We start from the raw sequence: 40,386 nt of genomic DNA, 5'->3' as shown, positions 1-40,386 counted from the left end.
CGGACGCATGTCATGCCCCACCACCACCGCCGACGCACCCACCACCCGCACGAACGCCGCACCCAACGCGAACGACAACGACTCGTCCCACTGATCCGGCACCACACCACGCACGTCGTACGCCTTCACCAGCTGCTTCAAGTCCCGCACTGCCACTCCACACCTGTTGGGTCCTCAGAGGAGGGCAGCGTACCCGCAGGTGATGACCGGTTCGGTGCTCGGACGGTCTCAGCTGTCGGGCGAGCGGAGCACCCGCAGGTGGCCGCGACGGCCTGCCTCGGTGGGGTCGGGCTCGGGCATCCGGGTCTGACGGGGCGTCTGGGGGCGGGCCGCTTCACGGACCGCGTTGGCCAGCGCCTCCAGGTCGTCGCTCGAGCGCCTCAGCGGGCCGACGTCGGCGGCCAGCCGGACCACGTCCCAGCCGCGCGGGGCGGTCAGACGCTCGGCGTGCACGGCGCACAGGTCGTAGCAGTGCGGCTCGGCGTACGTCGCGAGCGGGCCGAGGACGGCGGTGGAGTCCGCGTAGACGTACGTCAGCGTCGCGACGGCCGGTCGGCCGCACGCGGTCCGCGAACAACGGCGTACAGAGCTCACGAGGGTGGACGGTACCGCACTCCTGACCAGGCCGCGAAGACCCTCCCCCGCCGAGTGTCACGTGTCGCCGACATGGGCCCGGCCGAGGTGGTCCACTTCCGGGCTGCCAAGGGCTACGCTCGACACTGATATGGACAGCTCCGCACCCCAATCACCGGCCGAGCCGCCTAGGCGTCGCAGGCACCGTGACCGGCACGGCCGCGGCCTGCGAGGGCCGCTGGCGCCTCCCCAGGTGCCCATCTCGCTCACCAGGTCCGAGCTGTTCGACGACTACGTGCGCGAGTCGGTGGAACGACTGGAGCGGCGGTGGCCGCAGCTGGTCGACGTGGAGTTCGCCGTGCAGGAGGTGCCGGTCGCGGAGGCGGGGGCGCCGGTGCTGGAGGCGGTACCGCTCGGGCGGGTGATCGCGGCTGCACAGGGGCGGAAGAGCCGGATCATCGTCTACCGGCGGCCGGTGGAGATCCGGGTGAAGAGTCGGGACGACCGGGCTGCGCTGGTGCACGAGATCCTGATCGAGCAGGTCGCGGACCTGTTGGGGCTGTCGCCTGATGCGATTGATCCTCGGTACGACGAGGAGTAGTGGGGGCTCGGGTCACTGCGAAAGTGCCTGACCACCTACGCAGGGATCACCTTGCATGGGTCGGCGTCGCAGTTCCCCGAGCCCCTGGGTAGTGCCTGGCTGAGCAGCTGCCCGAGCCCCTGGAATCAGCGGAGCAGGATTGCCGGGTCGGGGGCGGCGTGGGGGACGGTGACGGTGCCGTGGTCGTCGCGGATGGACTGGATGGTGAACATCGGGACGTCCTTGGCGGGGATCGCGAGCATGCGGGCCGCTGCCACGGGGCCGCCGGAGACGGTCTCCACGGTGAGGCCGAAGAAGCCGTTGAGGCCGGTCGGTTCGGGGGCCGGGAGGGCGACGGTGGCGCCGGCCGCGATCTCGATGTCCTTGCTGACGGGGTCGCCTGCGGTGCTGCCGGCCGAGCTGGTGAGCTTGACCTTGGCGGCCTCGCCGGTGGAGGTCAGGAGGACGGTGGTGACACCGCCGCCCCGGTTGTCGGCAATGCTGCCGCGCTTTTCGATCGGGGTTGCGCCGGTGATCCAGGCGGCGTCGAACTTGCCGTTCTGGGTCCGGTCGACCCGGAGGGTGGCGATGACCGGGGTGGGGTGGGCGGGGTCGGACGGGCTGAGGCGCAGGGCGCCGGGCTCGCTACGGGTGATCTGGCCGAGGTCGACCGCGGTGACCATGCCCGCCTTGACGTGGACGGTCTCGAACCCGGCCGGGGTGAACCAGCCGTTCTTGCCGGAGACCTGGACCTTGAGGTCGGCGTCGTCCTCGCCCGGGGCGGCCACCACCAGGTGGGCGGTGTTGGCGTCGCCGATCAGGCCGGGGAGCACCTGGGTCGGTGCGGGGGTGGCGGAGGCGGGCACCCAGTCGGCGCCCTTGTTGCCCTCGGCCGCGTGCAGCCCGGCTCCGACCCGGCCGCTGCGGGCCACCACGTGGATGGCCAGGTCCTTCTGATCCTTGATCAGGGAGGGCAGCCGGAGGGCCTGTGAGGTGCCGGGGCCGAGCGCGATGCCGTTGGCGGCCTCGACCTCGATCGGGCCCTTGTCGCCGTAGAACTTGAGGTCGACCACGGCTCCGACCGACTCGGCGTTGACCAGGCTGACGTAGTCCACCCGGTCCCCCGCCGTGCTGGCGCCGGAGAACCAGAAGCTGGTGTCCGAGGGGGTGCAGTCGATGCCGGAGAGGCCCAGGCCCTGCTGGTCGGTGACCGTGGTGGTCTGGCTGACGGCAAAGCCGGGGGCGAAGGAGCCGGTGCCGGTCGCGATGGTGCCGGGGGCGACATCGCCGTTCTGAGCCGCTCCGGAGACCGGCGTGCCGACCTTGGCGAGCGCGACCCTGGCGCCGCTGGGAGCGACGTCGGCCGGGTTGACGCTCGGCGCGGCCGAGGGGCTCGCGGCCGGGGCCGGTGCCGGGGCATCGGCGGCCGGTGTGCGCGGGGCGACGTCGACCAGCGCGCCGTACCCGCCGGTGGCGGTGCCGCCCGGCGGGGTGAAGAGCGTGAGCTGGGTGGTGCCGGTGAGGTTCTGGAGCGGCTGCGGGCAGACCTTGACGGTGCGTTCGACCTGCGCGGAGGTCGCGCTGCCGGTCACCGCGCCGACCGGGTCCACCGGCGGGCGCAGCTCGGCGATGCCGAACACCACGCCGAGCGCGACGGCCCCGGCGAGCAGGGAGGTGCCGGTGCGGCTGCCGCCGAGCGCCTTCAGGTCGGGCGCCTTGAGGCTGGGTGCCTTGATATTGGGGGTCTTGAGCGTGGGCTTCTTCATGACGGTGGGTCAGCTCCCCGATCCGTGCCGGTACGGCTGGCCGTATGGGTCGTTGGGGTTGTGGGGGTCGTTGGGGTCGTAGTACGGCTCCTGCTGCGGCTGCTCCGGCATCCAGGCCTGCTGGTCGGTCTGCTGCTGGGCCTGCTGCTCGTACCCCTGGTACTGCTGCTGGTCGTAGCCGGCGTACTGGTCGTAGCCGTACTGCGGCTGCTGCTCGTAGCCGTACGGGGCGGCGGGCTGCTGCGGGACGGCGTACTGGTCCCAGCTGTACGGGTCGGCCTGCTGGTACGGGTCCTGGTACTGCTCGGCCGGGGGCCCGGGCGCCGGGTCCGGTTCGGTGGCGGACTGCTGCGGGACCGCGGCGTAGACGCCGTTCGAAGGCTCGGAATCGTCCGTCTCGCCCTCGCCGCGTTCGGCGAGCCGGCGGGCCCGGCGGCTGCCGGGGACGGGTGCCTGGGCCTGGGCGGCGGCGGCCAGCGCGGCGGCGGCCACCACCTCCTCGGGCAGGTCGTCGTCGTTGTGGTTGCGGCGGCCGGGCAGGGCGAGCACCAGGACGGTGGCGCCGAGCAGGAGTTGGGCCCAGATCCAGCCGGTGTGCAGCGTGCCGGGCTTGCGGGTGACGTCCAGTCGGCCGCCGGTGGCGGGGAGCTTGAAGCCCTGCGCCCAGCCGTCCAGGGTGACCGGCTCCAAAGCGGTGCCGCCCAGGGTGGCGGTCCACTTGGGGTCGGCCTGTTCGGCCAGCCGCAGAACCCGGCCCGCAGGTCCGGCCGGGAGGTCGCCGTGGATGTCGTCCACGGCGGACGGGAAGGGCTTGGCGGTGCCCTGGTCGTCGACGATCACGGCCCGGGTGGCGGGGGCGCCGGTGACCTGCCAGAGCGCGATGCCGTTCTCCTGGCTGAGCTTGGTCAGGCCGGGGGTGGTGTCCAGGACGTCCCGGACCTTGGGGGTCAGCGGGTCCTTGACCTCGACGTAGCCGATGCCCTGTCCGGCCAGCTCCTTGGCCTGCTCGCCACCGGAACCGGCCAGCAGCCGGCCGACCAGGCCGGTCAGCCGGCCCTTCGGGTCGTCGGCGGCGTCCACCGTGCCCTCGGCCTGACCGAGGGTCAGGCCCGCGCCGCGGACCAGCGCGTAGCGGACGGCGTCGGCCTGGGCGTCACCGCTGATCACCAGGGTGCGGGAGCGGTCGGTGGTGCCGGCCTCCTCCGCGATGAAGGCGGGGACCTGGTCGGCCTCGGTCCGGCGGAGCGGACCCTGGGCGCCGGTGACGGCCCACCAGACGGCGGTGCCGATCGGGGCGAGTACGGCGGCGGCCAGCACCAGGGCGGCGACCGGCTGGCGCCAGCCGAAGGCGATCCCGGCGACCCGGGTGTTGGCGCCGTCGGCGCCGATCGCGGCGGCGGCCAGCAGGGCGACGCCGGTCAGCAGCGTGGCGGGCCCGGCCCAGGCGGCCACCGGGGCGCCGCCGGAGGCGGGGGTGACGGCGGTGCCGGCCACCGCGACGGTGAAGATCAACCCGGCGGCGGCGGCGCCCCAGGCGGCCAGCACGGCGCGGCGGCGGTCGGCCCGGAGCAGCGCGGCGAGAGCCGCGAGCACCACACCGGCGGAGAGCCAGACCGGCGGGACCCCGGCGCCGCCGGGGTTGGCCAGGATCAGGCCGAGCGCCCCGGGGGCCGTGCCGTTGAGACCGGGCAGGCCGGCTTCGAGCAGCAGTCGGGAGGGGTGGGCGAGCACCTGGAGCGACCAGGGAGCGAGCACCAGCACGGGAATACCGAGGATCACCAGCACGCGCAGGCCGAGCAGGCGCAGCGCCTCGCCGCCGATGCCGTACGCCCCGCCGCGGAGCACCGCGTGGGTGAGCGCGGCCAGGCAGAGCGGGACCGCGATGGCCCAGGTGAGCGGGACGAAGGCGGTGCAGACGGTGAGCATCAGCACGGTCATCCAGCTGGACCGCCAGCCGGGGCGGGCGCCCTTGGCGGCGGTCTCGGCGCGGATGCCGAGACCGGCGCTGATCGCGGCGGCCCTGGCCAACGGCGGCAGCAGGACCGCGAGTACGGCGGTGCCGATCCGGCCCTGGGCGAGCGCGCCGGTGGCGGCGGGCAGCAGGGCGTACCCGGCGCTGGCCCAGGCGCGGACCAGCTTGGACTCGATCAGCGGGCGGGAGACCAGGTAGGCGCTGACCGCCGCGAGCGGGATGGCCAGCACCAGCAGCAGGCCGACCGCGAGGTCGGCGTTGCCGAAGGTGAGTCCGGAGAGCACGGCGAGCACGACCAGGTACGGCGGTGCGGTGGCGGTGGAGCCGCTGCCGACCGGGTGCCAGCCGTCGGCGTACATCGACCAGAGACCTGACGCCCCGTCGGAGGCGGGCAGCAGGGCGCCGCCGAGCAGGTGGCCGCTGCCGAGCAGGTCGCGACAGGCGATCAGGGCGAAGATCAGCAGGGTGGTGAAGAGCAGCGGGGCGGGGCGCCTGGCCAGCTTCTTGAGCAGCGTGAACTGCTCGACCACCAGGTCGTCGGCGTCCTCGTCACCGGGCCCGGACTCGACCGAGCCGTGCCGGCCGGCGCCGGAGTCGTCGGCGCCGCCGATCCCGAGCGAGCCGATCATGCCCTCGATGGCGAGCCGGGCGGTCGCACCGGGCGCCGGGAAGAGGGTGCGGTCGTCCAGCGCGTCCCCGGCCCTGGTCCTGGCCCGGCGTTTGCGGGCCAGCAACAGGCGGGGCAGCCGGACCAGTTCGTGGCCGAGCCCGGCGAGCTCGTCGAAGGCCTGTTTGGGGTCCTTGCCGATCACGTTGACCAGCACCCGGAACAGCGTGCCGAGCACCAGCCGGAGCAGCACGTACGGGAAGAGCAGGCCCTTGGAGTTGGCCAGCAGGGTGTAGACCGCGCCGGCCTTGTCGACCCGGTGCGGGTGGGCCGAGCCGCAGTCGATCGCGCGGCGCTCGCGGCTGGCCGCCTCGGCGTGCCGGAGCACGGCGTCGGGGGCGACCACCACCCGGTGGCCGGCCGCGTTGACCCGCCAGCAGAAGTCGGTGTCGTCGCGCATCAGCGGCAGCGCCTTGTCGAAGCCGCCGAGCTCCTCGAAGACGTCGCGGCGGACCAGCATGCCCGCGGTGGAGACGGCGAGCACCGGGCGGACCTGGTCGTGCTGGCCCTGGTCCTGCTCGCGGCGGTCCAGGCCGGTCCAACGGCGGCCGGAGCGGGCGATGGTGACGCCCACTTCGAGCAGCTGGCGACGGTCGTACCAGCTGCGCAGCTTGGGGCCGACCACGGCGGCGGTCGGGGTGGAGTCGGCGACCTGGAGCAGCCGGCGCAGGGCGTCGGTCTGCGGCTCGCAGTCGTCGTGCAGCAGCCAGAGCCACTCGACCGGCCGGGTCTCGCGCGGGCCGCCCCGGCCGAGGTCGTCCTCGGCGCCGAGCGGGTCGCCGAAGTCGTCCCAGCCGCCGGTGACCGGGTCGTAGCCGGACGGGTCGAGGCTGTACGGGAGGTCCTCGGGGCGCAGCGGCGGGCTGTTGAAGACGGCCTGGCCGACGGCGTTGCCGAAGCCGGAGCGGCGGCCGAGGATCAGCGGCCCGCTCTCGGGCAGCCAGTCACCGAGGGTGTCCTGGAGCAGCTGCGGCGAGGTGTCGGTGGAGCCGGTGTCCACGGCGAGGATCCGCTGCACCTGCCGGTCCTGGCCGAGCAGCCCGGCGAGGGCCTGCGGGAGCCAGCGGGCACCGTCGTGCGAGACGATCACGGCGGTGACCAGGTGGCGCGGGTACGCGGGCGGCCGGGTCGCGGAGAAGCCGCTCTGGTGGCTGTAGACGGTCATCGAGCAGTGGGCCCCAAGCTTCTCAGTGGACGCGGCCGAGAACGGCGAAGTCAGGTGGCGCACCACACTAACGGCTCCGGGTGGCGGGCTTGCGCCCGGAGTGTGCGCAGAAGCAGTGGGGGAATGCGAAAGCGCCCCACCGTCGTCGGTGAGGCGCTGCACAGAAGCCGGTGCGGACCAGCGGATGACGGCCCGGTCAGACCGCGCTCTTCTTGAGCCGACGGCGCTCGCGCTCGGAGAGGCCGCCCCAGATACCGAAGCGCTCGTCGTTGGCCAGGGCGTACTCGAGGCACTCGGACCTGACCTCGCAGGAGAGGCAGACCTTCTTCGCCTCGCGGGTGGAGCCGCCCTTCTCCGGGAAGAAGGACTCCGGGTCGGTCTGAGCGCACAGCGCGCGCTCCTGCCAACCGAGTTCCTCTTCGTCCTCTTCGATGCCCTCACCGATCAACAGCTCAAAGAGCTCGCTCATCTGGCGCGCCTCCTCTGCCCCTTTTGGCGTCCCCGTGGTGTTGCCGTTGCCTGGAGCGGCGGAACGACACGAGTGAAATTACATGTGCGTCACTCTGGCCCAGTCAAGCCGAGCTCTGGTATTGGGCCAAGGATTCACTCCCCGGAACCAAGGCACTACGATTAGTGTACATATCCGGACATCTCGGATCTATCGCCCTGATGGGCCTCAACCCGCCGGAACCACCCACCGTCTGACAGGCAGTCAACCTGACCCACCGTCGCCCCGACCACCCCCCGAACGGGGGACGCCGGAACGGATCGCGCTGGTTGCCCGGTCCCCGGCTGCCTTCCCGGCGATCTTCGCATCGAAACATAGAGGGTGATTTATCACCCCATCCGGTAGTTCAGGAGTGATCTGCCCTGAATGTCCCGGAGTTGGCTTGACACTCGCCCCCCTCCTGAGGTCTCCTTGCACGCATGTCAGAGTTCGCCACCTCCCGGAGCCGCCGCCAGGCGCTGCTCCGTGCTGCCGCGAGCTCGCTCTGTTGTCGCCTCTGTTCCTGTATCTAGGCGCTCGCGTCCCACCGCGCGCCGCCCAGGAACATCGAGGCCGCCCGCGCGACAGAGTCCCCCTGAATCCCGCGGCCCGGCTGAATCCCCCGCCGACCAGCCGCTCCGAGGATTCCTCCCATGCGAATGCCCCGCCTCCGCAAGCGCAACCGAGACCGCGCCAAGCACCTCCCCGTCGCCGTCGTACCGGCCCCCCGCTGGACGGACGGTCTGAGCGACGTCTCCATCGCCGGCGACCCGCTGGCCTTCCCGCACCTGGCCCGCACCGACCTGCCGCAGCACCCCGGCACCGTGGCCGACTACGCCCGGCTGGTCCGCGAGATCGCCGCCGACCGCTCCCGCTGGGAGCCGCTGGTCCGCTACGACGCACTCACCCGCTGGTACGCCCGGCTGGAGACCGGCCCCGGCTACGAGGTCTGGCTGCTCAGCTGGCTGCCCGGCCAGAGCAGCGGCTTCCACGACCACGGCCAGTCCTCCGGCGTCATGACGGTGCTTCAGGGCGAGCTGGTCGAGCGCTCCCTCACCCACGCCGGTGAGGGCACCCGTCCGCTCCGCCCCGGTGGTCAGCGGGTGTTCTCGGCCGGATACCTGCACGAGGTGGTCAACGCCTCGCTGGAGCCCGCCGTGTCGATCCACCTGTACTCGCCCGGCCTGGTCGAGATGAACCAGTACGGCGTCTCGGTCGCCCCCGAGACCCGGGTGGAGTCGCACTGAGGCCGGGCCCCGGCCCGCGGCCACCGGCCCGCCTGGCAGGATGAGCGCATGCGCATCGTGGCACTGGCAGGCGGGATCGGTGGAGCGCGTTTCCTGCGCGGACTCCGTGAGCTGACCGRCCCTCAGGACGAGATCACCGTCATCGGCAACACCGGCGACGACATCCACCTCTTCGGTCTCAAGGTCTGTCCCGACCTGGACACCGTGATGTACACCCTCGGCGGTGGCATCCACGAGGAACAGGGCTGGGGCCGAGCCGACGAGACCTGGTCGGTCAAGGAGGAGCTGAAGGCGTACGGCGTCGGGCCCGAGTGGTTCGGCCTCGGCGACCGGGACTTCGCCACCCACATCGTGCGGACCCAGATGCTCGGCGCGGGCTACCCGCTCAGCGCCGTCACCGAGGCGCTCTGCGACCGCTGGCAGCCCGGGGTCAGGCTGCTGCCGATGACCGACGACCGGGTCGAGACCCACGTCCGGATCACGGAGACGGCCGGCCCTCGGGTGGTGCACTTCCAGGAGTACTGGGTCAAGCTGCACGCCGCCGTGGCCGCCGAGGCGATCATCCCGGTCGGCGCCGACACCGCCAAGCCCGCCCCCGGCGTGCTGGAGGCGATCGCCGCGGCGGACGTGATCCTGCTCCCGCCGTCCAACCCGGTGGTCTCGATCGGCACCATCCTGGCCGTCCCCGGCATCCGACAGGCCGTCAGCGCCGCCGCCGCTCCGGTGGTCGGGCTCTCCCCGATCATCGGCGGGGCGCCGGTACGCGGCATGGCCGACAAGGTGCTGGCGGCGGTCGGCGTCGAGGCGACCGCCGCCGCGGTGGCGCTGCACTACGGTGCCGACCTGCTCGACGGATGGCTGGTGGACAGCACCGACGCCGACGCCGTGGCGGCGGTCGAGGCCGCCGGGATCGCCTGCCGGGCGGTCCCGCTGCTGATGACCGACGTACCGGCCACCGCCGAGATGGCCCGGGCCGCGATGGAGCTGGCCGAGCAGGTCAGGGCGTGATCTCGGTCCTGCCGGTGGCGGGGCTGCCGGAGATCACGGCCGGCGCCGACCTGGCCGAACTGATCGCCAAGGCCGGGACCTTCGAGGACGGCGACATCCTGCTGGTCACCTCGAAGATCGTCAGCAAGGCCGAGGGCCGGCTGCTGCAGGCCGCCGACCGGGAGGCGGCGATCGACGCCGAGACCGTCCGGGTGGTGGCCCGGCGCGGCCCGGCCCGGATCGTCGAGAACCGGAACGGCCTGGTGATGGCGGCGGCCGGCGTGGACGCCTCCAACACCGCCCCCGGCACCGTACTGCTGCTGCCGGTCGACCCCGACGCCTCCGCACGCGCGCTGCGGGCCCGGCTCCAGCAGCTGACCGGCCGTCGGCTGGCCGTGCTGGTCACCGACACCTTCGGCCGGCCCTGGCGCACCGGCCTGACCGACGTGGCGATCGGCGCCGCCGGGCTGGCCGTCCTCGACGACCATCGGGGACGGCAGGACAGCCACGGCAACGAGCTCGCCCTCACCGTCACCGCCACCGCCGACGAACTGGCCGCCGCCGGTGACCTGGTGAAGGGCAAGACCAGCGGCGTACCCGTCGCCGTCGTCCGCGGCCTGGGCACCCTGGTGACGGCCGAGGACGGCGAGGGCGTCCGTCCGCTGATCCGCCCGGCCGCCGACGACATGTTCCGGCTCGGCACCTCCGAGGCGCTCCGGCAGGCCGTCACGCTGCGGCGGACCGTCCGGTCGTTCACCGGTGAGCCGGTCGACCCGGCCGCCGTCCGGCGTGCGGTGGCCGCCGCCGTCACCGCGCCGGCGCCGCACCACACCACGCCCTGGCGGTTCGTGCTGCTGGAGACGCCCGAGGTCCGTACCCGGCTGCTCGACGCGATGCTCGCCGCCTGGCAGCGGGACCTGCGCGAGCTGGACGGCTGGGACGACGCGAAGGTGGCCCGGCGGACCGCCCGGGGCAACGTGCTGCGGGATGCGCCGTACCTGGTGGTCCCCTGCCTGGTGATGGACGGTTCGCACGACTATCCGGACGCTCGGCGGGCTGCGGCCGAGCGGGAGATGTTCACGGTGGCGATCGGGGCGGCCGTGCAGAACCTGTTGGTGACGCTGACCGGGGAGGGGTACGGGTCTGCGTGGGTGTCGTCGACGATGTTCTGTCGGGACACCGTGCGTGGCGTGCTCGACCTGCCGGACGGGTGGGATCCGATGGGGGCTGTCGCGGTGGGGCGGCCGGCCGAAGGGCCGAAGGAACGTCAGGCTCGGTCGGCCGAAGCTTTTCTGCTGACTCGTTAGGTGCTGGGTCGAAATGCAAAGTGCCTGACCATGCACGTGGGTGTGACCTTTTCTGAGGTTGGCGTCGCCGTTCCCCGAGCCCCTGGTGGCTGACGCCTGGTCACCGGTTCCGGTGGTCTTCCGGGGTGAGGCGAGGGCCGTAGCGGGGGGCTCGGGTGCCGGTCAGGGTGAGGAGGCGGCAGAGGCGGTGGCGGTGGCCCGCGTAGGGGGCGAGGAGGGCGAGCATCTGGGCGTCGTCGCTGCGGGGGCGGCCTGCCAGGGCCCAGCCGACCAGGTTGGGGAGGTGGTAGTCGCCGACCGAGACCGCGTCGGGGTCGCCGTTGCTGCGCTGCAGCGTCTCTGCGGCGGTCCAGTGGCCGATGCCGGGCACGGTGGTCAGCCGGGCGAAGGCCTCGTCGTGCGGGAAGGCGGAGGCCTCCTCCAGCCGGGGAGCCAGCCGGGCGGCCCGGACCACGGTGGCGGCGCGCCTGGGGTCGACGCCCGCGCGGTGCCACTCCCAGCTCGGGATCAGTGCCCACTCCCGGGCGGACGGCGCCACCCGCAGGCCGGTGGCCGGGCCGGGTGCGGGGGTGCCGAAGTCCCGGAGCAGGGTGCGCCAGGCGCGGTAGGCCTCGTCGGTGGTGACCTTCTGTTCCAGGATCGAGGGGATCAGCGACTCCAGCACCAGCCCGGTCCTGACCAGCCGGACGCCCGCGTGGGTGCGCTGCGCCTCGCGCAGCGGCCCCGGTGGCAGTACCAGTCCTGACGGGTCGTCATGCTCGCCCAGCAGCGTCGGCAGCCGCTCCAGCAGCCAGTCCGCGCCGGGGCCCCAGGCCTGGCCCTCGACCTCGCCGGACCGGACGGAGAGCCGGAGCGTACCGATCCCGCCCGGTGTCCTGGAGGCCCGCCAGATCCCGCCGTCGGGTTCCGTCCGGTAGGCCGGGTCGGCGGGCCCGTGCCGTAGCGGCAGCAGCGTCCGCCCGAGGTCCAGCGGGAACCCCGGCCGCCACCGTCGTACCGCGCCAGGCATCTCGCACCGCCTCTCCGAGCTGCACCCTACGCCGGTCGGCAGGTGCCGACCTGAGCTCCCGTGGTCACTTGGCGCACAGGTTCTCGTCGTCGGCCTGCACCCGCTGGAGTTCCTTGGGCGCCTCGGTGGGCACCGGCGCGGCCGGTTTGCCCAGCGTGGTGAAGTCCTTGCCGAGCACCACCTGCAGCGAGTCCTTCGTACCGAGCGCGCTGCTCTCCTTGGCCACCTCGGCGGGCAGCCCGAGCGCGACCGCCAGGGCGGCGGCCTGGTCGGCCTTGCCGCGCGGGTAGCTGATCGAGCTGGTGGCGACGGCGGTGGCGTCCTTGCCCGGGGTGGCGGCGGTGAAGCCCTTGCCCTCCAGTGCGGTGACGGCCTTGGTGGCCTGGCCACTGGTCCCGGTGCCGTTCCGGACCGTCACCCGGACCGCCGCCGCGTCCACCGCCGACGCGGTCGGCGCCGGTGTCGGGGCCACCGTGGGCGTCTCGGCCGGCACCTCGGCGGCGGCGCCCGCCACCTGGGTGAGCGAGCGGTCGGCGGCGACCATCGCGAACAGCTGGGCGGCGTCCTTGTCCTTCAGGATCAGCCGGTTCTCGTCCTTGGGGTCGTCCAGCACCGGCACCGTGGTGAAGGTGATGTTCTGGGTGTTCACCTTGGCGAGGTCGAGGGCCAGGTCCTTGAGCTTGTCCACGCTCTTGATGGTGGAGTCCACGGTGAGCGCCTTGGTGGCGGCGTCCGCGAGGTTCCACAGCTTGGTCGGACTGGTCAGGGTGTCGCTGCTCTTGATCTTGCGGATCATCGAGCTGATGAACTGCTGCTGGAGCGGGATCCGGGTCAGGTCCCCGCCGAGGCCCACGGCATGCCGGGTGCGGACGAAGGCGAGCGCCTCCTCGCCCTGCACCACGTGCTTGCCCTTGGACATCTTCAGGTGCGAGTCCTTGTCGTTGATGTCCTTGGCCGCGCAGACCTCCACCCCGCCGACGGCGGTGGAGAGGGTCTTGACCGCCTCGAAGTCCACCATCACGAAGTGGTCGATGTGAATGTCCGTCATCTTCTCGACGGTCTTCCAGGTACAGCCCGGGTCCCGGCCGTTCTGCCCCAGGCTGGTGTTGAACATCGCCCGGCTCTCGCCCGGGATCTTCTTGCCCGCGGCGGTCTCGCACTCCGGGATCGGCACCATCAGGTCGCGCGGGATGCTCAGCACGGTCGCGTTGCTGCGGTCCTTGGAGATGTGGAACAGCAGGGTGGTGTCGGCGTGGCCCTCGCTGCCCTCGTCGCCGTACTCGCGCCCCAGGCCCTTTCGGCTGTCGGTGCCGATCACCAGGATGTTCAGCGCCCCGGTGGCCGCCTTCGGCCGCTCGGCCTCGCTGCCGACCTTGACGTCGACCGAGGAGAGGTTCCCGTTGAAGTGCTGGTACGCGTAGTACGCACCACCGCAGCCGGCCACCAGCACCAGTGCGGCCACCCCGGCGGTCCACTTGAGGGCCCGTCGGCTGCCGCGCGTCTTCTCCTTGGCCGCCTTCCCGCCGTTCGCCTTTCCCCCGTGTGCCTGGCGACGGCGGTCGGCCCGGCCGCCGGTCGGCCGCTCGGCCCGCCTCGGGGTCGCGGGCGTCGGCGCGGTCCCGGCCGCCCGGGGGCGGGGCACCTGCGCGGGCACCGCGTCCAGGTCCAGCCGGAACTCGCCCGTGGCCGGGTCGAGCACCCACTGATCGGCCGGATCGACCTCGGGCGGGTTCTGGTCCGCGAGGTCGGCCCTGCGCCGGTGTCCGCTGTTCATCCCGGACACCCTAGACGAGCTTCGGCCATGATCCGGCCGGAGTGTGACCGGCGTCATGGCGGACAACCGCCTTAAAAACGGGCAAAGTTCGCGACTCCCTCGCACCGAATCCACACATTTCGGCCGGGCGGGGTCAGTGCAAGGTCAGTGCATGGCGCAGGAGTCCTGGTCGGCGGTCCGACCCTCGAGGGTGGGGCTGGTGGTGGGCAGCGGGGCGGCGGAGGGTGACGGGGCGTCGGGGGACGGGGTCTCCACCGTGGCGTCCTCCGCTCCGACAGCGCTCGGCCAGGGCGTGTACGCCGGAGCGAACGGCCCGGCGAAGGCGGAGGCCCTGCCGGAAGGTGACGGCGAGGGTGACGGCGACGGCGAGGGCGTGACCTGGTACGGCTGGACGGTGACCGCCAGGTCCGCCCGGAGGGCGGCGAACAGCTGGTCGGTCTGCGGCTGGACCAGCTGGTCCCGGTCCCAGTTGCCGGGGTAGGGACGACGTGGGGTGGTCAGGAAGACCACGTTCTCGGTGGGCATCGAGCGCAGGTCCTGGGCCAGGTCGTAGAGCTCGCCGACCCGGCTCAGTCCCTCGTCGGCGGTGATCGCGGAGGTCGCGGCGTCCAGCAGCGGCCACAGCCTGGCCGGGTTGAACAGCACCCCCTGCGACTGCACCTTGCGGATCAGCGAGGCGAGGAACTGCTGCTGACGCCCCATCCGCTGGGTGTCGCTGCCGTCGCCCAGGGTCTCCCGGACCCGGACGTAGCCGAGCGCCTGCTCGCCGCCGAGGGTCTGCCGCCCGGCGGCCAGGTCGAGCTGGGCGTCCCTGTCGTGGATCGCCCGGGGCACGCAGACCTCCACCCCGCCGACCGCGTCCACCATCCGCTTGAAGCCGGTGAAGTCCAGGATCAGGTGGTGGTCCACCCGGATGCCGCTGAGCCGCTCCACGGTACGGATGGTGCAGGCCGGGCCACCCGCCTCGAAGGCCCAGTTGAACTGCACGAGGCGGGCCTGGGTCCGCGTCCCGTCCGGGAGTTCACAGGCCGGCACCCGGACCATCGCGTCCCGCGGGATGCTCACCGCCGTCGCGTGCCGCCGGTCCGCCGACAGGTGCAGCAGGATCGTGGTGTCCGAGCGGCGCCCGCCCGCGTAGCCGTACGCGCCGTTCGCCCCGCTGCGGTCGTCGCTGCCGATCAGCAGGATGTTCTCGGCCTCCAACGGCCCCCGGTCGGGCCGGTCGGAGGCGTCGCGCTCCAGCAGCCGGCCGGTGGTGGCGTCGGTCTCGATGTTGCCGTCCAGCTTCCGGTAGCCGATCCAGGCCAGCACTCCCCCGGCCAGCAGGAAGAAGGCCAGCACGGCGGCAGTGATCAGCAGGAAACGGCGGCGCCCCCCGCCCGGGGAGGTCGGGGGGCGTGCGCGGTCGTCGTCGTCCTCGGCCATGACGGGGATGCCTACCCCGGTCACGACCTGGCCCGGGTCAGCCCAGACGCAGAGTCACCCGTTCGGATTCGATCCGCTTCGTCCACTGCTCCTCGGTCAGCTCGCCGGAGTTCCGGCAGAGCACCACCGAGGCGCCGGCGGCCAGCGGGGCGAGCAGCCCGGCCTCCAGGCCGGTCCAGTCGTCGTAGCCGAAGGTGCTGAGCACCCGGCTGCCCGGCTCGAGACCGAGCCGGAGCGCGCCCTCCCTGGCCAGCGCGACGGTCTGTTCCCCCGTCAGCTTCAGCGGCAGGCCGTCCACCAGCGTCTCCAGCGCGGGGGCCTGCGGGTCCACCGGCGAGTACGGGGCGAACCGGTCGCCCTGGCCCGGCACCTCGGCGGCGTAGTCCAGGAAGCCGTCGGGGCGTTCGGGGAACCGGCCGCCGAGCGGGCGGAGCGCCAGCGCCACCCGCTCGCCGGAACAGTCCTTGGCGGTGTCCAGACCATCCGGGCCGCTGATCACCAGGTCGGCGTCGGCCGGGCTGCCGCCCGGCACCGCCGTCACCCCGACCGACCAGCAGGCGAGCAGCCAGACGGCGCTCTGCCAGTGGGCCGGGAGGAGCAGCGCGGCGCGGGTCTCGGGACCCGCATTCAGCTCGTCCTGGAGCAGGTTGGCCGTCTTGGCCACCCAGTTGTCGAAGGTCTTGGCGGAGAGTTCCACCCGCTCGCCGGTCGCGTCGTCGTAGAACGTGACCAGGGGGCGGGACGGATCGGCGTCGGGGGCTCCCGCGCGCAGATATGCGTGCAGCAGCTCGGCGGGGGTGCGGGCGTCGGCAGCGAAGGGCGCAGTCATGGTGCAGTCCAGCCTACGACCTCCGGCCGCGCCCCGGGAGGGGAGGTCAACCGGACGAACTGGCGTGGCGTCAGGTCCGGTTTACCCGCAATATCCCTTCTATGCGCCTCTCCTTGCTCGCCGCTGCCGGCTCCCTGCTGCTGCTCCCGCAACCCGCCTTCGCCCAGACCTCCGACGGGGGCGTCACCACCTTCCCGCTGACGGACAGTCAGCGCGGCCTGGCCGAGCGGAACACCGCCGCGTTCTCGCTGGTCGGGGTCAGCTGGGACGACCCCGGGGCGGTGCTCGACGGCACCGTCCAGGTGAAGGTCCGTTCGGTCGCCGGCGTGTGGAGCGACTGGCACCCGCTGGAGGTCGAGGCGGACGACCGGCCCGACCCCGAGGGCGCCGAGCGAGCCGGCCGGGGTGCCAGCGCGCCGCTCTGGGTCGGGCCCAGCGACGGGGTCGCGGTCCGGGTGACCGGCAGCCGGCCGCGCGGGCTGCGGGCCGAACTGGTCGACCCCGGCCGGGCGTCCGCCCGGTCACTGCCGGCGGTGGACCACGAGGGGCCGCGCCCGGGCATCGTCACCCGCTCGGGCTGGGGCGCCGACGAGGGCCTGCGCGAACCCGGCTTCGAGTACACCGGGCCGGTCCGGGCGGTGTTCGTGCACCACACCGACACCGCCAACGACTACGCCTGCTCGGACGCGCCCAAGCTGATCCGGGCGATCTACCAGTACCACGTGAAGAGCAGCGGCTGGCGGGACATCGGCTACAACTTCCTGGTGGACCGCTGCGGCACCGTGTACGAGGGCCGGGCCGGCGGCGTGACCAGGCCCGTGCTCGGCGCCCACACCCTGGGCTTCAACACGGACACCGCCGGGGTCGCCGCGATCGGCCGCTACAGCTCCGACGCCACCCCGCAGGCCCAGGTCGACGGGATCGCCAAGGTCGCCGCCTGGAAGCTCGGCCTGACCGGCCAGGACGCCAACGGCTCGGTCACCCTGACCTCGGCCTCGGACGGCAGCAAGTTCAAGAAGGGCACCAGCGCGACCTTCCGCACCGTCTCCGGCCACCGCGACGCCTTCAACACCGAGTGCCCCGGCAACACCCTCTACCAGCGCCTCCCGGCCATCCGGTCGTGGTCGGCGCACCTGCAAGGGCGCTAGGGCCGGTCCGGGCGGTCGCTACGGCCGGGCCTCACGCAGGGTGCCGTTGATCTCCAGGTAGCCCCCGCCGGTGCGGGGGCAGCGCCAGAGGCCGTTGCCCTCGTCGGTGAGGGGTTCGCCCGCGCGGCCGACCCACTTGATCCGGCGGGCCGGGACGCCGGCCACCAGGGCGAAGTCGGGGACGTCCCGGTGCACCACGGCGCCCGCCGCGACCAGGGCCCAGCGGCCCACGGTGACGCCCGCGACCAGCACCGCACGGGCGCCGATCGAGCAGCCCTGACGGAGCGTCACACCCTGGGCGTGCCAGTCGTCGCCGCGCTTGAGCTTCCCGTCGGGGTCGACCGAGCGCGGGTAGAGGTCGTTGGTGAGGACGGCCGCCGGGCCGACGAAGACGCCGTCCTCCAGGACGGCGGGCTCGTAGACCAGGGCATGGTTCTGCAGCTTGACCCGGTCGCCGATCCGGACGCCGGGGCCGACGTACGCGCCCCGGCCGATGATGCAGTCCGCGCCGATCACGGCGTCCTCACGGACCTGGGCCAGGTGCCAGACCGTACTGCCGGGCCCGATCACCGCCCGCTCGTCGACGTCGGCGCTCAGTTCCACCCGCACGGAGTTCCCCATGGCGCCGAAGATAGCGCCACGGGGCATGCCGGGTGGGCTAGTTGGAGTCGGTGACCGGCTGCATCGGTTCGGGGGCGGTGCTGGCGATCACCCGGCGGGCCAGCTTGCGCGGGGAGGTCAGGAAGCCGAAGCCCCAGCTCAGGTGCATGGTGGCGAGGGCCAGCGGCAGCTGGATCCTGGCCTTGGGGGCCAGACCGCGGCCCTCCAACAGCGAGCCGCCCGCGATGGCGAGCAGGTAGCCGCCGGGCAGCACGAAGAAGACCGGGTGCAGCGCGGCGCCGAGCACCAGCCCGCCCAGCACGCCGAGCAGGGCGGCCGGCGGGGCCAGGTAGCGCAGGTTGACCGAGCCCTTGTGGTAGCGGGTGACCACCCGGCGCCACCGGCCGTAGTCCCGGTACTGCTTGGCCAGCGCCCCGACGGAGGGCCGGGGCCGGTAGGTCACCTTGAGCTGGGGGGTGAACCAGATCAGACCGCCGTCCTGGCGGATCCGGTAGTTCAGCTCCCAGTCCTGGGCCCGGAGGAACTCCTCGTTGTAGCCGCCCAGCCGCTCCAGCACCTCGCGGCGGAACACCCCGAGGTAGACCGTCTCGGCGGGGCCGGCCAGACCGCCGGTGTGGAAGGCCGCGTTGCCGACGCCGATCTTGGAGGTCATCGCGGCGGCGACCGCGTGCTCCCACTCGGTCTCGCCCTCGGCGTGCATGATGCCGCCGACGTTGGCCGCGTCCATCTCGCCGAGCAGCCGGACGGCAGTGGCGACGTACCCGGGCGTGAGCAGGCCGTGCCCGTCGACCCGTACCACTATCGGGTGACGCGAGCCCCGGATCGCGGCGTTCAGCCCGGCGGGGGTGCGGCCGGTCGGGTTGGGAACGGTACGCACCCGGTCGTCCTCGGCGGCCAGCTCGGCGGCGATCGCGTCGGTCCGGTCGGTGGAAGGTCCGAGGGCGATCACCACCTCCAGCTCGCCCGCGTACTCCTGTTCCAGGATGTGCCGCACGGCGGTGCGCAGGTGACGTTCCTCGTTGAGCACCGGCATGATCACGGAGACCGCCGGCAGCTCCTCAGCAGCCTTGGTGTTCATCGGGGCCAACCGTACCGGCGGCTGCCTGGCCTTGTCAGGTTCGGTCTGCTGCGCGAAGTCCGCAGGAACGTTTCATCGACCGCCCCGGCGTCCGGCGTACCCGGTCGGCGCGCCCCCGCCGGGCCGTCGGACCCCCCGCCTACCATCCGAGAGATGCCGTCCACCGCCCTCCGCCCCAAGCAGGTACGCACCCCACGCCGCCGCTGGGGTCGCTGGCTGGCGGGCGCCGTCTCGCTCGCCGTACTGGCCACCTCCTGCGGGGGCCGGGCGCTGCTGGACAGTGTCGGCGACGCGATCGGCCGGGTGGACGCCTTCGACAAGAGCAAGGACCGGCCCGCCGACGACGGGGTCACCACCTTCCTCGTGGTCGGCACCGACGACCGCGAGGGCATCCCCGCCGACACCCTGAAGAACGTGCTGCACGCGGGCGGCGAGTCCTGCCACTGCACCGACACCATGATGATCGTCCAGCTCGCCGAGGACGGCGGCCGGGCCAGCGTGGTCAGCATCCCGCGCGACTCCTACGTCACCATCCCGGCCCACCAGGACCTCGCCAGTGGCAGACAGGTGCCGGACGGCCACGGCAAGATCAACGCGGCGTACGGGATGGGCGGCGCCCCGCTGACCGTCCGCACCGTCGAGCAGAACACCGGCCTGCGGATCGACCACTACCTCCAGATCAACTTCCTCTCCTTCGTCTCCACCGTGGACGCGCTGGGCGGCGTCGAGGTCTGCAGCTCCCGGCCGCTGAAGGACGAGTACTCCGGCCTCGACCTGCCCGCCGGGACCACCCGGCTGGACGGCGCCGGGGCGCTCAAGTACGTCCGGGCCCGTCACCTGGACGGCAGTTCGGACCTGGGGCGGATGCAGCGTCAGCAGAAGTTCCTGGCCCAGCTGCTGCACCAGGCCACCAGCAGCGGCACCCTGCTCAACCCGGTGAAGCTCACCCGGGTGACCGACGCCGTGCTCAAGTCCGTCAAGGCCGACCAGGACCTCTCCACCGAGGACCTGATCCGGCTGGCCACCCGGCTCAAGGACCTCTCCCCCGCCCGGGCGGACTTCACCACCGTCCCGGTCGGTGACGTCAACTACCAGGTGGAGGGCTGGGGTTCGACGGTCCGCTGGGACGCTGCGGGTGCCAAGGCGCTGTTCGCGGCCGTCCGGGAGGGCCGACCGCTCACCGGCCGGGCCGACGCCGCTGCTCCGGCCGCCTCGTCCGCGCCGGTCCCGGTCACCGTCCCGCCCGGTCAGATCCACGTCCAGGTGCTCAACGGCGCGGGCGTCGTCGGGCTCGGCGCCCGGGTGGACAACGACCTCCGCAAGGCCGGTTTCGCCACCACCGGCGCTCCCTCCAACGCGGGCGGCGGCTCCACCACCCGCACCGTGGTCCGCTACGACCCGCGCTGGGACGAGTCGGTCAAGACCATCACCGCCGCGCTCCCGTACGCCGAACTCGTCGCCACTCCGGGCCTCGGCGCCACCATGCAGGTCGTCGCGGGCGCCGACTACACGGGCGTCACCGGCGTGGCCGCTTCGCCGTCCGCTACGCCCGCCTCTGCCTCCCCCTCGCAGGCCCAGGCGGTCACCGCCAGCACCGGCACCGAGATCAGCTGCCCGTAGTGCCGCGCCGGCAGGGTCAGCTCAGCCCTGGGACGACCGGGCTGTCCCAATGCGGCGACGCCTCGGTAGAACCGAAATTCGGTGGCGTGAAGGGGGATTCGGGGGCTTACGGTCACCGGATGGACTCCGATCTGCTGCCAACGACCCGTCGTGCTCTGCTCCACCGGCTGGCCACGGCCCAGGCCGACGGGCGGGTGCCGTCGATGGTCGCCGCCGTCGTGCGGGACGGGGAACAGGTCTGGTGGGGAGCACGCAGTTCTGTGGACGGGCACGCGCCCGACGAGGATGTCCAGTACCGGATCGGGTCGATCACCAAGACCTTCACCGCCGTGCTGGTGCTCCGGCTGCGCGCCGAGGGGCTGCTCTCGCTCGCCGACCGCCTCGACTGCCACCTGCCCGAACTGCCAGGCGCCGTCGGCGAGGTGACGATCGCCCAACTCCTCACGCACACCGCCGGCCTGGCTGCCGAGCAGCCCGGCCCGTGGATCGCCGGCACCCCTCGCACCCTGCACTCCGAACTCGCCGACCTGCTGCAGCAGCCCCCGCTGGTGCACCCGGCGGGACGGGTGCACCACTACTCCAACGTCGGCTACGCCCTGCTCGGCGCGGTCGTCGAGCGACACCGTGGCAAGCCGTGGGACGAGGTGCTGGAGGCCGAGGTGTTGCAGCCGCTCGGCATGACCCGGACCACCCGCACGGCCCAGGCACCCGCCGCCGGGGGCTGGGCGGTGCACCCGTGGGCGGACCTGATGCGCGCCGAACTCGCCGAGGACAGCGGCCTCATGGCACCGGCCGGGCAGTACTGGTCGACCCTGGCCGACCTGGTCCGCTGGGCGAACTTCCTGGCGGTGGGCGACGAGAAGGTCCTCGACGCCGGAGCCTTGGCGGAGATGCGACGCATCGGCACCGCCGCTGCCGGCGGCTCCGGCTACGGGCTGGGCCTCGAACTCTCCCACGGCCACGGCCTCTTCTTCGCCGGCCACAGCGGGTCGGTGCCCGGCTTCCGCGCTGCGCTCCTGCTGGCGCCGGCCGAGGGCCTGGCCGGTGTCGCCCTGACCAACAGCAGCACCTACCCCGGCGGCCTCGACACGGTGGTCAAGGATCTGCTGCGGATCGTCCACACGCATGAACCGCGCATCCCCGAACCCTGGCGTCCACTCCCCGAGGCCGACCCGGAACTACTCGCACTGACCGGCCACTGGTACTGGGGCACGACCGCCTTCACCCTGCACCTGCGCGCCGGCCGCAGCCTCGAACTCGCCGCCGCCACCGGGGAGCCCACAACCCTTCAACCCGAACCGGACGGTGCCTGGTCCGCGATCAGTGGTCCGTGGGACGGCGAGACCCTTCGCCTGCAGCGCGACGGAACGGGCACCGTCACCCACCTCGACCTCGGCGCCTTCCTCCTCACCCGCGAGCCCTACCCCGGCGACGGTCCGACACCCGGTGGCGCCCACCCCGACGGCTGGATCGGCCTGCCCTGACCGGACGGATACCAGCCGGCCCCTAGAACCAGCCCCGGGCGTTCACGAAGATCACGACCGTGAGCAGCAGGTACGCCGCCAGGGCCAGCCGGTTGACCAGCAGGTGGGGCGTGGGCAGCAGGCCGGTCCCCTCGGTCGTGGGGCGGTCGGTCTCGAAGCGGGCGGCCCGGGTGACCGCTTCGGCCACCTGTTCGGCGTTGTAGCCGCCCAGCCCGAACCAGTGGGCCGGCCGGCTGCCGACCGAGAACTCCCCGCCACTGCGGAGCCGGACGGTCACCTGGCCCCGCTTCGCCTCGGCGCCGGCGATGTCGGCCCAGTCCGCCCGACGGTGCGTCAGCCCGTTCGTCACCGACAGCCCCCGCCGGTCGAGCACGGCCTGCCAGCCGAACGCGGCCACCGCTCCGGCGACCCCGAACCCGCCGAACAGCGCGGGGTGCAGCAGCCCGGTCCACCAGCCGTCCGCCGAGCGCATCAGCACCAGCGCGCCGAACAGCAGCGCGGCGACCGGCCCGATCGCCAGCCGCAGCGGCGCGGGCATCTCCCACTGCCCGGCCTGCACCGGCCCGGCGGGAGCGAGCGCGCTGTCGGCGGGCGTCGGCGCGGCGGCGGCAGCGGTCGCCCACTGGTCCAGCGGCCGGGCGTCCGGTGTGCAGAGCACGGCCAGCCAGTCCACCGGAGGCCAGCCGACGTCCTGGGAGTCCCCGGCCTTCCAGGGCCGGACCAGCAGTTGGGCGGACGGCCCGTCAGGTCCTTGGTAGAGCAGGGCCTCGACCGGGCCGACCGGAGGCACGAGGTCCTCGTCGTCCTCGTCGTGCTCCACCACCGCGCCGTGTGCCCAGACCCCCTCGTGCCAGCTGTAGATCTCGTTTGCGTTCAGCTGCCAGAGCGGAGCTCCGGACAGCGGCCCGACCTGCTCGCCGCTCTCTTCCTGCTGGACCAGCACTCGGAGCGCCGGAGCCCCCGACCGGTCGAAGCCGCGCCTGGTCCGGACCGCCCGGGCGGCGGAGGCCAGCACGATCAGCCCGAACCCGCCGGTCAACGTCGCGGCCATCACCCAGACCGTCGGGTCGTACGGGTCACCCGCGAGCCGGACCCAGCCGTCCTGGTCGGCCAGCAGCGGCAGGGTGTCGCCCTGCTGCGGGGTGACGTCCCACCAGACCTCCAACTCGGCCGAGCGGTCGGCGGTTTCGTCCGGCAGCCGGTACCTGAGCGTGGTGTCGCCGACGTCGTCCGAGGAGAGCACGGTGCCCTGCACCGGTTGGGCCCCGGCGGCCCGTTCGTCGCTGACGGCCTGCCGGTACAGCCCGAGGCCGAGCAGCAGTGCGGCCGTTCCCAGCAGCAGCCACCCCAGCACCCGGCGCCCGGTCGGCCGGACCGGTTCCGTCGCGAACGGGGACGGCCCGCCCGCCGCCGTCCACGGGTACGGGACCTCGGGCCCCATCAGGTCCACGAGTTGCTGCCGCGCCCGGCGGCGGCCGGCCTCGACGACCGTCAGCAGCCAGGCCAGCAGCACCTGCCCGAGCAGCACCACCCAGCGGCTCGGCCCGTCGGGCAGCCCCTCGGGCAGGTACCAGACCATCGGCAGCAGCGCGTACGGGACGAGCACCTGCCCCCGGGGCCGGGCCAGCAGCACCAGCGCCTCGGCCAGCAGCGCGACGGCCACCAGGTCCTCGACCCAGTTCTGCTCGCACGGCTGGACCGGGCTGCAGACGGCGGGGAGCCCGGCACTGACCATCGCGAACAGGCAGAGCCCGACCGGAAGCAGCACCAGCCATCGGCTGTCCCACCGGTGCGCGGTACGGGCGGCACGCCACCGGTCGGCCGCGTCGGCGGTGAAGGGCACGCCGGACGGCAACGGCGGGTCGGTACGGGACATGCGGCAGATGATCTCACCAGCACATGAACCGGGATGGACAGCCCCTCAGTACGGCAGCAGGCCGGTGGTGACCAGATCGAAGTCGAAGGGCGCGGGAATGCGGACGGTCTCGCCGAAGTCCACGTCCTCCCGGCGGTGGTACTTCGTGCCGTCCGGGCGGCTGAACAGCGTGACGGTCTTCTGGCGGGCATCGACCAGCAGGTAGAGCGGAATCCCCATCAGCGGGTAGTCCCGGACCTTGCCCACCCAGTCGTTCTCGGGGTTGGAGGGTGAGACCAGCTCGACCGCGATCGCCGCCGCTCCGGCGGGGACCTGGTTGTCGGTGGTCTCCAGGACGCCTTCCGGAAGGTAGGTCAGGTCCGGGTTCCGGCTCTTGCCGACCTTGGGCGAGACGAGGTCGGTGTTCTCGCTCGGCAGCAGCCCGACCAGGGTGTGGGCGTCGAACTGGCGACGGACCGTCAGGAGGTTCCGTTGGTGGATACCGGACGGACTGGCCGTCATGACGATGGTGTCGCCGGAGAGTTCGGCCTTGAACCCGTCGGGCAGGCTCCTGCGGACCTCTTCGAGGAGGGCGAAGCGCTCGGGGTTCATGGCCGCAATGTAGTCGGCGAGACCGCGCACAGCCCGGCCGTATTTCCTGATCGACTGCCGATTGGTACTTCCGGTGCGGCGCCTGTTGCCGCCGGTTGCTGCCGCTCCCTAGGCTCGCTCACGCAACCGGCCCAGGACGAAGGAATACCGTATGACCATCGCAGCCAGCCCCGACGCGCTCGACCGGAAGATCGACCTCTGCTTCGGCCAGGTCGACCTGGACCGGAACGGCATCATCGACGCCTCGGACGTGCTTGGGCTCGCCGCTCGGACGATCGCCGCTGCGGGCGAGGACTTCGGCTCGCCGAAGGCGGTCGCGATGCTGACGGCGTCTCAGGGGTGGTGGCGCGCACTGGTCGCGGATCTGGACACCAACCGGGACCGGAAGATCCAGCGGCACGAGTACCGGGCCGGGATGCGGCTGCTGGCGGAGGCGCCGGGGGCGTTCGACGACGTGCTGCGGCCGATGGCGCTGGCGGTGTTCCGGCTGATGGACCGGAACGACGACGGGGCGATCTCGGCGGCCGAGTTCTGGGACTTCCAGCGGGCGTTCGGGTCCTCCGAGGCGGCGGCCCGGTTCGCCTTCGAGAAGCTGGACACCGACCGGAACGGGGTGCTCTCCGAGGCGGAGGTGCTGTCGGCGTTCCGCGGGTTCTACACCAGCACCGACCCGGATCAGGTGGGCAACCACCTCTTCGGGGACGCCCTCAACTGAGGCCGGCCGGCGGTTGAGGGGGTGGGCAAGCCGAACGGGTGAACCAGGCCGTCGCGAGTGGCCTGCTTCGGGCGGGGTCGGCATCGTTGCCCTCAGTCCGATCGACCGACGTCCTGGAGGACTCCTCATGCTCGGCACAGACTTCAGTTCGGGTTCGCCCAACTGGCTCGACCTCGGTAGCCCTGACACCGACTCAGCCGCCGCGTTCTACCGCTCCGTCTTCGGCTGGTCGTTCGTCTCCGCCGGGCCCGAGGCCGGTGGGTACGGCTTCTTCCAGGTCGACGGGAAGACCGTCGCCGCCCTCGGGCCGCTCACCGAGGAAGGGGCCAGCTCCGCCTGGATGATCCACTTCAAGGCGGAGGACATCCAGACCACCGTCGCCGCCGTCACGGCCGGTGGCGGCGCCGTCCGGACGGAGCCGATGGACGTCATGGGCGAGGGCTGGCTGGCCCAGGCCACCGACCCGCAGGGCGCCGAGTTCGCCCTCTGGCAGCCGGGGAAGACCGCCGGGCTGGAGCTCACCTCGGCCCCGAACACGCTGCTCTGGGCTGAGCTGCACGTACCCGACCCGGTCGCGGACATCACCTTCTACCAGGGCCTGTTCGGCTGGCGCAGCCAGGAGATGCCGGCGCCCGGCATGACCTACCGGGTGCTGAGCGTCAGGGACGGCGACCAACAGGAGGCTTCCTTCGGCGGGGTCGCACCGACGGACGGCGGCGTGAGCGGCGGGGTCGAGCGCCCCCGCTGGGTGCCGTACTTCCACGCGCAGGACGTCGACGCCACGGTCGCGACGGCGCAGGCCAACGGCGGGTCCGTGCTGATGCCCGCGGCGGACGTGCCGGAGGTCGGCCGGATCGCCTGGCTCGCGGACCCCTTCGGCGCGGTGTTCGCCCTGCTGCGGCCCGACCCGCAGATGTGACGCTCGCGACGGACATACGAGGGAGGGGCCGCACCCCCGTGGGCGGCCCCTCCCTCGTACTGCCTGGCGGTGCGTCAGTCGGTGGCGATGGCCGCCAGGACGTTCATCCGGCCGGCCCGGAAGGCCGGGAGGAGGGCGGCCAGCAGGCCGATCACGGCGGAGGCGAGCAGGATCACCACGATGGTGGTGACCGGGACGGTCAGCAGGCCGACCCCCGAATCCGCCAGCACCTGCTGGGAGGTGACGCCCCAGGCGAGGCCGAGGCCGGTGCCGAGCAGTGCGCCGAAGATGGCGATCACCACGGACTCCAGGCGGATCATCCGGCGGAGCTGACGGCGGGACAGCCCGATCGCGCGGAGCAGACCGATCTCCCTGGTCCGCTCGACCACCGAGAGGGCGAGGGTGTTGACCACGCCCAGGACCGCGACCACGATCGCCAGGCCGAGCAGGCCGTAGACCATGTAGAGCAGGGTGTTGACCTGGCTCTGGATGATGTCCTTGTAGCCCGCCTTGTCGGTGATCATCAGCTGCGGGTACGCCTTGAGGGAGTCCTCCAGCGCGGCCAGCACCTTCGCCGAGTCGGCGCCGTCGGCGACCACGGCGAACATCGCCTTGTCAGCCGGCTGCTCCGCCACCGGGACGGCCTTGGTGACCGTCTCCAGGTTGGCGAAAGTCCCCTGGAACATGTCGCTGTTGGCCTTGATGATCAGCCCGACCGTGAGCTCCTGGGTGCGACCCTGGCCGTAGTCGGCCGTGATCCGGTCGCCCGTCCTGAGGCCGTGCTCCTTGGCGAACTCGCTGCCGACCGCCACCCCACCGACCTCGAAGGCGGCCTGCGCCGACCCGGACTCGGCCGGGATCCTGAAGTCGTCGACGAAGGTCTTCGTGGCGGCCGCCAGCTCCTCCTTGCTGCGCTTGCCGTCGGCGGTGACGTACTCGACCGGGAGTGACTTCTGCAGCGTCAGGTGCTTGAGGCCCTGGACGCCCTGAGCGGCCGCCACCATCGGCGGAGTGAGCTCGCCGCGCTGGGTGGCGACCACGAAGTCGGCACCGACGGACTGGTCGATCATCTCGTTGGCCGAGGAGACCATCGAGGAGGTGACCACCGAGGCCCCGGTGACCAGCGCCAGACCGATCATCAGCGCGGCGGCGGTGGCACCGGTGCGGCGCGGGTTACGGGTGGCGTTGCGCTGCGCCAGCTTGCCGGACGGGCCGAACAGCGCGGGCAGCACCGCCCCGAGCACCCGGATCACGCCGGTGGACAGCAGCGGCCCGAGCACCACCAGGCCGACCAGGCTCAACGTCACGCCCAGGCCCAGCAGTTGCCCGCCGACCGAGGCGGTCGAGGAGCCGGCCGCCGTGACCAGCACCGCTGCGCCGCCACCGCTGAGCAGCAGCCCGATCGCGGCCCGGATGCGGTTGGCCTTGGCCTCGGCGGGTGTGCCGTGGTCGCGCAGGGCGGCCATCGGCGAGATCCGGGACGCCCGGCGGGCCGGGATCCAGGCGGCCAGCACCGTGATCACCACGCCCACCGCGTACGAGGCGATCGGCACGCTGGCACCGATCTCCAGGTCGGCCGAGGAGAGGTTCATCCCGGTGGCCTTCATCAGCTGGATCAGGCCGATCGCCAGACCGATCCCGGCCAGCAGGCCGAGGGTGGAGCCGAGCACACCGAGGATCAGCGCCTCCACCAGCACCGAGCGGTTCACCTGGCTGCGGCTGCCGCCGATGGCCCGCAGCAGGCCGATCTCCCGGGTGCGCTGGGCGACCAGCATCGAGAAGGTGTTGATGATCAGGAACCCGCCGACCAGCAGCGAGATCCCGGCGAAGCCGAGCATCGCGTACTTCATGTAGTCGAGGAAGCTCATGTCGGCCTGGCCGGCGGCCTTCTGCTCCGCGGCGGTCATGACCCGGTACCCGTCGCCCATCGCGGCCAGCGCGGCGGCCTTCAGCTCGTCGTTGCTCTTCGAGCCGTCGCCCGTCACCTCGACCGTGCTGAACGCGGTCTTGCCCAGCAGGTCCTGCTGGGCGGTCGGCAGGTCCAGGAAGGCCAGCGCCGCACCGGGGTTGGTGGTCTGGAAGGTGGCGATGCCGGAGATGGTGAAGTCGTGGTCGCCGCTGACTGTGATCGCCCGCAGCTTGCTGCCGATCCCGAGGCCGGCCTTCTTGGCCGTGTCGGCGTCCAGCACGATCTGGCTCGGGCCGGCCGGGGCCTTGCCCGAGGTGATCTTCAGCATGTTCTGGTTGTCGTGCCAGGAACCGGTGATGGTCGGGGCACCGGTGGTCGGGCCGACCGCCTTGTTGGTCAGCGGGTTGGTCAGCACCGCGTTCTGGACCGAGACCTCGCCGCGTGCCGACTTCACGCCCGGCAGGGCGGCGATCTTCTGCTCGGTCTCGACCGGGACGGTATGGGGCTTGCCGCGAGCGTTGTCCTGGTCGTCGTCGCCCTCGGGGGCGGCCTGCCGGACCGAGATGTCGGAGGCGGTGGTGGCGAAGAGCTTGTCGAAGGTGGCGGTCGCGGTGTTGGAGAACACCAGGGTGCCGGAGACGAACGCGACCGAGAGGACCACAGCGATGAGCGAGAGCGCCATCCGCCCCTTGTGGGCGACGAAGCTCCGTAGTGACGTCTTGAGCAGCATTGGTTTCTGACCCCGTCTCAGCTGGTGCGCTTGCCGTCGAAGCGACGCATGCGCTCGAGGACGGAGTCGGCGGTCGGGGCGTGCATCTCGTCCACCAGGCGGCCGTCCGCCAGGAACAGCACGCGGTCGGCGTAGGAGGCGGCGACCGGGTCGTGGGTGACCATCACGATGGTCTGGCCCAGCTCGTCGACCGAGCGGCGGAGGAAGGTGAGCACCTCGGAGCCGGAGCGGGAGTCGAGGTTGCCGGTGGGCTCGTCGCCGAAGATGATCTCGGGGCGGGCGGCCAGCGCCCGGGCCACCGCGACGCGCTGCTGCTGGCCACCGGAGAGCTGGGTCGGCCGGTGCTTGAGGCGGTCGGCCAGGCCGACGGTGGAGACCACCGTGTCCAGCCAGGCGGCGTCGGGCTTGCGGCCGGCGATGTCCATCGGGAGCGTGATGTTCTCCAGCGCGTTCAGCGTGGGGAGCAGGTTGAAGGACTGGAAGATGAAGCCGATCTTGTCCCGGCGCAGCTTGGTGAGCTGACGGTCCTTCAGGCCGGTGATCTCGGTGTCACCGATCCAGATCCGGCCCTCCGAGACGGTGTCGAGCCCGGCCAGGCAGTGCATCAGGGTGGACTTGCCCGAGCCCGAGGGCCCCATGATCGCGGTGAACCGGCCACGGTGGATGTCCACGTCGACGGCGTCGAGGGCGGTGACCCGGGTCTCCCCCGCGCCGTACGCCTTGGTCACCTGCCGCGCGGCCGCGGCCGGGGCCTCGGGGCCGCCGGAAAGCTGCTGGTCCTTCACGGCGCTGGCTGCCGTCGTCACTGGATTCTCCTCGTTTGTGGTCCACCCGTCGGCTCCAGGATTTCGCAGCGCACCCGTCCGGGGACATGGTGCGGTCTGCCGTCTTCTTCCTGGGGCTGCCCCCACCCTCCAGGTGGTGCTGAGTGGAGTGGCGAGGTAAGAACCACGTTAGGAGCGCCGGCCGAACGGATCGTCATCCGCCGGGAGGAAGCCGACCAACGACCGATGTACGGGCTGCGGGCCCCCTCCCCCTAGGGGTTCCCGCCAGGCGTCTCAGGGATCAGCCGATCAGTACCGGCTCGCCCTGCCGGACCAGCGCGGTCGCGAAGGCGTCCACCACCGGCGTGAGCTGGGCCTCGGCCTCCCGCTCGACCAGCGTCGAGCCGTCCTCCCTGGTGCTGATGTGACGGTCCAGCACGAACCAGCCCTGGGTGATGTGCCCGGCCCCCATCGAGGAGAGCACCGGCCGCAGCGCGTAGTCCACCGCCAGCACGTGCGCGGTCGAGCCGCCGGTGGCCAGCGGCAGCACCGTCTTTCCGGCGAGCGCGTACTGCGGCAGCACGTCCAGCAGGGTCTTCAGCAGTCCCGAGTACGCGGCCTTGTAGACCGGGGTGCCGATCACCACGCCGTCCGCCTCGGCGAACAGCTCGATGGCGCGGGCGAGTCGGGGGTCGCTGGTGTCGGCGGAGAGCAGCGCGGCCGGCGGCAGGCTGCGCACCTCCAGCGGGATCACCCGGTGGCCGTGCCCGGTCAGCCGGGCGTCGACGTGGCGCAGCAGGCGGGTGGTGCGGGAGGTGGCGGAGGGCGAGCCGGAGACGGACAGGACGGTGGCCATGAGGCACCCCAGGGATGTGGAAGCGGGCAGGGCTGACCGCGCGACGGTGCGCGAGAAAGGGGAGGGAGCAGAGGTGGCGAGCGGTCAGCCACTACAGAGGGAGCAGGACACGCGCAGCAGGTCGACGTGCCGCCTCCGCGTGAGAATCCGTTGCTGCTCCATGGCCGTCATGGGACCACGCGGCGTTCGAACGGGTCAAGGTTCGTTCCACCTCGTGAACTTACGGCCGACCGGTCCGGGACGTGCATCAACTCTGTTACAAGGGCCCTGGTGGGAGACCCCACTGCGGTGCGCGGCCGTGGTTTCGGGCATTCTCTCCCACATGAACACGTGGCAGGAGGACCGCCCGGGCGGCGGTAGTGGCGGTGGGGCGTACGGGTCGTACGGCTCCGAGGGCGGGCCGAACCCGTACCGGGACGAGCCCCCGCTGCCGCCCGGGCTGAACCCGCGCGGCCCCGGCGCTCCGGCGCCCCACCGCGTACCCCCGCAGCAGCCGCAGCCGGCCGCTCCGGTCGCGCAGCCCGTACCGGCACAGGCGAACGGCCCCCAGCCGGGTCTGCCGCCGGAGCTCAACCCCCGTGGCCCGGGCGCCCCGCCGCGTACCCCCGGTGCCCCGATACCGCCCGGTCCGGCGCAGCCGCCCACCGCTCCGCCCGGCGCACCGCCCACCGCACCGCCCACCGCACCGCGCCCGGGCAACGCGCGCTGGCCGCGCAGCCGGAAGATCAAATACGGCATCTACGGCACGCTGGCGGCGCTGATGGTGACCGCCGTCGGCACCTACTTCTGGGCCGGTTCCCAGCTCAACCACGAGAACGTGCTGGTCTCGTACGACGGCAGACCGCCCGCCGGGAAGGGCACCAACTGGCTGATCGTCGGCTCGGACAGCCGGCAGGGTCTGTCCGATGCCGACGAGGACGCGCTGCACACCGGTTCCGCCGTGGGCAAGCGCAGCGACTCGATGATGCTGCTGCACATCGGGGACAACGGGAACACCCTGATGAGCATCCCGCGCGACTCCTGGGTGCAGATCCCGGCGCACCCCAACACCAACGGGAGCGGCAAGACCGTCCCGGCCGCCACCACGAAGATCAACGCGGCCTTCAACACCGGCGGCGGCAAGCTGCTGGTGCAGACCGTCGAGCACAACACCGGCATCCGGATCGACCACTACGCCGAGATCGGCTTCGCCGGCTTCGTCGGGATCGTGGACTCGGTCGGCGGCGTGGACATGTGCATCGACAAGCCGATCGCCGACAAGGACTCGGGGCTCAACCTCAAGGCGGGCTGCCAGTCGCTGAGCGGCAAGGAGTCGCTGGCCTTCGTCCGGCAGCGGCACCAGATGGCCGACCAGGACCTGGGCCGGATGCGCAACCAGCAGAAGTTCCTCTCCGCGCTGGCCAACCAGGCCGCCTCGCCGGGCACCCTGCTGAACCCGTTCACCTTCTACCCGATGGTCAGCTCGGGTCTGGGCACCCTGATCGTGGACGACGACGCCGGGCTCAGCGACCTCGGCTCGCTCTTCCTGGCGATGCGCTCGGTCTCGAGCGGCGACGGGAAGTCGATGACCGTGCCGATCGCCAACCCCGACTTCCGCACCCCCACCGGCGAGTCCGCGGTGAAGTGGGACACCACCAAGGCCAAGCAGGTCTTCGACGCTTTCAGAAGCGACAGCGCGGTGCCGGATGTGAAGTAGCGTCAGATCTGAGCAGTCGTCAGACCTGTTCACCCGGACGGCCCATACGGGGCGGCCGTCCGGGCGCCGCTCGCCCACTCTGGAAGCATGAGCAGCACTGGCCGGTCCGGCGGCACCCCGGGGACGTACGGCTCCGAACCCCCGCTGCCACCCTCGCTGAACCCGCGCGGGGCCCCGGCCGCCAAGCCGCCCCGGCGGCGCCGGAACTGGTGGCGCTGCATCCGCTGGACCGTCGGGCTGCTGGTGCTGGCCCTGGTCGGCGGCGCGGTCGGCACCTACGTCTGGGCCGACCGGAAGATCCAGCACGTGGACGCGATCGCCGACTGGTCCGGCCGCCCGGGTGACGGGCCCGGCACCAACTGGCTGCTGATCGGCTCGGACAGCCGGGCCGGGCTGACCGAGCAGCAGGAGCAGGACCTGCACGTCGGCGGCGAGTCGGGGCTCAACACCGACACCATCATGGTGCTGCACCGGGGCGACAACGGCCCGGTGCTGATGAGCATCCCGCGCGACAGCTACGTGCCGATCCCGGGCCACGGCAAGAACAAGATCAACGCGGCCTACGCCCAGGGCGGCCCGCAGCTGCTGGTGCAGACCGTGGAGCAGAACACCGGCATCCGGATCGACCACTACGTCGAGGTCGGCTTCACCGGCATCGTGAGCATCGTCGACTCCCTCGGCGGCGTGGACATGTGCCTGGACCAGCCGGTGGTCGACGCGAAGTCGGGCGCGAACCTGCCGGCCGGCTGCCAGACCCTGAACGGCACCCAGGCCCTCCAACTGGTCCGCACCCGCTACTCGCTGCCCGACTCCGACCTGAGCCGGATCGCCAACCAGCAGGCCTTCCTGCAGGCGCTGGCCGAGGAGGTGCTCAGCCCGTCCACCCTGCTCAACCCGTTCGTCCTGTACCCGTTCCTGAGCGCCGCCCTCGGTGCCCTGACGGTGGACCAGGGCAGCTCGCTCTGGACGCTGGCGCAGTTCGGGCTGCAGATGGACAAGGTGGCGGGCTCCGACGGCCGGACCGTCACGGTGCCGATCGCCGACCAGAACTACCAGACCCCGGCCGGGTCCTCGATCCTCTGGGCCCCGGACGCCTCCAACCAGCTGTTCGGGCGGATCCAGAACGACCAGCCGGTGCCCGCACCGTCCTGAGCTCAGGGGCGGTACATCTGGTGGATCGTGCTGATCTTGCCGGCCTGGTCCACCGTGACGGTGAACTGGTTGCCGTAGCAGTTGTACGGCGGCTGCACCGCGGTCCGGTTCGTCAGGCAGAGCTCCGCGCGGGCCATGAAGTCGTTCAGCGGGATCTGCTTCTCCTTCAGGTCGGCGAGCACGTAGGTCTTGACCTCGTTGCTGAACTCGAACACCTTCACCGCCCCGGTCCCCTCGAAGTAGCTCTCCCCCGGGACATCCGGGCCGCAGACGAACTTGGTCTCCTTGGCCTTCATCCAGACATGGGTGGCGTACCCGACCTCAGCGGCCTCGATCACCCGGCCGACCTGGGCCGCGTCGGCCTTGCAGTCCGCCGGGGTGGCACCCGCTTTGGTCGCGCTCCTGGAGGCCGAGGCAGTCGGCTTCACGGTTGCGGTGACGGAGGGGGAGGCACTGGCCGTCAGCGAAGGCCCGGTCGCGGGCGCCGGGTCCTTCGGCCCGCAGGCGGTCAGGGCCAGCACGGCGGTGGCGAGGACGGCGGTGGCAACGGGCAGGTGGCGAGCGTTCATGGCTGGTTCCCCCAGGACGAAAGACAAGGTCAACCTGCACACGTAGCGCTGGCCCCACCGGGTTACCGCTCGCGCCCCGCTGTGACAGCACCAGGACAATGTCGCGCCGCTGACCCGCCGTCAGCACCGGAACCGCCACAATGTGCTCCATGTCGCTGGTGACCGCACTCATCTACCGCCGCCGCAGCCGCCTGTTGGGCCGCCTGGTGCAGGAGGCCCTCGCGCTGTACGGGATGGAGGTGCCGGCCGCCGCCGAGATCGGCCCCGGACTGCGGGTCTTCCACCGTGGCTTCGGCACCGTGCTGCACCCGTACACCACCCTCGGCGCGGACGTCACCCTCTACAACGGCGTCACCATCGGCCGGGCCGATCCCTGGGTACCGCAGCAGCGCAGCGCGATGCGCCGGGTCGTGCTGGAGGACGGTGTGCTGGTCTGCGCGGGCGCCAAGATCGTCTGTAAGACCGGCATCCTCACCGTCGGTGCGGGCACCATCGTCGGCGCCAACGCCGTCCTGACCACCTCCACCGGGCCGAACGAGATCTGGGCCGGCATCCCGGCCCGCCGGATCGGGATGCGCGAGGACCCCGCCGGTCACACCGACGGGGTCCGGTACGGCAGCTGACGCTACGGGAGGTTRCGGGCCATCACGATGCGCTGGATCTGGTTGGTGCCCTCGTAGATCTGGGTGATCTTGGCGTCGCGCATCATCCGCTCCAGCGGGTAGTCACGGGTGTAGCCGTAACCACCGAGCAGCTGGACGGCGTCGATGGTGATCTCCATCGCGGCGTCGGAGGCGAAGCACTTGGCGGCGGCGCCGAAGAAGGTCAGGTCGGCGTCGGTGCGCTGGGACTTGGCGGCGGCGGCGTAGGTGAGCTGGCGGGCCGCCTCCAGCTTCATCGCCATGTCGGCGAGCATGAACTGCACRCCCTGGAAGTCGCCGATCGGCTTGCCGAACTGCTTGCGCTCCTGGACGTAGCCCTTGGCGTAGTCCAGCGCGCCCTGGGCGATGCCCACCGCCTGGGCGGCGATGGTGACCCGGGTGTGGTCCAGGGTCTTCATCGCGGTGGCGAAACCGGTGCCCTCCGCGCCGATCATSCGGTCSGCCGGGATCCGGACGTTGTCGAAGTAGACCTCGCGGGTSGGCGAGCCCTTGATGCCGAGCTTCTTCTCCGGCGCACCGAACGAGACGCCCGCRTCGCCCTTCTCCACCACGAACGCCGAGATGCCCTTSGTGCGCAGCTCCGGGTCGGTGACGGCGAGCACCGTGTAGAACTCCGAGACACCCGCGTTGGTGATCCAGCGCTTCACGCCGTTGAGCACCCAGAAGTCACCGTCGCGCACCGCGCGGGTCTTCATCCCCGCCGCGTCCGAACCCGCGTCCGGCTCCGACAGGCAGTACGAGAACATGCCCTCGCCGCGGGCCAGCGCACCCAGGTACTTGGCCTTCAGCTCCTCCGAGCCGGACAGTGCAGGTCGTTGGCCTGCAGCGCGTCCAGCGCCTCCTGCGGGAACCGGCCCTGCTCGTCCACCTCCGCCGCGAACGGAGCGATCTTCGCCTCCGCCAGCGACCGCACCGCCTCCCGGAGCATCTCGTGCTCCTCGGAAAGCCGGAAGAGATCGAACACCTTGTCCATGGCGCGGCGCTCCAGAGCGATAGGGAACCAAGTTCCCCTAATAGACCACACTCTGTGCCATCTCGGCCAGCCCCGAGGCACCGAGTGCCTTCAGCGCAGCTCCACGCCGAGCTCCCGCACCAGGTCGGCGGCCTGCTCGGGCGTGGCGAAGACGAAGTAGGTCTCGTAGACGCCGTTCGGCTGCCGCACGAAGTTGACATGGTGGAACCGGCGCGGGTCGGCGTCGGGATCGGGATCGACGTGGCCGATGAACTCCATGATCGCCAGGTGGTCGAGGTACTCGTCCGACTGGTGCTCGGTCGGCTGGGTCACCAGGACGCCGTTGCGGGCGAACTCCAGGACCTCGTCGTACTCCTCGTCCTCACGCAGCCGGACGTCGGTGATGGTCACCGCGCCGTCGGTGAGTTCTGCGGCCGCTGCCAGGATGCCCGCGTAACTCTCCTCCAGATCGTCGACATCGTCCGCGTGGGCCGAGATCGCCACCCCGAACGCCTGGAGCGCGTCGGCCACTTCGTTCGGCGGCAGGTCGTTGTGCGCGAAGTCGGCGTAGTCCGTCAGGACGCTGTCGACCTTCTCCGGGGAGACCATGCCCATCCGCCGGAGCAGCGCCCCCACGTGGGCGTACGAGGTCGGCCGGAACCAGGACAGCAGGTCCCGCAGGCTGTCCTTCCGCTCCCCGTCGAACAGTTCACGCAGACACACCGACGGGACCGCCGCGCCGCCGCCCCGCTTCGCCGGCTGGTCCACGAACGGCACCCCGGTCCACCCGCTCTCCTGCGACGAGTTGGGCGCCCCGGGCCCGGCGGCCGGATCGAACGGGACGTACTGCCACACCGCCCCCCTGTTCCGCCGGATCACCTCGCCCAGGTACCAGCAGGCGCCCTGGACGAACGGTTCCTCCCGCGCGGCGTCGAACTCCTGCACCGTGGCGAACCGTTGGCGCAGCACGGTCTCCAGCCAGTCCAGGGTCTCGGGGTGGAGGTTCCACCGCCACGCCCCGCCGAACGCCTCCCCGGCCCAGGCGGGGAGCGCCTCCCGTCGCTCGGCCAGCCAGGCCGTCAGTGCCGGGTGCTCCGGCAGCGGCACGCCGGGGTCCACCCCCGGCGTGTGCTCCTTGACCGGCTGCCAGTCCGGCACCTCCTGCCGCCGCTCCGCAACGGCCTGCCGCAGTCGCTCGACCTCCTCGGCGAAGGCCGTCCCGGTGCGGACCCGGAGGGCGTACGAGATCAGCAACATCGGTGCGATGGGCGAGAGTTCCAGCTCCTGGTCCGGCCGGACCACCGGCTGTCCCGGCCGCTCGCCGACCGGCCGGGTGTGCCAGCCCCAGGCGCCGCCCGCGACACCAAGCAGGACCTCGCCGAGATAGGCCGTCGCGGCCTCGGCCAACTCCCGGTGCTGCTCGGCGTCGTGGCGCTCCAACAGCTGCCGCTCCAGGGCGTCCAGCGACCCGGGGGAGTAGTCGAAGGTGACCGCGCCGGGAAGCAACACCTGCTCCAGGAGCAGCAGTTGGTGCGGCAGGTCGCCGATCCACCGCTCCAGCAGATCCTGCGGCGAGTTCACGGACTGCGTCTCAGAGGTCATCCGGATACGGTAAGGGGGCGGCCCGACAGTGTGCTCCGACGCCGCCTCAGGAGCGCACTACAGTGATACGGCGGAGTCTGGGGCGGGCGGAATGCGGGGGATCTTGAACGCTGCCGGGATGGACATCGACGGCCGGTACCGGCTGGTCGCGCTGCTCGGGCGGGGCGGCATGGGCGAGGTCTGGCGGGCGTACGATCCCCGGCTGGACCGCCAGGTCGCGATCAAGTTCCTGCCTCCCCGGTCGGCCGAGGAGCACCGGGTCCGGGAGAGATTCCGCCGCGAGGCCAGGGTCACCGCACAGCTCAAGCACCCGGGCATCACCCAGGTCTTCGACAGCGGGGCCCAGGACGGGCAGCTCTACCTGGTGATGGAGTTGCTCGACGGGCGGGACCTGGGCGCGGTGCTCAAGGAACGGACCTCCGGACTGCCGGTCGACCAGGCGGTGGAGCTGGCCGCGCAGGTCGCCGACGCGCTGTCGCACGCGCACCGGGCGAGCATCGTGCACCGCGACATCAAGCCCGCCAACCTGATGCTGCTCCCCGGCAGCCGGGTCAAGGTGTGCGACTTCGGGCTGGCCGGGTTCATCCGGGCCGACTCCGACCTCACCCAGGAGGGCACGCTGCTGGGCACACCCGCCTACATGGCCCCGGAGCAGTGCCGGCGGGATCAGCTGGACGGGCGGGCCGATCTGTACGCCCTAGGGTGTGTGCTGTTCGCCCTGCTCACCGGGAGTCCGCCGTTCTCCCCGTACGGGGACCAGTGGGTCGTGATGCTGGATCACCTCCACACCCCGCCACCGCTGCTGGCCTCGCGCCGCCCGGGCATCCCGGACGAGCTGGAGCGGCTCGTGGCGGCGTTGCTCAGCAAGCAGCCCGACGCCCGGCCCGGGTACGCGGGCGTCGTCGCGGAGCAGCTCAGGGATCTCGGCCGACCTCGACACCACACGGTCCCGGCCCCCGCTCCGGCCCTCGCCCCTGCGAAGACGGTCGGCACCGAGCAGCCGGAACTCGCCATCGCCGTGAACCAGAACGAGTTCCTGCCGCCGGACGCCACCGAGGTCAATGCCATCGTGACCGTCAGCGGGTCGGCGGCCCGCCCCGAGGACCTGGCGGCAGCGGCGCCGCGGTCGCTGGTCTTCCTGCTCGGCCTCTCCAGCGGGCTGCCCGCAGCGGACTTCCGGGCCGTCGGTCAGGGTGTCGCCGACGCCGTCGACGGGCTGGACGAAGGTGTCGCGTTCGCGGTGGTGGCCGGCTCGGAGTACGCGCGGATGCTCTATCCCGACACCATGCGCCTGGTCCGGGCGAACGCGGTGACCAAGGCCGAGGCGCGCGCCGCACTGACCCGGCTCGAACCGGTCGGATCGGCGGCGCTCGGACGCTGGATCCGGCTGGCGGACCGGTTGTTCACCGCGCACGCCGACACGGTGCGCACCGCGATCCTGCTGACCGACCTGGAGGCCACGGCCGAGACCCCCGACGACCTCGCGGCGGCCCTCGCCTCCTCCGTCGGGCGCTTCTCCTGCCACGCACGCGGCATCGGCAACGACTGGTCGGTGAGCCAGATCCGATCGGTCACCAGCGCGCTGTCCGGCACCTTGGGCATCGTGGCCGCCCCGGCCGCGCCCACGGCGGAGGCGAGCCTGGCCCGCGAACTGGCCTCGGTCATCGACGCCACCCGCCGGCCGTACGCCCGCAACCTCGCGTTGCGGATCACCGTGCCGACGGGCGCGCGGGTGCGGTTCCTCAAGCAGGTCGCACCGGCGGTGGAGGACCTGACGGACCGTGGGCAACCAGTCGGTCCCGGCGCCCTCGAGTACGCGGTCGACGTGCCCGGCAACGGGTCCCGTGAGTACCACGTGCTGATCGAGGTACCGGCCGGCCGCCCCGGGGACGAACTCCAGGCGGCCGAGCTCGCCGTCGTCCTGCTCCCCCCGGCGGGCGACGGCCGTACCCTCGCCCGGGCACCGGTCCGTGCCGTCTGGACCGACGACCTCGCGGAGTCGACCCGGATCTCGCCCCGGACAGCGCACTACACGGGCCAGGCAGAACTGGCCCGGTCGATCGCCGAGGGCCTCGCCGCCCACCGCCGGGGCAGTCCGGACTGACGATGGGTCAGCGGACGCCGTGGGGGGCCCGGAGGTCGTTCAGGGTCTCCTGGAAGCTGCGGATCAGGGCGGCGAGGCCGGTTTCGAAGGCCCGCTCGCGGAAGTCGGACGGGGCGTTGAGCAGCGGTTCGAGCCCGGGCGGCAGGGTTTCGGGGGTCCAGGCCGCGGCGTGCGGGCGGTCGAGGTGGAGTGCTGAGCCGATCAGGAGGTACTCGACGGCCTGGACCACCGGGAGCACGAGCTCCTCCGGCCAGCCCGCCTCCCGCAGTACGGCGAACGTACAGGCGTAGCCCTGCAGGGCGGCGACGGACCGGGTCGGTCGGCCGGCCAGCAGCGGCACCATGTTCGGGTGGGCGGCGAGTGCGGAGCGGTACGAGCGGGCCCAGCTGTCCAGGGCGGCGGTCCACGGGCGGACGGTCGGGTCGAGGTCCATCTCGGCGACGATCAGGTCGCCGATGCCGTCGATGATCTCGTCCCGGCTGGAGACGTGGTTGTAGAGCGACGGTCCCTTGACGCCCAGTCGGGCGGCGATCCGGGTGGTGGCGAGTGAGCCGGTGCCCTCCTCGTCGACCAGTGCGAGCGCGGCTCGCATGATCCCGTCCCGGGTCAGCAGTGGCCTTGGCGGCCTGCCCATCTGAGTTCGTCCTCTCGCCTGCTTCTTGTTACCCCCGGGTATTGGTCGACGGTGTCAACTAGTGTACGTTCTCGCCCAGGTAAAACTACGGACTCTAGTTTTAGGGCCGGTGCGGGCGCGATCTGCGACTGACGGCCCCTCAGATGAAAGGCCACGTCCCCGATATGAGTACCAGGGCAAAGCTCGTTGCCGCCGCGGCCCTGACTGCCGCGATCTCCACCGGCCTCGCCGCCCCGGCGGTTGCCGCCACCCCGGCGCAGGCGCCGGCCGTCGCCCCCGCCGTCGCCCCCGCGATCGGCGCCGCGGTGACCGAGGCCCAGTGGCTGGCCGATGTCAGCGCCGCGATCGCGCCGGCCCGCGCGTACGTCGAACAGCGCACGGAGCGGCCCACGGGCGAGAAGCCCGCGATCGTGTTCGACATCGACAACACCACCCTCGCCACGCACTTCCACCCGTTCACGATGCCGGGCATGGCGCCGGTCGTTGAGCTGGCGCAGTACGCCCACGCGCACGGGGTCGCGGTCATCTTCGTCACCGCGAGGGTGGACTTCATCGCGCCGGTCACCCGGTACAGCCTGGAGAAGGCCGGCTACACCGTGGACGAGCTGCGCGGGCGCGACCTGTGCGACCTCTTCAAGCCGGTCCAGCAGTACAAGACCGAGCAGCGGATCAAGGTCGAGAACGAGGGCTACACGGTCATCGCCAGCGTCGGCAACAACTGGACCGACCTGAACGGCGGCCACGCCGAGCAGACCTTCAAGCTGCCGGACTACGACGGCCTGCTCTCTTAGGCCGACCGGCAATTGGGGGGTGGGCGGCGTCGCGGCGCCGGGGCACGCACCTCGCCGGCTTCTCGTCGGTCGCCGATGCTCCGCATGGACTCCCTCCTCGGCACCGCCGAGGCACGCACCCCACC

Annotated in this window: 32 protein-coding genes and 2 pseudogenes; 14 read left to right on the top strand and 20 right to left on the bottom strand. The window is 72.2% G+C overall.

All coding sequences use genetic code 11. The annotated features are described in order from the left end of the window. Positions 1-150: pseudogene (gene manB / locus ACXJMZ_RS23610) on the bottom strand (phosphomannomutase/phosphoglucomutase); the annotation flags it as partial. 78 nt (positions 151-228) lie between these two features. Next, on the bottom strand, positions 229-594 hold the full coding sequence (locus tag ACXJMZ_RS23605; RefSeq protein WP_457032046.1) for a DUF3499 domain-containing protein: 366 nt from the start codon (positions 592-594) through the stop codon (positions 229-231). Positions 595-724: 130 nt separating this feature from the next. Here ACXJMZ_RS23605 and ACXJMZ_RS23600 point away from each other — a divergent pair, with 130 nt between their 5' ends. Beyond that, complete coding sequence (locus ACXJMZ_RS23600) at positions 725-1,174, top strand: metallopeptidase family protein (RefSeq protein ID WP_082598369.1); 450 nt, start codon at positions 725-727, stop codon at positions 1,172-1,174. A 125-nt stretch (positions 1,175-1,299) separates the two neighbouring features. Here the strand turns inward: ACXJMZ_RS23600 and ACXJMZ_RS23595 are convergent, their stop codons facing one another. The 3 genes from ACXJMZ_RS23595 to ACXJMZ_RS23585 all read right to left on the bottom strand — a co-directional run bounded on the left by ACXJMZ_RS23595 (position 1,300) and on the right by ACXJMZ_RS23585 (position 7,192). Further along, positions 1,300-2,919 (bottom strand): DUF5719 family protein, encoded by a 1,620-nt coding sequence (locus tag ACXJMZ_RS23595; protein WP_457032045.1) that lies wholly within the window; start codon positions 2,917-2,919, stop codon positions 1,300-1,302. A gap of 9 nt (positions 2,920-2,928) precedes the next feature. Further along, complete coding sequence (locus ACXJMZ_RS23590) at positions 2,929-6,723, bottom strand: glycosyltransferase (protein WP_457032044.1); 3,795 nt, start codon at positions 6,721-6,723, stop codon at positions 2,929-2,931. 196 nt (positions 6,724-6,919) lie between these two features. Then, complete coding sequence (locus ACXJMZ_RS23585; RefSeq protein ID WP_057232581.1) at positions 6,920-7,192, bottom strand: WhiB family transcriptional regulator; 273 nt, start codon at positions 7,190-7,192, stop codon at positions 6,920-6,922. A 671-nt stretch (positions 7,193-7,863) separates the two neighbouring features. Between ACXJMZ_RS23585 and ACXJMZ_RS23580 the strand changes: the two genes are divergently transcribed. The 3 genes from ACXJMZ_RS23580 to ACXJMZ_RS23570 are packed head-to-tail and all read left to right on the top strand — an operon-like array spanning position 7,864 to position 10,751. After that, complete coding sequence (locus ACXJMZ_RS23580; protein WP_457032043.1) at positions 7,864-8,457, top strand: cysteine dioxygenase; 594 nt, start codon at positions 7,864-7,866, stop codon at positions 8,455-8,457. A gap of 48 nt (positions 8,458-8,505) precedes the next feature. Then, positions 8,506-9,465 (top strand): 2-phospho-L-lactate transferase, encoded by a 960-nt coding sequence (gene cofD / locus ACXJMZ_RS23575; protein ID WP_457032042.1) that lies wholly within the window; start codon positions 8,506-8,508, stop codon positions 9,463-9,465. Beyond that, positions 9,462-10,751, top strand: coding sequence for a coenzyme F420-0:L-glutamate ligase (locus ACXJMZ_RS23570; RefSeq protein WP_457032041.1), 1,290 nt, complete (start codon positions 9,462-9,464; stop codon positions 10,749-10,751). Before cofD ends, ACXJMZ_RS23570 begins: the two co-directional genes overlap by 4 nt. A 100-nt stretch (positions 10,752-10,851) precedes the next feature. Here the strand turns inward: ACXJMZ_RS23570 and ACXJMZ_RS23565 are convergent, their stop codons facing one another. The 4 genes from ACXJMZ_RS23565 to ACXJMZ_RS23550 form a co-directional block, all read right to left on the bottom strand. Continuing rightward, positions 10,852-11,760, bottom strand: a complete 909-nt coding sequence (locus tag ACXJMZ_RS23565; RefSeq protein ID WP_457032040.1) for a DNA-3-methyladenine glycosylase family protein — start codon at positions 11,758-11,760, stop codon at positions 10,852-10,854. A gap of 64 nt (positions 11,761-11,824) precedes the next feature. Next, positions 11,825-13,534: an LCP family glycopolymer transferase gene (locus ACXJMZ_RS23560; protein ID WP_457032039.1), complete on the bottom strand. Its 1,710-nt coding sequence runs from the start codon at positions 13,532-13,534 to the stop codon at positions 11,825-11,827. Positions 13,535-13,678: 144 nt separating this feature from the next. Beyond that, on the bottom strand, positions 13,679-14,959 hold the full coding sequence (locus ACXJMZ_RS23555; RefSeq protein WP_457032038.1) for an LCP family glycopolymer transferase: 1,281 nt from the start codon (positions 14,957-14,959) through the stop codon (positions 13,679-13,681). A 37-nt stretch (positions 14,960-14,996) separates the two neighbouring features. Beyond that, positions 14,997-15,788, bottom strand: coding sequence for a TIGR03089 family protein (locus ACXJMZ_RS23550; protein ID WP_457032037.1), 792 nt, complete (start codon positions 15,786-15,788; stop codon positions 14,997-14,999). A gap of 101 nt (positions 15,789-15,889) precedes the next feature. Between ACXJMZ_RS23550 and ACXJMZ_RS23545 the strand changes: the two genes are divergently transcribed. Then, complete coding sequence (locus ACXJMZ_RS23545; RefSeq protein WP_457032036.1) at positions 15,890-16,936, top strand: peptidoglycan recognition protein family protein; 1,047 nt, start codon at positions 15,890-15,892, stop codon at positions 16,934-16,936. 18 nt (positions 16,937-16,954) lie between these two features. Here ACXJMZ_RS23545 and ACXJMZ_RS23540 read toward each other — a convergent pair whose 3' ends face one another. Together ACXJMZ_RS23540 and ACXJMZ_RS23535 are read right to left on the bottom strand one after the other, a co-directional pair. Further along, the gene (locus ACXJMZ_RS23540; RefSeq protein ID WP_457032035.1) at positions 16,955-17,557 is read right to left on the bottom strand and encodes an acyltransferase; all 603 of its coding nucleotides are present in this window, start codon (positions 17,555-17,557) and stop codon (positions 16,955-16,957) included. A 37-nt stretch (positions 17,558-17,594) separates the two neighbouring features. Continuing rightward, positions 17,595-18,635 (bottom strand): glycosyltransferase family 2 protein, encoded by a 1,041-nt coding sequence (locus tag ACXJMZ_RS23535; RefSeq protein ID WP_457032034.1) that lies wholly within the window; start codon positions 18,633-18,635, stop codon positions 17,595-17,597. 153 nt (positions 18,636-18,788) lie between these two features. Here ACXJMZ_RS23535 and ACXJMZ_RS23530 point away from each other — a divergent pair, with 153 nt between their 5' ends. Continuing rightward, complete coding sequence (locus tag ACXJMZ_RS23530) at positions 18,789-20,255, top strand: LCP family protein (RefSeq protein ID WP_457032033.1); 1,467 nt, start codon at positions 18,789-18,791, stop codon at positions 20,253-20,255. 119 nt (positions 20,256-20,374) lie between these two features. Continuing rightward, complete coding sequence (locus ACXJMZ_RS23525) at positions 20,375-21,739, top strand: serine hydrolase domain-containing protein (RefSeq protein ID WP_457032032.1); 1,365 nt, start codon at positions 20,375-20,377, stop codon at positions 21,737-21,739. A gap of 22 nt (positions 21,740-21,761) precedes the next feature. On the opposite strand, the gene ACXJMZ_RS23520 is transcribed toward ACXJMZ_RS23525, so the two are convergent. Beyond that, positions 21,762-23,615 (bottom strand): hypothetical protein, encoded by a 1,854-nt coding sequence (locus tag ACXJMZ_RS23520; protein ID WP_457032031.1) that lies wholly within the window; start codon positions 23,613-23,615, stop codon positions 21,762-21,764. Positions 23,616-23,660: 45 nt separating this feature from the next. Continuing rightward, positions 23,661-24,206, bottom strand: coding sequence for a Uma2 family endonuclease (locus ACXJMZ_RS23515; RefSeq protein ID WP_457032030.1), 546 nt, complete (start codon positions 24,204-24,206; stop codon positions 23,661-23,663). A gap of 151 nt (positions 24,207-24,357) precedes the next feature. On the opposite strand from ACXJMZ_RS23515, the gene ACXJMZ_RS23510 reads away from it, so the two are divergent. Both ACXJMZ_RS23510 and ACXJMZ_RS23505 read left to right on the top strand, forming a co-directional pair. Continuing rightward, positions 24,358-24,921 (top strand): EF-hand domain-containing protein, encoded by a 564-nt coding sequence (locus tag ACXJMZ_RS23510; RefSeq protein WP_457032029.1) that lies wholly within the window; start codon positions 24,358-24,360, stop codon positions 24,919-24,921. A 127-nt stretch (positions 24,922-25,048) separates the two neighbouring features. After that, positions 25,049-25,840, top strand: coding sequence for a VOC family protein (locus tag ACXJMZ_RS23505; RefSeq protein ID WP_457032028.1), 792 nt, complete (start codon positions 25,049-25,051; stop codon positions 25,838-25,840). A 74-nt stretch (positions 25,841-25,914) separates the two neighbouring features. Here the strand turns inward: ACXJMZ_RS23505 and ACXJMZ_RS23500 are convergent, their stop codons facing one another. The 3 genes from ACXJMZ_RS23500 to ssuE form a co-directional block, all read right to left on the bottom strand. Further along, entirely contained in the window at positions 25,915-28,479 is a 2,565-nt protein-coding gene (locus ACXJMZ_RS23500; RefSeq protein ID WP_457032027.1) for an ABC transporter permease, read from the bottom strand. 17 nt (positions 28,480-28,496) lie between these two features. After that, the gene (locus tag ACXJMZ_RS23495; protein ID WP_057232546.1) at positions 28,497-29,285 is read right to left on the bottom strand and encodes an ABC transporter ATP-binding protein; all 789 of its coding nucleotides are present in this window, start codon (positions 29,283-29,285) and stop codon (positions 28,497-28,499) included. 259 nt (positions 29,286-29,544) lie between these two features. Further along, complete coding sequence (gene ssuE / locus ACXJMZ_RS23490) at positions 29,545-30,099, bottom strand: NADPH-dependent FMN reductase (protein WP_457032026.1); 555 nt, start codon at positions 30,097-30,099, stop codon at positions 29,545-29,547. A 322-nt stretch (positions 30,100-30,421) separates the two neighbouring features. Between ssuE and ACXJMZ_RS23485 the strand changes: the two genes are divergently transcribed. Together ACXJMZ_RS23485 and ACXJMZ_RS23480 are read left to right on the top strand one after the other, a co-directional pair. Further along, complete coding sequence (locus ACXJMZ_RS23485) at positions 30,422-31,795, top strand: LCP family protein (RefSeq protein ID WP_457032025.1); 1,374 nt, start codon at positions 30,422-30,424, stop codon at positions 31,793-31,795. Positions 31,796-31,882: 87 nt separating this feature from the next. Continuing rightward, positions 31,883-32,947: an LCP family protein gene (locus ACXJMZ_RS23480; protein WP_457032024.1), complete on the top strand. Its 1,065-nt coding sequence runs from the start codon at positions 31,883-31,885 to the stop codon at positions 32,945-32,947. A gap of 2 nt (positions 32,948-32,949) precedes the next feature. On the opposite strand, the gene ACXJMZ_RS23475 is transcribed toward ACXJMZ_RS23480, so the two are convergent. Beyond that, positions 32,950-33,516: a hypothetical protein gene (locus ACXJMZ_RS23475; RefSeq protein WP_457032023.1), complete on the bottom strand. Its 567-nt coding sequence runs from the start codon at positions 33,514-33,516 to the stop codon at positions 32,950-32,952. A gap of 149 nt (positions 33,517-33,665) precedes the next feature. Between ACXJMZ_RS23475 and ACXJMZ_RS23470 the strand changes: the two genes are divergently transcribed. Then, positions 33,666-34,139: a hypothetical protein gene (locus ACXJMZ_RS23470; protein WP_457032022.1), complete on the top strand. Its 474-nt coding sequence runs from the start codon at positions 33,666-33,668 to the stop codon at positions 34,137-34,139. 2 nt (positions 34,140-34,141) lie between these two features. Here ACXJMZ_RS23470 and ACXJMZ_RS23465 read toward each other — a convergent pair. Both ACXJMZ_RS23465 and ACXJMZ_RS23460 read right to left on the bottom strand, forming a co-directional pair. Further along, positions 34,142-35,151 (bottom strand): annotated as a pseudogene (locus tag ACXJMZ_RS23465) (acyl-CoA dehydrogenase family protein). A 90-nt stretch (positions 35,152-35,241) separates the two neighbouring features. Then, positions 35,242-36,732 carry a hypothetical protein gene (locus ACXJMZ_RS23460; protein WP_457032021.1) on the bottom strand — a complete coding sequence of 497 codons (1,491 nt, stop codon included), beginning with the start codon at positions 36,730-36,732 and terminating at the stop codon, positions 35,242-35,244. Between the two features lie 118 nt (positions 36,733-36,850). Between ACXJMZ_RS23460 and ACXJMZ_RS23455 the strand changes: the two genes are divergently transcribed. Next, on the top strand, positions 36,851-38,836 hold the full coding sequence (locus tag ACXJMZ_RS23455) for a serine/threonine-protein kinase (protein ID WP_457032020.1): 1,986 nt from the start codon (positions 36,851-36,853) through the stop codon (positions 38,834-38,836). A gap of 7 nt (positions 38,837-38,843) precedes the next feature. On the opposite strand, the gene ACXJMZ_RS23450 is transcribed toward ACXJMZ_RS23455, so the two are convergent. Further along, positions 38,844-39,470 (bottom strand): TetR/AcrR family transcriptional regulator C-terminal domain-containing protein, encoded by a 627-nt coding sequence (locus ACXJMZ_RS23450; RefSeq protein ID WP_457032019.1) that lies wholly within the window; start codon positions 39,468-39,470, stop codon positions 38,844-38,846. 164 nt (positions 39,471-39,634) lie between these two features. On the opposite strand from ACXJMZ_RS23450, the gene ACXJMZ_RS23445 reads away from it, so the two are divergent. Further along, positions 39,635-40,261, top strand: coding sequence for an HAD family acid phosphatase (locus ACXJMZ_RS23445; protein WP_457032018.1), 627 nt, complete (start codon positions 39,635-39,637; stop codon positions 40,259-40,261). Positions 40,262-40,386: the final 125 nt, after the last annotated feature.

The sequence above is a fragment of the Kitasatospora sp. P5_F3 genome, from assembly GCF_054049135.1.
This window is presented reverse-complemented; position numbering and strand designations above follow the sequence as displayed.

Coding starts and splice junctions, on each gene's coding strand:
- ACXJMZ_RS23600 (WP_082598369.1), top strand. CDS start 725: ATGGACAGCTCCGCACCCCAATCACCGGCCGAGCCGCCTAGGCGTCGC.
- ACXJMZ_RS23595 (WP_457032045.1), bottom strand. CDS start 2,919: ATGAAGAAGCCCACGCTCAAGACCCCCAATATCAAGGCACCCAGCCTC.
- ACXJMZ_RS23590 (WP_457032044.1), bottom strand. CDS start 6,723: ATGACCGTCTACAGCCACCAGAGCGGCTTCTCCGCGACCCGGCCGCCC.
- ACXJMZ_RS23585 (WP_057232581.1), bottom strand. CDS start 7,192: ATGAGCGAGCTCTTTGAGCTGTTGATCGGTGAGGGCATCGAAGAGGAC.
- ACXJMZ_RS23580 (WP_457032043.1), top strand. CDS start 7,864: ATGCGAATGCCCCGCCTCCGCAAGCGCAACCGAGACCGCGCCAAGCAC.
- ACXJMZ_RS23565 (WP_457032040.1), bottom strand. CDS start 11,760: ATGCCTGGCGCGGTACGACGGTGGCGGCCGGGGTTCCCGCTGGACCTC.
- ACXJMZ_RS23560 (WP_457032039.1), bottom strand. CDS start 13,534: ATGAACAGCGGACACCGGCGCAGGGCCGACCTCGCGGACCAGAACCCG.
- ACXJMZ_RS23555 (WP_457032038.1), bottom strand. CDS start 14,959: ATGGCCGAGGACGACGACGACCGCGCACGCCCCCCGACCTCCCCGGGC.
- ACXJMZ_RS23550 (WP_457032037.1), bottom strand. CDS start 15,788: ATGACTGCGCCCTTCGCTGCCGACGCCCGCACCCCCGCCGAGCTGCTG.
- ACXJMZ_RS23545 (WP_457032036.1), top strand. CDS start 15,890: ATGCGCCTCTCCTTGCTCGCCGCTGCCGGCTCCCTGCTGCTGCTCCCG.
- ACXJMZ_RS23540 (WP_457032035.1), bottom strand. CDS start 17,557: ATGGGGAACTCCGTGCGGGTGGAACTGAGCGCCGACGTCGACGAGCGG.
- ACXJMZ_RS23535 (WP_457032034.1), bottom strand. CDS start 18,635: ATGAACACCAAGGCTGCTGAGGAGCTGCCGGCGGTCTCCGTGATCATG.
- ACXJMZ_RS23530 (WP_457032033.1), top strand. CDS start 18,789: ATGCCGTCCACCGCCCTCCGCCCCAAGCAGGTACGCACCCCACGCCGC.
- ACXJMZ_RS23525 (WP_457032032.1), top strand. CDS start 20,375: ATGGACTCCGATCTGCTGCCAACGACCCGTCGTGCTCTGCTCCACCGG.
- ACXJMZ_RS23520 (WP_457032031.1), bottom strand. CDS start 23,615: ATGTCCCGTACCGACCCGCCGTTGCCGTCCGGCGTGCCCTTCACCGCC.
- ACXJMZ_RS23515 (WP_457032030.1), bottom strand. CDS start 24,206: ATGAACCCCGAGCGCTTCGCCCTCCTCGAAGAGGTCCGCAGGAGCCTG.
- ACXJMZ_RS23510 (WP_457032029.1), top strand. CDS start 24,358: ATGACCATCGCAGCCAGCCCCGACGCGCTCGACCGGAAGATCGACCTC.
- ACXJMZ_RS23505 (WP_457032028.1), top strand. CDS start 25,049: ATGCTCGGCACAGACTTCAGTTCGGGTTCGCCCAACTGGCTCGACCTC.
- ACXJMZ_RS23500 (WP_457032027.1), bottom strand. CDS start 28,479: ATGCTGCTCAAGACGTCACTACGGAGCTTCGTCGCCCACAAGGGGCGG.
- ssuE (WP_457032026.1), bottom strand. CDS start 30,099: ATGGCCACCGTCCTGTCCGTCTCCGGCTCGCCCTCCGCCACCTCCCGC.
- ACXJMZ_RS23485 (WP_457032025.1), top strand. CDS start 30,422: ATGAACACGTGGCAGGAGGACCGCCCGGGCGGCGGTAGTGGCGGTGGG.
- ACXJMZ_RS23480 (WP_457032024.1), top strand. CDS start 31,883: ATGAGCAGCACTGGCCGGTCCGGCGGCACCCCGGGGACGTACGGCTCC.
- ACXJMZ_RS23475 (WP_457032023.1), bottom strand. CDS start 33,516: ATGAACGCTCGCCACCTGCCCGTTGCCACCGCCGTCCTCGCCACCGCC.
- ACXJMZ_RS23470 (WP_457032022.1), top strand. CDS start 33,666: ATGTCGCTGGTGACCGCACTCATCTACCGCCGCCGCAGCCGCCTGTTG.
- ACXJMZ_RS23460 (WP_457032021.1), bottom strand. CDS start 36,732: ATGACCTCTGAGACGCAGTCCGTGAACTCGCCGCAGGATCTGCTGGAG.
- ACXJMZ_RS23455 (WP_457032020.1), top strand. CDS start 36,851: ATGGACATCGACGGCCGGTACCGGCTGGTCGCGCTGCTCGGGCGGGGC.
- ACXJMZ_RS23450 (WP_457032019.1), bottom strand. CDS start 39,470: ATGGGCAGGCCGCCAAGGCCACTGCTGACCCGGGACGGGATCATGCGA.
- ACXJMZ_RS23445 (WP_457032018.1), top strand. CDS start 39,635: ATGAGTACCAGGGCAAAGCTCGTTGCCGCCGCGGCCCTGACTGCCGCG.